Here is a 56141-nt window from a genome sequence, read left to right on the forward strand (position 1 = left end):
TTACAACAAGGGCGGCCCGACCTGCCCGTGCAACCTCGTCCCCCTCTGCCGGCGCCATCACCGCGCCAAGACCCATTCCGCGTGGGACTACGTGATCACCAACCCCGGCCACTACGAGTGGACGAGCCCGACCGGCCTCACCTTCACCGTCGGTCCCGACGGCTAGCCGCGCCCGCCCGGATTCCTGCAAGGTCCGCGCCGCCCGGCGCTCCTACCTGCATGACGCGCACCCGGAAGCTGCTCACCCACCTCGCCACCGCGCTCGCCATCCTGGCCCTCGTGGCGGTGGCGTCCGCGCTGTTCCTCGGCCTGCACCGGGCTGAGCCCGCGACCGAGCCCGCTGCCGTCGTACCGCCGGTCGTGGCCGCGCCGGCCCCGCCGGTCCACGTCACTCCGGCCCCCGCGAAGCGGGTCGCCGCGCCGACCCGGATCGAGGTGCCGGCGATCGGCGTCGACGAGAAGCTGACCGGTCGCGGTCTCAAGGCCGACGGCTCGCTCGACACCCCGGACTTCGGGAAGGCCGCGTGGTATTCCCCCGGCCCGCGGCCCGGCGAGCCCGGCGGTGCGGTCGTCGTCGCCCACGTCCACGGCCCCGACGGTCCCGACGTCTTCTGGGACCTCGCCACCCTGCGCCCCGGCGACACCATCCGCGTCCACCGTCCCGGCGCGGTCGCGACCTTCGTCGTCGACAGGGTCGAGGACGTCCCGAAGGAGCAGCTCCCGTACGACCGGATCTGGCCGGACACCGGGCGGTCGCTGCTGCGGCTCATCACGTGCGGCGGGCAGCGGACCGCGGCCGGGTACCCGGACAACACGATCGTCTTCGCCCATCTGGTCGGCACGGCGAACTAGCCTCGCTGCGTGAGCGCAGCCACCGACTACTACACCGACCTCCTCGAGTCAGCCTTCGACCTCGAGTCGATCTCGATCCTCGTCGCCGCCGGGGCCACCCAGGCCGAGGTGGCCGCGGCCCTGGAGATCGACGTCACGGCCCCGGTGGCCGAGTTCCCGGACGCGGAAGCCGAGGACGGCTCGGCGTACGCCCTGGTGGACGTCGCCGGAGGGGTCCTCGCGGTCGAGCTCAGCGGGTACGCCGACCCGAGCCGGGCCGCCCTCCGCGAGCTGTCGTCCGGCGGGCGGAGCGCAGCCGTCGTGCGCAGCAACATCCAGGCCCACCTGCGCTTCGGCTGCGCGCGGGACGGTGAGCTGCTGTTCGACGACCACGAGTACATGTACGTCGACGACCCGGAGCCGGTGCCAGCCGAGTTGAAGGAGCTCTTCCTGGAGGCGTGGGACGACCTCGAGGCCGAGGAGCCTGAGCCCACGTCCGATGGGTTCGCCGTGGCGCTGGCGATGGCCGAGGTCGTCACCGGCATCCGCCTCACGGCCGCCGACCTGGCGGCCGTTCAGGAGGCGGGGTTCCGGCCCGCTCCATCCCTTCGGTACGTCGAGGGCCTGTCGGCCGAGGAATGAGCGAACGCGTCGCTGCCCAGCACGCCGCCGTCGCCGCCCACTACGACGCCCGCGCGTCCACCTACGACGACAGCGCGATGCACCGCGCCCTCGCGGACGTCGTGGCGGACGCCGTCGGCGAGCCGGGCGGACTGGTGGTCGACGTGGCGACCGGGACCGGCCTCGTGCTGCGGGCGATCGCGGCCCGGCACCCGCAGACGGAGCTGGTCGGCGTCGACCTCTCGCAGGCGATGCTCGCGAGGGCACGCGGGGAGCTCCCACAGGCCCGGCTGGTCCGGGCCGAGGCGACTGCCCTCCCCGTACGGGCGAACGCGGCTGCGGTCGTCACCTGCGTGACGGCGCTGCACCTGCTGCCGGATCCGGAGGCGGCCTTCCTCGACTGGTGCCGCGCGCTCCGTCCCCAGGATGGTCGCCTCGTGACGGCTACCTTCACGGCAGCCGGCGCCTCGGCCCGCCCGGACCTGCCGCAGGGGTTCGAGCGACGCCACGACGCCTACCGGACGCCCGAGCAGGTCCAAGCGGCTGCCGAGGGCTTCCTGCTCGACAGCCACACCACGTGGCGCCACGACGGGACCGGCGACGAGCTGCTGATCTGCGTCCTGCGCCGGACCAGCTGAAGGGCCCGAAAAAGAAAAACAGAAAGTTCCCGAGAAAACCTGCAAGGTCCCGGAGCCCCGGTGCTCCTACTCCCAACGAACGGCACACCGGCCACCAACGGCCAACCAACGGCCGACCGAACTCAGGGAGTAGACATGAACACCACCACCCGCACCGCCCTCCGCCTCCTCATCGCGACCCCGCTGGCCGCGAGCGCGATCGCCTTCGGCGGCGGCGTCGCCCACGCCGACGTCAACCCGAACGGGCCCGTCGTCATCGCACAGCCCGACGCCCCGAAGGGTCCCGGCGACATCGCCAACCCGACGCCCACCCCGCAGCCCGACCCGCCGGCCCCGCAGCCGCAGGGCCCCGGCGACATCGCCCAGCCCGACAAGGGTGACGACCCGAAGCCCCAGCCGAACCCGCAGGGCCCCGGCGACATCAAGAACCCGAACGGCGGCGGCGACCCGGAGCCGAACCCGCACGGCCCCGGCGACATCACCAACCCCGAGGACGGCGACGACCCGAAGCCCGACGGCCCGGACGACATCACCAACCCGGTGGACGGCGACAAGCCCGACCAGCCGGAGGACAACCCCGCCGAGGACGCCGACCTGGACACCGACTTCGGTGACGGTGTGGACGTCGCCAACGGCGGCGGCCTGATCGCCGACACCTCCGACGTCGAGGTCCCGAGCCGGATCGACGCCGGTGCGGCCTCCGCCGACACCCAGGACGAGCAGGGCATGTCCCTGGTCTGGGTGCTGGCCGGTGGCGGTGTGGTCACCGCCGCGGGCTCGGTGCTCGCACGGCAGCGCCTCGCTCGCCGTACCCGCTGACCTGCTCCCTCCCCCTTCGGGTCGAGGAGTGGGGTCTCGACCCGAGAATGTACGACGGCCGCCCGGTCTGACCGGGCGGCCGTCGTCGCATCTCGGAACGATCAGCGCAGCTCGAAGCTGATGCCGGCCCGCTGCAGCCGGGCGAGGAGCGCCTCGCCCATCGCGGTCGCCGTCGTGACCTGGCCCGAGACGTTCGGGTTCTCGTCGAGCGCCAGGCAGATCGCCGACTCCGCCAGCATCTTCGCGGTCTCGGTGTAGCCCGGGTCGCCGCCGGAGACGCGGGTGTGTACCTTCGCGGAGCCCGACTCGGCGACGAAGTCGACGGTGAACCACGACCTCTCGCGGCGCCCCTCCGACGGCCCCTGGCCCTGCGGCACCCGCTTGAGCAGCGCGTTGCGCACCGGCGGGACCTGCGAGGCCAGCGTCAGGCCGGTCACGCCGAGGGCGCCGCCGGCGGCGTACCGGATCGTCTTGGTGCCGGCGTAGTGGGAGTACGTGAACGCCGGCCCGTACGCCGGCAGCGCCGCCCCGCTGCGCGCGACGACGAACGGGTCGATGGTCGGCAGCGGCAGCAGCCAGTAGCCCAGCTCGCTGTCACGGCGCGGCTTGCCGACCGAGGCGCGCGAGCGTCGGCCCTCGGGGCGCGGCTCCATCTTGCGGCGGGCGCTCGAGGCCTCCTTCATCTGCCGCGCGCGCGAGAACGCGGTCAGCGCGGAGTGGAAGGTGCCGCCCGAGAAGGTGGCGTTGGAGCGGACCACGCCGCGCATCGTGACCGGGCCGTCGATCTCGCCGCCGAGCTCGCGGGCCAGCTCACGGATCGTGAAGTAGGCGCCGAGGTCGTGCGGGATCGAGTCGAAGCCGCAGGAGTGCACCAGCCGGGCACCGGAGCCCTCGGCAGCGGCGTTGTGCTCGACGTAGGTCCGGTCGACGAACTCGGGCTCGCCCGTCAGGTCGACGTAGTCGGTGCCGGCGACGGCGCACGCGGCGACGAGCGGGCCGCCGTACTCGATGTAGGGGCCGACGGTCGTGGCGACGACCTTGGTCGTGCGGACGACCTCCGCGAGCGCGTCGGTGTCCTCGGCGTCGGCGACCAGCAGTGGCAGGTCGGCCAGGGCCGGGTTGGTGCCGGCCAGCCGGCTCCGGACGGCCTCGAGCTTCTGCTCGTTGCGCCCGGCGATCGCCCAGCGCAGGTCGGGGCCGCCGTGGGCGGCGAGGTAGTCGGCGGTCAGGCCCCCGGTGAAGCCGGTGGCACCGAAGAGGACGACGTCGTACGGACGGGAGCTGTCAGCCATGCTCGCGAGTCTTTCATTGCCGATGGAACCGAGCGCAAGCCTCGCCCCGTCATAGGTTCAGCAAGTTGCACCCGAGGACCGGAGCACCCGTGGATCCAGAGAACGAGTCGGCGTACGCCGACTACGTCGAGCAGAGCTGGCCGTCGCTGGTCCGCGCCGCCGTCTTCCTCGGCGCCCGTCCCGACGAGGCCGAGGACCTGGCGCAGACGACGCTGGTGCGCTGCTACACCGGCTGGGGCCGGGTCAGCAGCGCGGACAACCGGGACGCCTACGTCTACCGGATGCTCCTCAACTGCCTGCGCGACACCCGTCGCACCCGGTGGTGGAAGGACCGGCAGTACGACGCCGCCGAGGCCCTCGACCGTCCCGCCACCGGCCGCGGGTCCGACGCCGCCGAGCGGGTCGCGATCGCCGACGCCGTGCACCGCGCACTCGGCTCGCTGACCAAGCCCAACCGGGACGTGGTGGTGCTGCGGTACTTCGTGCAGCTCACCGAGAAGCAGACCGCCGAGGCGCTCGGCGTGCCACCCGGCACGGTCAAGAGCCGGCTCTCGCGCGCGCTCGCCCACCTCGCCGCCAACGACCACCTCCTCGACCTGTCCGGAGATGCGAAATGACCGACCTCGAGAACCTCTGGGACGACTACCCGACCGGCAAGCCGCCCGTCACCGCCATCCTCGCCGCGACCGCCGGGGAGCAGCGCCGCCGCCGGCGGATCCTGCTGCGACCGCTGCTCACCGCCGGCGTCGTGACCGGGATCGCCGGAGCCTTCGTGGCCGGCACGCTGGTCGACGGCGGCTCCGGGCCCGGCACCCCGCCCGGCGGCGGGTCCGCACAGCCCGAGCGGGTCGCCTTCCAGGCCGACCTCGAGCCGGCGGCCTCCTGCGACGAGCTCCTGCAGAGCTATGTCGCGCGCGGGAAGAAGCTGGTCACCGCGTGGGGATGGAACGGCGGTCCGGTCTGGTACTCCGCCGACCTGCGGAACCAGCGCGGGGCCCTGAACGCCATCGAGGACGCCCCCGTGCCGGTGGCCGGCCGGCTCGACCGGTCGCTCGCCGCCAAGTCCCTGCGCCCGGCCACCGAAGGCTCCTTCAGCAGCGACACCGGCACCAACGTCCAGGAGGCCGGGGTCGACGAGCCCGACACGGTCAAGACCGACGGCACCCTGCTGGTCGCGGTCCGCGACGGCGACCTGGTCACCTACGACGTCACCGGCTCCTCGACCGAGCAGCTCTCGACCTTCCCGCTGCGCGGCATCGAGGCCCCCGAGATCATGCTGGCCGGCGACACCGTCGTCGCGGTCGGCGCCGACCGCGACGCCGAGCCCGACCACCCCGGCACCCGCGTCCTCACGGTCTCGCTCGCCAGCCCGGGCGAGCCCGAGCTCACCGACGACGTCCGGTACGACGCCGGGGTGCTCTCCGCGCGCCAGCACGGCAGCGCGGTCCGGCTGGTCCTCGAGTCCGGCCTGCCCGACCTCGACTTCGTCGAGCCGAACGACAAGCGGTCCCCCCAGGCCGCCCTGCGCAGGAACCGTGCGCTGGTCGCGAAGTCCACGATCGAGGACTGGCTGCCGAGCATCACCACCGACGACGACGCGAGCCGGCCGCTGCTCGACTGCACCGACGTCGCCGTGCCGTCGGACGAGCTGGCCCTCGACACCACCAGCGTCGTCGGCTTCGACGCCTCGAAGCCAGCCACCGTCGACGCGATCGGCTTGGCCGGCCACACCGGGATCGCCTACGAGTCGGACGACCACCTCTACCTCGCCACGCAGGCCGGCTGGGGCGGCGGCTGCGTGCGCTGCCTGATCGACAGCGGCAGCCCGACCGGGTTCGGACCGGCGGGCGGCTCGTCGTACCTCTTCGACTTCGCGCTCGACGGCACCGCCGCGACCCACGTGGCGTCCGGCGAGGTCGAGGGCGCGATCCGCGACCGCTGGTCGATCGACGAGGCCGGCGGCGTGCTCCGCGTCGCGGTCGGACCCACCAGCGAGACCGGCAACTTCAACTCGGTCGTCACCTTCGAGCGCCGCGGCAAGCAGCTCGTCGAGCACGGCCGTCTCGACCGCCTCGGCCGCAACGAGGACATCCAGTCGGTGCGGTGGTTCGACGACCTGGCGATCCTGGTGACCTTCCGCCAGGTGGACCCGATGTACGCGGTCGACCTGACCGACACCAGCCGACCGCGGCTGCTCGGCAAGCTCAAGATCCCGGGCTTCTCGTCGTACCTCCACCCGCTGGGCAACCTGCGGATGATCGGCGTCGGCGAGGGCCCGAGCAGCAGGGGCTGGGGCGCGCAGGTCGGGCTGTTCAACGTGCGCGACGTGACCCGGGTGCGCCGCCTCGACGTGCACAGCTACGGCGGCGGCTTCCAGGCGCTCGCCGGGGCCGACCCGCGCTCGTTCACGTGGTTGCCCGACAAGCGGACCGTGATCACCGTCCTCGAGCGGTGGACCGGTGAGCGCCGCGTCGGCTACGTCTCGGTCCTCCACGTCAAGGACAGCCGGCTGCACCAGCGCCTGGTCCAGGTGGAGTACGGCGACGACGTGGACCGCGTGCGCACCGTCCCCCTGCCGGACGGTCGGGTCGTGCTGGTCACCGGCGACAAGGCGCAGTTCTTCGAGCTCCCCTGACGGCTCGGCGCGCGGCGTACCGTTGGAGCCATGTGCCGCAACATCCGCCCGCTCAACAACTTCGAGCCGCCGGCGACCAGCTCCGAGGTGTCCGCAGCCGCGCTGCAGTTCGTGCGCAAGGTCAGCGGGACCACCAAGCCCAGCCAGGCCAACCAGGCGGCGTTCGACCGCGCGGTCCACGAGATCGCGCACATCACCCAGCACCTGCTCGACGAACTGGTGACCACCGCACCGCCGAAGAACCGCGAGGTCGAGGCCGAGAAGGCGCGCGAGCGCGCCCGGGTGCGCTACGGCGCATGACCCTCGTCGACACGACCGACCCCGCGCTGGCGCGCTGCGCGACCGGTCCCCTCGTGGTGCTGACCGGCGCCGGCCTGTCGACCGACTCGGGCATCCCCGACTACCGCGGCCCCGGCGCCCCCGCCCGGATGCCGATGACCTACCAGGAGTTCGTGTCCGGACCTGCCGCGCAGCAGCGGTACTGGGCGCGCAGCCACCTCGGCTGGTCCCGCATGCGCCGGGCCGACCCGAACGCCGGCCACCGCGCGGTCGCCGTGCTCGGTGCCGACCTCGTCATCACCCAGAACGTCGACGGACTCCACGAGGCGGCCGGCACCCCGCACACCGTCGCCCTGCACGGCCGGATCTCCGACGTGGTCTGCCTCGGCTGCCGTCGTACGACGGCCCGGGCCGCGCTCCAGCAGCGCCTCGAGGAGGCCAACCCCGGCTGGGCCGCCGCGCACGCCGACGTGGCGGTGCGACCCGACGGCGACGTGGACCTCGAGGACACGGCCGGCTTCGTCGTCCCCGCGTGCGAGGACTGCGGTGGCGCGCTCAAGCCCGACGTCGTGTTCTTCGGCGAGAACGTCCCCAAGCCTCGGGTCGAGCGCTGCTACGCCGCCGTCGACGCGCTCGCCGGCACCGGCGGCTCGCTGCTGGTCGCCGGGTCGAGCCTGACCGTGATGAGCGGGCTGCGGTTCGTCCGCCGTGCGGCCCACCGCGGCACGCCCGTCGTGATCGTCAACCGCGGCACCACCCGCGGCGACGAGCTGGCGACCCACAAGGTCGACGCCGGGACGAGCGAGTGGCTGACGGCGCTGGCGGGCCTCAGAGCTTCTTGACGAAGATGTGGTCGGCCGCCTCGGGGAAGATCTCGGCGGTCTCGCCACCGGAGCCGACCAGCACGCCGTCGGCGGTGGCCTGGATGGTGATCGTCTTGTCGGGCAGCGCGCCGACGCGACGCATGGCGCTCATCAGCGCCTCGTCCTTCTGCATCTCCTCGGAGATGCGGCGCACGAGCGCCCGCGAGCTGTCCTTCGTCGCAGCCTGCGAGAGCGGCTCGACGTCGGTCATGAAGTTCTCGCCGAGCTTCTCCTCGCCGAGCTCGTCGAGGCCCGGGATCGGGTTGCCGTACGGCGACTCGGTCGGGTGGTCGAGCAGCTCGAGCAGGCGACGCTCGACGGACTCCGACATCACGTGCTCCCAGCGGCACGCCTCCTCGTGGACCTGCTCCCAGTCGAGGCCGATCACGTCGACGAGCAGGCGCTCGGCGAGGCGGTGCTTGCGCATGACGCGGGTCGCGAGGCGGCGGCCGTCGTCGGTCAGCTCGAGGTGGCGGTCGCCCTCGACGGTCAGCAGGCCGTCGCGCTCCATGCGGGCAACCGTCTGCGACACCGTGGGACCGCTCTGGTGCAGACGCTCGGCGATGCGGGCGCGCAGCGGGACGATGCCCTCCTCGATCAGCTCGTAGATCGTGCGGAGGTACATCTCGGTGGTGTCGATCAGGTCGCTCACCGGACCATTCTTACCTATCCGACTGGCAGGCTTGGGATCGTGACCAGCCTGACGATCCCCCACCGCTTCAACGGTCCGCCGCGTTCCGGCAACGGCGGCTGGGTCTCCGGCGCGCTCGCCGCGCGGCTGCCCGGCCAGGGCATCGGCCGGGCGGTGACGGTCACCCTGCGGATGCCGCCGCCGCTCGAGGTGCCGCTGCCCGTCACGGCGACGGCGGCAGGCGCGGTGCTCACCCACGACGGGCGGCCGGTGGCCGAGGCGTCGTACGCCGGCCTCGCGCCGACCCCCGTCGCCCCCGTCCCGGTGAAGCGGGCGGCCGAGGCCGAGGCGTCGTACGCCGGCCACCGGGTGCACCCGTTCCCCACCTGCTTCGTGTGCGGCCCCGACCGGCGTCCGGGTGACGGCCTGCGGATCTTCCCCGGGCCGGTCGGCGACCGCGAGCACGTCGCGGCCACGTGGACGCCCTACGAGAGCTCGGTCCCGCTCGCCTGGGCCGCCCTCGACTGCCCGGGCGGCTGGTCGTCGGACCTCGAGGGCCGCCCGTCGGTGCTGGGCCGGATCACCGTGGAGGTCCGCCGCGTGCCCCGCACCTCCGAGCGCTACGTCGTGGTCGGCGAGCAGCGCCTCGTCGAGGGCCGCAAGACCCTCACCGCCGCCACCCTCTACGGGCCGGGCGACGACGTCGTCGCCACGGCCGAGCACGTATGGATCGCCATCGACCCCGAGGAGTTCCGATGAGCAACACCCACAAGTGGTGGTACGACGCCGTCGTCTACCAGGTCTACGTCCGCAGCTTCGCCGACGGAGAGCCCGTCCCGGGCGACGGCATCGGCGACCTGCCCGGCATCACCGCCCGCCTGCCCCACCTGCGCGACCTCGGCGTCGACGCCCTGTGGATCACGCCGTTCTACCGCTCGCCCCAGAAGGACCACGGCTACGACGTCGCCGACTACGAGGACGTCGACCCCCTGTTCGGCGAGCTCGCCGACTTCGACGCCCTGCTGGCGCGGGCCCACGAGCTCGGGCTGCGGGTGATCGTCGACCTGGTGCCCAACCACACCTCCGACCAGCACGTCTGGTTCCGGGCGGCGCTCGCCGCGGAGCCGGGCTCGCCCGAGCGCGCGCGCTACCTGTTCCGCGACGGCCGTGGGCCCGCTGGCGACGAGCCTCCCAACAACTGGAGCTCGGTCTTCGGAGGCTCGGCGTGGACCCGGGTGGCCGACGGCCAGTGGTACCTCCACCTCTTCGACAGCACCCAGCCCGACCTCGACTGGCGCAACCCGGAGGTCGGCGACATGTTCGAGGGCGTGCTGCGGTTCTGGCTGGACCGCGGGGTCGACGGCTTCCGCGTCGACGTCGCCCACGGGCTCTACAAGGAGGCCTCGCTGCGCGACCAGGTCATCCCCGAGGAGACCAAGGGGAGGAAGAAGCAGGCCGAGTCGATGGTCGAGCGGGTGCTGCGCGACGAGCCGATGTGGGAGCAGCCCGAGGTCCACGACGTCTACCGCCGTTGGCGCAAGGTCCTCGAGGAGTACGACGGCGACCGGATGGCCGTCGCCGAGGCGTGGACCCAGACCGCCGAGTCGATGGCGCAGTTCATCCGCCCCGACGAGCTCCACCAGGCCTTCAACTTCGGCTGGCTCGGCACCCCGTGGTCCGCGAAGGACTTCGCCGCCGTCATCACCAGCTCCATCGCCGCCGTCGCGACCGCGGCCGCGGCACCCACCTGGGTGCTCTCGAACCACGACGTGGTCCGCCACCCCACCCGGTACGGCGGCGGCGAGGTCGGCCTCGCCCGCGGCCGCGCCGCCACCCTCGCCATGCTCGCCCTGCCCGGCTCGGCCTACCTCTACCAGGGCGAGGAGCTCGGCCTTGAGCAGGTCGACGTGCCGCCCGAGGCCCGGCAGGACCCGTCGTGGTTCCGCACCGGCCAGCCGGGGCGCGACGGCTGCCGGGTGCCGCTCCCGTGGTCGGGCTCGGCGCCGCCGTACGGCTTCGGGGGTGCGGACGGCACCCAGCCGTGGATCCCGCAGCCGACCGACTGGGGCGGGCTCACGGTCGAGGCGCAGGAGGCCGACCCCGACTCGACGCTGGCGTTCTACCGTCGCGCGCTCGCCACCCGGCGCACCGTGTTCACGGGGGCCGAGGAGGCCACCACCGCGGAGGCGGACGGCGACCTGCTCGTCGTCCGACGGGCGGGGGTGACGGTGGTGGTCAACACCGGTGACCTGCCGGTCCCCCTGCCCGCCGGCGAGGTGCTGATCAGCAGCACGGCGGTGTCCGACGACGGGATGCTCCCGCCCGACACCGCCGTCTGGCTGCGCTGAACAACGGGTACTCGCCGCGCCGCCCGCCGTTTCTGGACGGAGGAGCGAGCGAGGAACGAGCGAGCGGGGGAGGAAGAAACGGCGCTTGCAGGCGGCGCGGCATGCGAGCGAAGCGAGCCGAAACGGCTCAGTCGCCCGGCTCGTTGAGCGCCTCGTTGTAGCGCCGCAGGGAGGCCGTGAACGCGGCCATCTCCTCCGCCGACCAGTCACCGAGCCGGTCGGCGAGGTGCTGGCGGCGGTCGTCGGCGACCTGCTCGAGCCGCTGGACCGCGTCCTCGCTCGCGGTGAGCAGGGTGGCGCGGCCGTCCTCCGGGTCGGGCGAGCGGTCGAGCAGGCCGAGGTCGATCAGGTGCTGGACCTGCCGGCTGATCGCGCCCTTGTCGATGTCGAAGACCTGGCCGATGGCCGAGGCCCGCACCGGTCCGTTGTCGCGGACGTAGCTCAGCATCAGGTACGACGCCGGGAGCAGCTCCGGGTGCACGGCCCGCGCGCGCTCGCCGATCACGCGGCGGATCCGGCGGATCAGCACGCCGACCTCGGACTCGAGCTCGCGCATCGCATCGGCGCGGGAGGTCGTGACGGTCATCGCCGGTCCCCGACCCGCGTGTCCTCGTCCTCGGCGTCGTAGGCCGGGTAGTCGACCGGGGTGCCGGTGGCGACGACCCCGGCCTCGATCTCCGAGTCCGTCACCGCGGGACCGTTGCTGGTGCGCAGCGGGACCTCCTTGATGAACAGGATGCAGAGGAAGGCGACGATCGCGAAGGGCACCGCGACGGTGAACAGGTGACCGACCGCGTCGCCGAAGGAGGCCTCGTAGAGCGCCCGGATCGGGGCGGGCAGGGTGGCCAGGTTCGGGATGTCGCCGGTCGAGTGCTGCATCTCGGCGAGCTGCTCGGGCGTGACCTTGCCGGACGAGACCAGCGCACCCAGGCCGTCCTTGACGCTGCTGGTGACCTGGTGGGCGAGCACCGCGCCGAGCGCGGCGACACCGGCGGAGCCACCGATCGAGCGGAACATCGCGACGACCGAGCTGGCGGCACCGAGGTCCTCGGGCGCGGTGTTGTTCTGCACCGAGAGGACCAGGTTCTGCATGGTGGCGCCGAGGCCGATGCCGGTGAGGGCCATGAAGCCGCCGACGACCCACAGCGGGGTCTCCGCGTCGATCGTGCCGAGCAGCGCGATGCCGGCGATCACGAACAGCATGCCGCCGACCAACCACCGCTTCCACAGTCCGGTGCGGGTGATGATCCGGCCGCTGACGATGCTGGAGACGAGGAGTCCGCCGACCATCGCGATCGACATCAGGCCGGCCTCGGTGGGGCTCATGCCGCGGGCGAGCTGGAAGTACTGGCTCAGGTAGACGGTGGCGCCGAACATCGCGACACCGATCATCACCGACGCGGCGGTGGCCAGCGCGGTGGTGCGGTCGCGGAAGAGGCGCAGCGGGATGACCGGCTCGGCGGCGACGCGGGCCTCGACCCAGAGGGCACCGAGGATGAGGACCAGGCTGGCGGCGACGAGCGCGGCCGACGTACCGGACACCCAGTCGAAGTTGGTGCCGGCGAGGCTGACCCACACCAGGATCAGGCTGATGCCGGCCATGATCAGGGTGGCGCCGAGGTAGTCGATCTTCACGTCGCGCTTGATCGTCGGCAGGTGCAGGGTCTTCTGCAGGACGACGAAGGCGATCGCGGCGACCGGGATGCCGATGATGAAGCAGCCGCGCCAGCCCAGCGGGCTGTCGACGACGAGGCCGCCGAGGAGCGGGCCGCTGACGGTCGCGGTGGCGAAGACGGCGCCGATGTAGCCGCTGTAGCGGCCGCGCTCGCGCGGGGAGACCATCGAGGCGATGACGACCTGGACCAGTGCGGTCAGGCCACCGACGCCGAGGCCCTGGAAGGCGCGGGCACCGATCAGGACGCCCATGTTCGGCGCGACGGCGGCGACGACGGAGCCGATCGAGAAGATGACCAGCGCGGCCTGGACGAGCAGCTTCTTGCTGAACAGGTCGGCGAGCTTGCCCCAGATCGGGGTGGTGGCGGTCATGGTGAGCAGGGTGGCGACGACGACCCACGTGTAGCCGGTCTGGCTGCCGTGCAGGTCGGTGACGATGGCGGGCAGCGCGTTGCTGACCACGGTGCTGGAGAGCATGGCGACGAACATCGCCAGGAGGAGCCCGGTCAGGGCCTCCATGATCTCGCGGTGGGTCATCTGACCCGGTTCGGCGGTAGCCGGTGGAATGGTTGACATGGATCAACCATATTCCTAATGGTTGACGACGGCAACTTTCTGTGACGTGACAGACAGCCTCGGCCCCGAGGTCAGCGTCGGCGCAACCCCGCGAGCGCCGGACGTACGTCGGCGAGGTAGACCAGCGCGGCGATCGTCATGATCAGGTTGACCAGCCCGATCGGCACCGGCACGAGCTGCAGCAGCAGGCCGACGCCGAGCAGCGCGCACCAGGTCGTCTTGTTGAGCTTGCCGGCGGCGTCGTAGGACTCCGAGGAGTAGAGCAGTGCGTTGACCAGCGCGAAGATCTTCACGGCGAGCAGCACGAAGGAGATGCCGAGCATGATCCAGAGCTCGGCCTCGCTCGCCGGCGGAACGAAGACCGCGTCCATGCCAGCGAGGATAGCCGGGCGGGCCCCGGGAACGACCACGACCCCGAGGCAGCGCCTCGGGGTCGTGGTGCGGGAGCGGGCCTGCTCAGCTGGCGGCCGGCGCCTTCTTGGCCGGGGCCTTCTTGGCGGCGGGGGCCTTCTTGGCCGGAGCCTTCTTCGCGGGGGCCTTCTTGGCCGGGGCCTTCTTGGCGGCCGGGGCCTTCTTGGCCGGAGCCTTGGGGGCCTCGCCGGAGCGGAGCTTCACGACGACGCCCTCACCGCGCTTGGCGAGGTCGGCGTACAGCGCGGTGGCGGTGGCGACGTTCTCGTCGTACGCGCCCTTGACCGAGCTCTGCACCTTGGCCGGGAGGGCCTTGGCGTCGGCCTGCAGCTCGGCGAGCTTGGCCTCGGCCTTGCCCTGGAGCGACTTGGTCTCGGGGAGCTCGAAGCCCTTCACGGAGCTCTGCACGCTGGCGACGCGGGCGGTGACGTCCTTCTGGACCTCGGTCACGCGAGCGGTCACCTTGGCCTGCACGTCGGCGACGTAGGCGACGACCTTCTCGACGGCCAGGTCGGTCGCGCCGACACCGGCGTAGATCGGCTTGGCGGCGGCCTGGGGCAGCTCGGGGAGGTCGATCGCCTTGAGGTCGATCGAGGGGATCTCGAGCTTGGGGATCTCGAGCTTGGGGAGGTCAAGCTTCGGCATGGTTTCTTACCCTTCGTTGGTGGTGCGGTCGTCGCTGTCGGGATCGATCTCGGTCGTGATCGGAGCGCTGCCCTCGGCGCCGTCGACCGTGTCGGCACCCTCGGGTGCGTCGGCGGCGTTCAGCGCGAGGAACGAGGCGTAGACGTCGAGCAGCGACTGCTTCTGCCGCTCGGTGAGGCCGGAGTCGCCCAGGATGGCGAGCTCGACCGAACCGCCCACGCCGTCATCCGGGCTGAGGATCCCGGCCCGGATGTAGAGCTGCTCCGCGGAGATCCGAAGGGCCTTGGCGATCTGCTGGAGCACCTCGGCCGACGGCTTGCGAAGCCCTCGCTCGATCTGGCTGAGATAGGGGTTCGAGACACCCGCCTGGTCAGCGAGCTGCCGCAGGGAGAGACGGGACGAGACCCGCTGCTCCTTGAGGTAGTCGCCCAGCGACCCGACGGTCTTCACGACCTTTCCCTTAGCCATGGGACCATCTTGCTTGCAATAGTTAGCAAGGTGCAAGCAGCCAGCTAGTGAAGTCGTTCACATGAGCCGGGTTACGGCTCGGGCGCCTCCACGTGACAGGTTCCACCTACCAGTCTTGAAATGGGATCGACTCACTCGACTCTGTACGATCGCGAACGTGTCGAGTCCCTCCGTGCCGCAGCACTGCCCGAGCCCGCGGGAGCTCGACGACCTCGAGCTGCTGACGTCCGGTGCCGCCGGCCCCATCGTGGCCTTCAACGAGCCCGGCAGCCCGATCACGCTCGCGCTGCCGGAGGCCCTCGAGACGCACCTCGACGAGGGTCACCCGATCGAGCTCGTCGACCCCGAGGGCCTCCCCCTCGCCCGCGTCGAGCGCACCCTGCGCGGACTGAGCGTGGAGCCGCTCACCCACGCGCAGTTCGGCCCCTTCCGCAACCTGCACGTCCCGCCCGACACCGCCCGGGAGCGGTACGCCGGCCGGACCGTCGTCCCCGTGACGGACCTGGTCACCGACACCCAGCTCGCCCAGCTCCAGGAGCTCGGCCCGGTGCTGCTGGCCGCCCTCGTCGGGGCGGGTACACCGGCCGTGAGCCCGGTCGGACTGCTCCGCGCGACCGTGCGGGTCGCCGGCATGCTCGACGCCGAGGTGGTCGCGATCCCGCTGACCGACCACGGCTCCGACACCGACGCCGCGCTGCGCCAGTCGGTGCTCGCCTGGTACGCCGGCGCCGACGACCTCGTCGAGCTCGAGCCCGGCGGCACCACCCTCCCCGAGCTGGCCGACATCGCCGCCCAGGAGCGGCCCGCGCCGGCCGACCAGGGCCTGGTCCTCTTCTTCACCGGCCTGTCCGGCAGCGGCAAGTCCACGCTGGCCCGGGCACTGATGGACCGGATCCTCGAGCAGGGCGCGCGGACCATCACCAGCCTCGACGGCGACGTCGTGCGCCGCAACCTGTCGGCCGGCCTCACCTTCTCCAAGGCGGACCGCGAGACCAACATCCGCCGCATCGGCTGGGTGGCCGCGGAGATCGCCCGCCACGGCGGCGTCGCGATCTGCAGCCCGATCGCGCCCTTCGACGAGACCCGCCAGCAGGTGCGGGCGATGGTCGAGCAGGCCGGCGGCCGGTTCTTCCTGGTCCACGTCGCCACGCCGCTCGAGGAGTGCGAGCGCCGCGACCGCAAGGGGCTCTACGCGAAGGCCCGGCGCGGCGAGATCCCCGAGTTCACGGGCATCTCGTCGCCGTACGAGGAGCCGGAGGACGCCGACGTCCGGGTCGACACGACCGGGCGCACCATCGAGGAAGCGCTCGACGACGTGGTCGCCGGGCTCGTCGCGGACGGGTTGATGGACCTGTCCACCCCGGCCGTGCCGACGACGGCGAAGGCGAGCGCCAGCGCGCCGCGCACCTCGGCCACCCGCGCGCTGGCCGACACCGCTGCACCGCCGGCCTCCACCGACGGGAACCCGCTGCGGGTGCTCTTCGTCTGCACCGCGAACATCTGCCGCTCTCCCTACATGGAGCTGCGGGCGCGCACCCTGCTCGCCGGCCGCACCGACGTCGAGTTCATCAGCGCCGGCACCCACGGCTTCCGCGCCCACCGGGTCGACGCGACCATGGCCACCGTGCTCGCCGACCGGGGCGTCGACGACGACCTCGTCGAGCAGTTCGCGAGCCGACGGCTGACCCGCGAGCTGGTCAACGAGGCCGACCTGGTGCTGACCGCGGAGGCGTCGCACCGCGAGTTCGTGCTGGAGGAGGCGCCGGGCGCCTTCCGGAAGGCCTTCACCCTCGGCCAGTTCGCCGAGTCCGTCGGGCGGGTCGACGCCTCGCTGACCGGCACCTCGCTCGTCACCGCCGTCGGCCACCGCCGGGCCGGTGCGGTCGACGCGCACGACATCCGCGACCCCTACCGCCGCGGCCGCTCGGCCGCAGAGGCCTCGGCCGACCAGATCGACGCCCTGCTGCAGGCGGTCCTGCCGCGGCTGAGCCCTTCCGAGACAGGCAACCACCGATGAACGAGTGGATCACCCTCACCGCGCTCTCCATCGCGGCCGCCGGCTTCCTCGTCGGCATCGTCGTCGGCCTGACCGGCATGGGCGGCGGCGCGCTGATGACGCCCGCCCTGATCTTCCTGGGCGTGGGCCACACCGCGTCGATCGTGACCGCCGACCTGACCGCGGCCGCGATCTACAAGACCGGTGGCGCCATCACGCACGCCCGTGAGGGCTCCCCCAACCTGCGCCTGGCCGGCTGGTTGATCCTCGGCTCGGTGCCCATGGCCTTCATCGGCCCGTGGCTGGTCAACGCGGTCACCGAGGACCCGACCGAACTGGAGAAGACGCTCAAGCTCTGCATCGGCATCGCGCTGCTGTTCGCCGCGTCGACGTACGCCCTGCGGCTCTACATCAACCTGCGCCGGGTCCGCAGCGGCGGCGTGCTGCCCGACGACAACCCGCGCATCCGGCCGGTCCCGACCCTGCTCGTCGGCATGCTCGGCGGCCTGCTCGTCGGCATCACCAGCGTCGGCTCCGGCTCGGTCATCATGATCGCGCTGCTCATGCTCTACCCCGGCCTCTCGGCCGTCCGCCTGGTCGGCACCGACCTGGTCCAGGCCGTGCCGCTGGTGCTCAGCGCCGCGCTCGCGAACATCGCCATCCACGGCCTCGAGTGGGACCTGCTGGTGCCGCTCGTCATCGGCTCCGTGCCGGGCACGCTGCTCGGCTCGCGGATCGCTCCGCGCGTCCCGCAGTCGTTCATCCGCCGCGGCATCGTGATCGTGCTGACGATGTCCGGCACCGCCCTGCTGTTCAAGGCCGGCCTGCACCCGTTCGGCGAGGGCCACGAGACCCTCGAGGCGGTCCTGGTCGCCGTGATCGGCCTGGTCATGCTGCTGCTCGTGCCGCTGGTCTGGGGCGTCCTGCGCCGCCGGCACGGCCTGCCGATGTTCGGCGCCCCGACGGTCAGCGAGATCGAGGCCCTGGGCGCGGACGGCAACCGGCGCGGTCGCCGGTCACCGGCGGCCGAGGGTGTCGGCTCCGACTAGCGGGTCAGCATCCGGTCCGCGTCGAGCCGGAACGACTCGTCGAGGGCGGCGGCTCGCGCGAGTCCCAGGGTGATCGCCGTCGCGGCGGCCACCCAGAGGGCTCCGATTCCGAGCAGTGTGTCCATCTCTCCACGGTAGGCACGTGGTCCGGCACAACCAACCCTCAGAACGGTTGGAAAACCCCGGGACCTTGGTCCCGCGTGTCGACTTGCGTCCCTCCGAGGAACATCAGCCTCAATCCGGCGGATTGAGGCTGCTCAGTCCCGCCCGTAGATGTCGCGGGTGTAGACCTTGTCGGCCACGTCGTCCAGGACGTCGGTACGACGGTTCGCGATGATCACGTCGGCCCTCGCCTTGAACTCGTCGAGGTCCTTGATCACCTTCGAGTTGAAGAAGCGCTTCTGGTCCAGCTCGGGCTCGAAGACGACGACCTTCACGCCGCGCGCCTTGATCCGCTTCATCACGCCCTGCACCGCCGACTCGCGGAAGTTGTCGGAGCCCGCCTTCATCGTCAGCCGGTAGATCCCGACCACCTTGGGCCCGCGACGCAGGACGTCGTCGGCAATGAACTCCTTGCGGGTGGTGTTCGCGTCGACGATCGCGCTGATCAGGTTCTGCGGCACCTGCCGGTAGTTCGCCTGCAGCTGCTTGGTGTCCTTGGGGAGGCAGTAGCCGCCGTACCCGAAGGACGGGTTGTTGTAGTGCCCGCCGATCCGGGGGTCCAGGCCGACGCCCTCGATGATCTGGCGGGTCGCGAGGCCGTGCGTGGCGGCGTAGGTGTCGAGCTCGTTGAAGTACGCGACCCGCAACGCCAGGTAGGTGTTGGCGAAGAGCTTGATCGCCTCGGCCTCGGTGGAGCCGGTGAACAGCACCGGCACGTCGTGGTCCAGCGCCGCCTGCGTGAGCAGCTTGGCGAAGAGGCGCCCGGGCTCGGTGTCGGAGCCGATCACGATCCGCGACGGGTGCAGGTTGTCGTGGAGCGCGCGGCCCTCACGGAGGAACTCGGGGCTGAACAGGATCGATGCGCCGGGGTGCCGGTCGCGCAACGTGTTCGTGTAGCCCACGGGGACGGTCGACTTGACGACGACGGTCGCGGCCGGGTTCGCGGCGAGCGCGTCGGCGGTGACCTTCTCGACGGTGGAGGTGTCGAAGTAGTTGGTCTCGGGGTCGTAGTTGGTGGGCGTCGCGACGACGACGAAGGTCGCGTCGGCGTACGCCTCCTTGCGGTCCCGGGTGGCGTGCAGCGACAGGCCGCCGCGGGCGAGGTGCTCCTCGAGCTCGGCGTCCACGATCGGCGAGCGGCCCTCGTTGACCGCCGCGACACGCTCCGCACTGACGTCCAGCACGGTCACGTCGTTGTACCGCGCCAGCAGCACGGCGTTGGACAGGCCCACGTAGCCCGCCCCGACCACAGTGATCTTCATGCTTCGAGGCTGGGAGCCCGGTCTGAACGGCCCCGGACGCCGACATGACGCGCGGGTGACGGGTGCGAACACGCTGTCCCCTCCGGGGAGACCCCGATCACCCGTCCCAGACGGACCGGATCGGCAGGCCCCACAGGCGCGGGCCGTAGCGGTGGCCGACCGAGGCCGTGTTGAGGACGACGCCGCCACGGAAGCGGCCGCCCGCTCGGCGGGCCAGGGCCTCCAGCCGCGCGAACTGGTGCGGGCGCAGGCCGGCCGCGGTCAGCACCTCGATGCCGTAGAGGCTCTCGTCCGGCAGCTCGACGACCAGTCCCACCTCGAGGCCGTTGCGCTCGCGCAGGTAGCTCACCCGGTGCTCGACGACGCTCGTCGCCTGCTGGCGCAGCAGCTCTGCGGCGACCAGGGTGCGCAGCAGCGGCGCCAGTCGCCACCGGCCCGCGAACTGCACGAGCTGGTCGGGCGTGTGACCGGCCAGGTGCCGGGCGAGCGCCGGGTCGTCGAAGACGACCTGCGGCCGGCCGATCGCCCGCTTCGCCGGGGCCGCGCGGCACCCGGGCAGCAGGCGGACCACGCCGATCTCGACGAGCACGTCGACGTACGGCTGGAGGGTGGTGGGCGGGATGCCGGCGATCGCGCCCAGCCGGGCCCGGTTGAGCTCGCCGAGCGGTGGGTCGGCCAGGGCCCCGAGCAACGCCACGACCCGGCCCGCATCGGTACGACGGACCGCCCGGGCCCGCCGCGCGATCCGCCGGAGCTCCTCGTCGGCCACGGGACGGGCCAGGGCGCCGACGTACTCCTGGATGCCCCAGGAGGTGCGCACCTCCCCGGGGACGGTGCCCCGGGAGCCCAGTCGGGCGACGAAGTCGGCGGCCACGAGGCCTGAGCCTAAGCGGCTCCCGTGCAAAACTCGTCGATTTGTCTACGGCGGTCGTCGGGATGCCCCGGTGAAAGGCTCCACATGGCACGATGCAGCCCATGTCCCAGACCCACAGCGACTACCGGCTCAGCCAGCTGGACCAGCTGGAAGCCGAGTCGATCCACATCTTCCGGGAGGTGGCCGCCGAGTTCGAGAAGCCCGTGCTGATGTTCTCGGGCGGCAAGGACTCCATCGTCATGCTGCGGCTGGCCGAGAAGGCCTTCTACCCGGCGAAGATCCCGTTCTCGATCCTCCAGGTCGACACCGGTCTCGACTTCCCCGAGGTCATGGAGACCCGCGACCGCTGGGTCAGCCGCCTCGGCGTGAACCTCGTGGTGGCGAGCATCGACGACGCGATCAAGAACGGGATCATCCCCGACGCCGCGAAGATCAGCCGCAACCGCCTGCAGATCCCGACGCTCCTGAACGCGATCGAGGAGAACGGCTTCACCGCCGCCTTCGGTGGCGGGCGCCGTGACGAGGAGAAGGCCCGCGCCAAGGAGCGCGTCTACTCCCACCGCGACGAGTTCGGCCAGTGGGACCCGAAGAACCAGCGCCCCGAGCTCTGGAGCCTCTACAACGGCCGCCTGCACGAGGGCGAGCACATGCGGATCTTCCCGATCTCGAACTGGACCGAGCTGGACGTCTGGGACTACATCGGTCGCGAGGAGATCGAGATCCCGAACATCTACTTCTCGCACCAGCGCCGCGTCTTCGAGCGCGACGGCATGCTGATGAGCGAGACCCCCCTCAACCCGCTGCGCGAGGGCGAGGTCGTCGAGGAGCGGACCGTCCGGTTCCGCACCTGCGGTGACATCACGCTGACCGGTTGCGTCGAGAGCACCGCGTCCACGATCGCCGAGATCATCGACGAGGTCGCCGTGGCCCGCAAGACCGAGCGCGGGGCCACCCGCGGGGACGACAGGTTCTCCGAGGCCGCCATGGAGGACCGCAAGAAGGAAGGCTACTTCTGATGGCCGGTACGAACTCTGGATACGGCATGGACCTCCTGCGCTTCGCCACCGCCGGCTCGGTCGACGACGGCAAGTCCACCCTCATCGGGCGCCTGCTGCTCGACTCGAAGTCGATCTTCGAGGACCAGCTCGAGGCGGTCGAGGCCACCAGCGAGGCGAAGGGCTACGACTACACCGACCTCGCGCTGCTGACCGACGGCCTGCGCTCCGAGCGCGAGCAGGGCATCACCATCGACGTGGCCTACCGCTACTTCGCGACGCCCAACCGCAAGTTCATCATCGCCGACACCCCCGGGCACGTGCAGTACACCCGGAACATGGTCACCGGCGCCTCCACCGCCGACCTCGGCCTGGTGCTCGTCGACGCCCGCCAGGGCCTCACCGAGCAGTCCCGCCGCCACGCGGTGATCCTCTCGCTGCTCCGCGTCCCGCACCTGGTGCTGGCCGTGAACAAGATGGACCTCGTCGGCTACGACCAGGCGATCTACGAGAAGATCTACGCCGAGTTCACGCAGTTCGCGACGAAGCTCAACGTCCCCGACCTCGAGGTCATCCCGATCTCGGCGCTCAACGGCGACAACGTGGTCACCCGCTCCGAGAACATGCCGTGGTACTCCGGTCCCACGCTCATGCACCACCTCGAGCACGTCCACGTGGCCTCCGACCGCGACCTGATCGACGCGCGCTTCCCCGTCCAGTACGTCATCCGCCCGAAGTCGGACGAGTTCCACGACTACCGCGGGTACGCCGGCCAGGTCGCCGGTGGCGTCCTCAAGCCGGGCGACGAGGTCGTCGTACTCCCCTCGGGCATGACGTCGAGGATCGCGAAGATCGACCTGTTCGACCAGGAGATCACCGAGGCCTTCCCGCCAATGAGCGTCACCGTGCACCTCGAGGACGACGTGGACGTGTCCCGCGGCGACATGATCGCCCGGGTCAAGAACGCGCCGACCCCGAGCCAGGACATCGACGCGATGGTCTGCTGGATGACCAACGCCCCGCTGCAGCCGCGCCAGAAGCTGGCGATCAAGCACACGACCCGCACGGGTCGCGCGCTGGTCAAGGACATCCAGTACCGCCTGGACGTCAACACGCTGCACCGCGACCAGGAGACCAAGGAGCTCGGCGTCAACGAGATCGGCCGCGTCACGCTGCGCACCACGGTCCCGCTGCTCGCCGACCCGTACTCCAAGAACCGCACCACCGGCTCGTTCATCCTGATCGACGAGGCGACCGGCGTGACCGTCGGCGCCGGCATGATCAACGGCTGACGAACGCCGCTCCGAACGGGGCGTCCTCCTCCGGGAGGGCGTCCCGTTTCGTCGTCCCGGGCCGATGCAGGGATCCCCGCCTAGGAGGGGATCCTTGCGCTTGATGACGGTTGCATGCGTCATCAAGCGTCAGAATCCCCTCCTAGGCGGGGATCCCGACACCCTCAGCGCTGCGGACGGAAGTGCAGCCCGACCTCGGGGTCGACGACGACCTCCTGCGCGGCGGGGATGCCGTCGACGACGAGGGGCGCGGCGAGGTCAGTGTTGCGCTTGAGGACGGCCAGCGCGATCGGGCCGAGCTCGTGGTGGCGGGCCGAGGAGCCGACGAAGCCGACGTCGCGGCCGCCGTCGGCGGGGACGACCGGCGTACCGGCGGCGGGGAGGCGGTTCTCGGAGCCGTCGAGGTGCAGCAGCGTGAGGCGGCGGGGCGGGCGACCGAGGTTGTGGACCCGGGCGACCGTCTCCTGGCCGCGGTAGCAGCCCTTGTCCATGTGGACCGCGGCCCACTCCGGGGCCGAGGCGTCCGCGAGCCAGCCGACCTCGTTGGGGATCGTGCGCTCGTCGGTGTCGATGCCCAGCCGCGGCTCGCCGCGGGCGATGCGCAGCGCCTCGAACGCCCAGAGGCCGGCGGCGGGACCGGCGGCCTCGGCGTACGCCGTGAGCTGGTCGCGGGGCACCAGGTCGTAGCGCCCGGGGCGCCAGGCGACGGCGAGCTCGTCGGTGACGTCCGTGATCTCGACGCGCATCATGAACTTCATCCGCTCGAGGAACTCGATGAGCGCTGCGGCCCGGCCGGGCTCGGTGTGCGCGGTGAACGCCTCGCCGTCGTCGACCCCGGTGAAGGCGTGCTCGACGTGGCCCTGGGGCGAGAGGATCAGCCCGGAGACCCACCGTCCGGCCGGCAGGCCCTCGAAGTACTGCGTGGTCAGCGAGTGCAGCCAGGTCAGCCGGTCCGGGCCGGAGACGCGGAGCACGTCGCGGTGGGAGAGGTCGACGAAGCCCTCGCCGGCCTCGAGGGTCACCTGCTCGCCGAACAGGCTGCCGTAGTGAGCCGCGACCGGGGCGTCGATGCCGTTGCCGGCGACGGCGCCCGGGAGGGCGAGGAGGGGGCTGGGGGTCGAGGTCATGTGAGGTCCCGGTAGTGCTCGAGCAGGCGGGTGAGGGTGCCGAGCGCCGTCTGCATCTCCTCGATGTGCACGGGGTCGAGAGTCCGGAGCATCTCCTTGATGTCCGTGCTCGAGACCCCCGAGGTGCGAGGCAGGTAGCGCACTTCACAAACGTCGGAGAGCTCGTCGAACTTCCCGGTCCAGTCATCGCCCATCACGAAGACGTCGACCTCGTGCTCGATGATGTCGGCACGCTTCTGCTCCCAGGCCCGCTCGGGGAGGACCAGGTCGACGCCCTTGATCGCCTGCACGATGGCCGCGCGGTCGTCGTACGAGACGACGGACTTCTTGCCCTTGCCGGCGTTGAACTCGTCGGTCGAGACACCGACGATCAGCCGGTCGCCCATCGCGGCGAGCCGCTCGATCAGCCGCAGGTGGCCGATGTGGAAGAGGTCGAAGGTGCCGTAGGTCAGCACGGTGGTCATTCAGGAGCTCCTTCGCAGTCGGCACAGCGGCCGAAGACGGTCAGGTGGCCGAGGTCGGGCACGAAGCCCTTCGCCTCGAGCACGGCGACGAACGGGGCCGCCTCGGCGGCGTCCACCGAGGTCACCGCGTGGCAGCCCCGGCAGACCAGGTGGAAGTGCTCGTGACCGCGCACCGAGTGGTACGTCGGCGCACGGTCCGACAGGTGCGCGTGCCGCACCAGCCCGAGCTCCTCCAGCACCTCGAGGGTGCGGTAGACCGTGGAGGCGTTGACCGTGCTCGCGGTCGCCTGGACCTTCGCCAGCACCTCGTCGGGCGTGGCGTGGCCCAGCTCGTCGACCGCGGCGAGGATCAGCTCACGCTGCGGGGTGAGCCGGTAGCCCTTGTCCCGCAGCGTCGCCCGCCAGTCCTGGGTCTCGATACGCGCCTCCCGCGCTCCTTCGTCGCCCGCGGCGCTACTCGACCTCCCCGCCTGGTCCGCGGGGTCGCTCGTTCCTCGCGACTCCGCGGGGCGGTGATCAGGCACGCTTGAGCCTCGCCCAGAGGTGCGGCTGCAGCGGCTGGCCCATGGCAGCCATGTCGAAGGCGTAGAGGAGGTCGCCCTCGACGTTGCCGTAGAGGCGCTTGCCCGCGACGTACTCCTTGGCGGTCTCGGTGCGCGCGACCGCGTCGGTGGTCCACTCGAACTTGCCGTTGTCGGCCTCGCCCTCCCAGATCTCCGCGATGCCCGTGTTGTGGGTCAGCAGGATCTCGAAGCGGCCCTCGCCGACGGCGCGGATGAAGCCGGTCTCGATGGCGGCGTCACGCACCTTCTCGCCCGCCTCGTCGATGATCCACGCGCGCGCCATGTAGTGGAAGAACGGGCGCCCGTCATGGGTGAAGATCAGCTCCTGGCCGAACTGGAAGGCGTCGATCGTCGGGTAGTCGCCGTGACCGTTGCCGCGCCACGTGCCGAGCATCCACGCAATGGGTCCGCAGTTCGGGTGCAGGTTGTCGGGGAGTTCGAAGGCCACGACGGACAAGTTTAGGGTCCGCCCTGCCGGATCGCCGATCCGATCGCCTCGGGCGACCAGCCCCGGTCCTGGCGGGCGCCTCGATGGCGCCCGCCAGAACGGCCTCAGCGCGCTCGGACCGAGTTGCTCTTGAGGACCTTGGGCGCGTACCCGCTCCGGGTGATCGTGATTCGCAGTGACAACAGCTTGCCGCGATCCGTCCGGGTCACCTTGTAGGTCGCCGCGGTCCGGCCCGCGATCGCCTTGGTGCCGCGGAACCACTGGTAGCGCACGGTGCCCCGGGGGACCACCTTCGTCGGTGCGAAGTTCGACCGCAGGGTCGAACCCGTGGTCGGCGTGCCGCGCAGGGCCAGCCTCGGGCCGGAATACTTGAACACCCGCAGGACCTGGGTGGTCGCGTGCGGCACGGACGGCATCGCCGAGGCGTTCCCGGCACCGTCCCGAGCGACGGCCACGAAGGCATACCGGTGTCCGATGGCTCCGGGATAGGTCGCCTTCCCACTGGCCGCAGCGCTCTTCCACAAGGCGTAGCTGCCGCCATCGACCGCGACGAAGACATCGATCTGCGTGATGCCGGACTGGCCGTCGGAACCGCCCCAGGTCACGGGGATGTTGGGGTTGGTCGTGGACTTGGGCACACCTGACACGGCTGCCGTCGGAGCAACCCGGTCGATCCGGTTCGACCAGGTGTTGGTGGCGATCGGAGCGTTCAGATCGAAGACGATGTCGGCCTTCGCCGACACGGTCGTGCCACTCTGGACCGCCGCCGTGTAGCCGACGTCGAAGAACACCACGCCCTGCCCCTCGGTGCCGTCGTCGTTCGGCGGCAGGAACCCGAGGAGCGGGTCCTCCGGGAGGTCACCCGTCACCGGGTCGATGGTCTCGAGGAGCCAGGAGAGCTTTCCGGAGTCGTTCTTGGCCGCCGTGATGTGCAGCTGGAGCCCGTCGTCCGATACCAGGTCGAGGCTGTGATCCAGCTCGGTTGCGCCCTCGGCCGGCGTCCAGATCGTGGTGCCGAACTGCAGCGCGCCGAAGGTCAGCGACGACATGTCGAACTTCGTCGCGTCGAGCGTCGTGTCGACCTTCACCACCTGCGCTGGCGCTGAGGCGTCCTTGCTGTTCTCGAAGTAGATGGCGTAGTGCTGGCGGCCCTCACCACGGATCGCGTTGTTCGTCCCGCCACCGGCAGGCCCCACGATCTCGTTCGGATCCAGCGAGGTGACCCAGGAATTGCCGAGCGCGACGCCATCCTCGTAGCAGGTCTTGCCGAGCGTCCCGAGGCCCCAAGCTGTGCTCGCCACCTTGAGGACCGTCTTCGCCACCTTGGTCGGCGGGAAGAAGTCGGCGGCACAGTTGAGGCCGCTGAACACCGTCGAGACACCGAACTCGAGGACGTCGCCCCATCCGCCAAAGCTGAAAGGGCTTCCGTTCTCGGCCCAGTTCGTGACACCCGTCTCCACGACGTCGCGTACACCGCTGACGCACGCAGCTCCCGGGACCGCCTCGAACGCGGCATCGGTGAGCGCGTTGTAGGTGGCATTGGCGCACTGCACGCCAGGCGTGATCGCCGCGGCGCGGGCGACTCCACCCGTCGCGTTGGGATTGACCATGCACTGGCCCACGCTGGCCAGGAGGTCGTAGTTGGCCTGCACCGGCACGGTGACCCGGAAGGAGACGTCCACCCGACCACCGGCAGGCATCCGGTTGATGTAGAGGGGAATCCCCAAGGAGCCGTCCGCCGCAGTGAAGATGTCGTCGTCGCCCGGCGTGATGGTGGCCGGGACGGCCTCACCCGCGGCGTCGAGCCCGTACAGCGTGAACTGGGGTTCGATGGTGCTCCCCGCCGGGAACCCGCGCAGCACGATCGGGACCCCGATCCCGTCGACGTTGCCCGCATTGGTCACGGTCAAGCTCATCGTCTGGGGCCGCCCGGGCACGAACCGTCCCAGTCCCGTGAGCGATGCAGTGACCTTCGGCTCGCCGGGCGCGGTCACCGTCACCGCGCTGGCGTAGGTCGCCTCCTCGCCGTCGGTTGATGCCACCTTCACGTTCCACGATCCGACGCCTGCGGTCGAGAGGTCGAACAACACACGGATGGTCCGGCGGTCCGAGCTGACGTCGATGACCTGACCCGTGAGGACGGTTCCCAATCGGCTGAGGGTCACTGTCTGCGACCGGTCGAAGTTCTTGCCCTGGAGAGTGACCGTCACCGACGACGACTGACCGATCGTCTTGGGGTTGGCGCTGAGCACCGTCAGCTCGTCGGGGCCGCACGCAGGGTTGAGGCACTCGGCGGAGAGCTGATAACGACCGAGCGAGCTCGCATCGGCGATGACGTACGCCGTGTGCCGTCCCGTCGCCGCAGCCGTGCAGTCCAGGTCGACGTCCCAGTAGGCGGAGTCAACCGAACAGATCGCGCCACCGCTGGGGCCGAACACCACCATCCCCGGGCTCTCCTGTCCGCTCAGGTCGCGCGGGCGGAAGCGGAGCTGGTCGCCCGTGGTGGCAGCGAACTCGTAGCACCGCACGTCGAGGTCCTCGACGACCTTGCCCGAGAGAGGCTCGAAGCCGTAGGCCACCGACGCAACGTTCAGGCACGAGCCGTCGTCCGTCGTGGGCCGCAGGACCCGGAAGGCGTAGGTCTCGGTGTCCTCGCTGGTGCTCGTCCACGACAGCCGGTACGGCGCGGGCCCGCTCAGCACACAGGCCTGGTCGGTGCCACACAGCTCGTCGCCGCGACCGTTGAGGACGACCCCGCGCACCGACCACGACGGGTGGGTCGCCGGCACGTAGACAGCGCCGGCGGTGCTGCCGAGGTCGTAGCAGACCGCCGCAGTGTCGGGCGCGAGAATCCCGGCTTGAGCAGGCTCCGCCGTCGACGAGGACGCGGCGCCGCAACCGATGCTCGATGCAGGATCCGTGATCCAGAACCGGTAGGCGGTCGTACCGACCGGGTCGACCGAGTGGGCGAGCATACGGAACGGCCCGACGCCGGTCAGCCGACACGTCGACCCGTGACCGACGTCGACCTGGCACAGCACGTCGCCGGCCTTGTTGACGACCTCGACGCGCGGCTGCCCCAGCTCCCCGGTCCGTGCGACGCGCACCCGGACATAGCTGCCCGACTCGGCGTTCAGCTGACGGCAGTCGATCTCACCCTCGGCGAGGGTCCCCTGCTCGGGCGTCGAGCTCCAGTCCACGCCGGTGATCGCCGCGCACGTGCCGCCGCCCGCCACCTGGGTCAGTCCCCAGGCGTAGCTGTTGTCGTAGCCATCGGGATCGCCCGAGACGACCACGCGATAGGCGGTCGTGCCACGCAGCGACACCGGCTGGTACTGGTACCACCACGAGGTGTACGACTGCCACGCCTGGGTCTTGCTGTCGGTGTCCCAGAGCTCGACGCGCGGGCTCCACTGGGTGCTGCCGAACCAGCTCGCCATCGCGTAGCTGCCTGCGGCCGCCGTCGTCACCGTGAAGCACTCGGCGCCCGAGCCGTCCGCGGCGCGTGTCGCCGACCCCGGCAACGCAGTACCCCAGGTCCCGAGGGCGACAGTGGCGCAGCCCTGTGCAGAGCTGATGTCGTTGAGGTGGACCCGGGCTGCGGCCGCGTCGCTCCACGACGGCGCTGCCAGGAGCCGGTACGGACCGGTTCCGCTGGTGATGCAGGAGTACACCGATCCGGTGCTGAAAGAGCAGAGGTTCACGCCGGCCGCGTTGTACAGGCGGAACCACGTCTCGCCCTCCGCACTGGTCCGCTGAGCTGCACTGCGCAGGGTACGGGCCGCTGCAGACGCGAACTCGACGCACCCGACGGCATCATCGGCCAGGTCGAAGGTCGCCGGCGCATCGTCCCAGTCGAGTCCGGGAAGCGTGGCACATCCAGCCTGCTGGGTGATGTCGTAGACCCCCAGCGCGACGCCGCCCGGGTAGCCGTCGGGGTCACCGCTCACGACGAACCGATAGGTGCGTGAGCCCCGCAGGGACAACTCGGTGAAGGCGATGTCGACCGACGTCTGGTGCAGCAGGTCGCCACTGCCGGACTCCCACACCTCGAGTCGACTGTTCCAGCGGTTGTCCGTCCGGCCAGCCCGCAACCCGTACGACGCAGCCCGGGTGGTGCTCAGGGCGTAGCACTCCGTGCCGCTCCCGTCCGCCGCACGATCGGCACGAGTGGGCAGCGCAGCGTTCCATGCCGCCAGGGTGATCGCCGTGCAGCCGGTGCTGCTCTCCGTGTCGGTCACCATGAGGTGGGCGTCGGTCGCCGCATCGCCCCAGTCCGAGGTGATCACCCGATACGGTCCGGCGCCGGAGGCGACACAGCGGCCCGGCATTGACCAGCGGTACAGATTGCAGACGACGTCGCCTGCAGCATTGAGGACGGTCGCGTAGCCGGCGTCCCCGGCGAGTCGGACCGCACGACCGGTCGGCACCGAGAAGGACTGGCAGTCGACTGCGCCGGCGGCGTTCTGGGTCGGGAACTCCGATGCCGCGCTCCAGCCGAGGCCGGGCACCGCGTCACAGCCGGTCGCAGCAGCGACGGCGTAGTAACCGACCCGGTAGCCGCGTGGCTGGGCGCCCGGGTCGCCCGATACCTGTACCTGGTAGGTGGTGGACGCCTTGAGCTGGTAGAAGGCGCCATAGCTTGCGTAGCCCGTCATGGCCCCGACCGGCTGGTCGGCCTCGAAGAGGCCGAAGCCGGGCGACCACGCATCGTCATCGGGAACCGCGCGGAACAAGTAGGTACCGAACGACCCCGTCGTGAACTCGAAGCACTCCGCACCCCCGACGCCTCGCTGCCCGACGGTGGTCGGTGCCGCACCCCACTGGACCGCCGCCACGCTCGCACACGGTCCGTCGACTGCGGCGTGCTGGGTCACGCGCACCGGTTGCGGCGGAGCCTGCCGGGTCGAGTCGTCGGCCGGAGGCTGCGTCGGCTGGTCCGCCGACTCGGCGGAGACGTCGGTGACGGCGTCTCCGGGACCCGTTTCAGCCGGATCCGTGTCAGCCGGATCCGTGTCCCCCGGATCGCCGGTGGCGGAGGGGGCCGTGGTCGGCCCCTCTGGCTCCAACGCCCCGGCCACCTCGGGAAGGGCCAGACTCCCCACGGCGAGCAGAAGTCCCAGGATCACGAGCGTCAAGCGGCGCACAGCCGGCCCCCTTCGTCGGTGCAGGGGGAACGACGACATCCCCCACGATGTCCTACGACAGCGCAGGCTGGCAGTGACGAGCGGCCCGTGCCCCCCAAACTGTGATTTCTTTGCCGTCGTCCGGCGAAATCCCCTTCGCTGCTAGCCTTCGGCCGTCGAAACCGATGGTTGCGGGAGGCCACATGACGCGACAGCTCGTCGTGAAAGTCACCTGCGGCGCGGACGAGCCCGAGCGCTGCAACCAGGGCTTCACGGTGGCCGCGACGGCAGCCGCGTCGGGGGTCACGGTCTCGCTCTGGCTGACCGGCGAGGCCGCCTGGCTCGCCGTGCCCGGCCGGGCCGCGGAGCTCGACCTGCCCCTCGCCACTCCGCTTCCGGACCTGATCGACGCCGTGCTCGCCACGGGCTCGGTGACGGTCTGCGGGCAGTGCGCGGCGCGGCGCTCACTGGAGGAGAAGGACCTGCTGGCCGGTGTACGGATCGCGGGGGCGTCGGCGTTCGTCGAGGAAGTGCTTCGCGACGACGCCCAGGCCCTGGTCTACTGAGCGCGCCATGACCCGTCTCGCGACCCGGTTCGTCGTCCTGAGCACCGCCGGCCTGCTCCTCTCCGGCTGCCTCGTCTCCGGCAAGGACGACGACTCCCCCGACAAGCGGAACTACGTCGCCATGGGCGACTCCTACGCCGCCGCCCCCGGCGTCGGACGCGCCAACCCGCCGCTGGGCTGTCGCAAGTCGAAGGACAACTACCCCCACAAGCTCGCCGACGCGGCCGACCTCGACCTGACCGACGTCACCTGCTCCGGCGCGCCGACCGAGGCGGTCATGACTGCCTACAACGCGCTCGGGGACGAGGTCGCGCCGCAGATCGAGGCCGTCGACGAGGACACCGACATCGTCACCATCGGCCTGGGCTTCAACGACCTCGGGCTGTCACTCAAGGTGTTCGTCGCGTGTGTCCAGGTCACCACGCGCAACCCGGGCGCGACCAGCCCGTGCACCGACGCCGACCGCAACCTCGGCGCGAACGGCACGCAGGCGATCCTCGACCAGGTCACCGACCGGCTGAAGGTCGTCGTCGAGGAGGTCACCGAGCGGGCACCCGACGCCCGGGTCTTCCTCGTCGGCTACCCCACGATCTTCCCGACCGGTGCGACCTGCCCGAACCTCGGCATGAACGCCGGGGACATGCCCCTGATGAACCACATCGTCAGCAGCCTCAACACGTCGCTGAAGGACGCCGCGGCGGCGTACGACGCGACGTACGTCGACCTCGCCACCCCCACCGTCGGCCACGACGTCTGCTCCGACGACCCGTGGGTGGCCGGGCTTCAGCCCGTCGGGGGCCGGAAGGCGATGTCCTGGCACCCCTACGAGGACGAGCAGGAGCTGGCGGCCGACACCCTGGCGAAGCTCATCGGCTCCGACTGATGCGGGCGGTCCTCCAGCGGGTGACCTCCGCGTCCGTGGTGGTCGACGGCGCGGTCGTCGGCGCCCTCGCCGCCCCCGGCCTGCTGGTCTACCTCGGCATCACGCACGAGGACGGGCCCGCCGAGGTGGCCTGGATGGCGCGCAAGATCCGCGACCTGCGCATCCTCCCCGACGAGACCTCGGTCGCCGACAACGGCGCCCCGGTCCTGGTCGTCTCCCAGTTCACGCTGTACGGCGACGCGCGCAAGGGGCGCCGTCCCACGTGGACCGCCGCCGCGCCCGGTCCCGTGAGCGAACCGCTCTACGACGCCGTCTGCGCGGCACTCGAGGAGGCCGGCACCCCCGTCGAGCGTGGGGTGTTCGGGGCGGACATGGCGGTCACGTCGGTCAACGACGGCCCGTTCACCGTGCTGCTGGAGACTCCCTGAGTCGCAAGTCACCGACTTGCGGCGAGTTGAGCGTCACCAGATGGGTGCGCTGGCAAGGCGTCCGGCGCGACGGCAGTCTGGCCGACTGTCGAGCGTCGGCAACGCAGCCAGCGTGCCCAGATGGGGGCGCTCAGCCGCCGGAAGTCGGTGACTTGGGGCTCAGCCGCAGCCCCAGCAGGTACATCTCGCAGCCGAGGCAGAACGCGAACACCGCGTTGAGGAAGGCCGCCACGATCGCGAAGCCCGCGAACACCTGGCCCAGCAGGACCGCGCCGGTGGCGAAGCCGATGGTGGCGACGACGGCGAACACCAGGCCGACGGCCTGTGCGAAGCGGGGCGGGGCCGGGTCCTCGAGGTGGTCGGGCGGCGTCAGGCGCGGCCGGACGACGGAACGGAAGAGCACGCCGGTCGGTGTCTTCTGGACGCCGAGGCCGGCGCCGATCGCGAAGAACACCGCCTGCACCCCGGTCAGCACGGCCGCCACACCCGGCCGAGCGTCGGACAGCAGCAGGGCCACGGCGAAGATCACGAAGGTGACCGCAGCCGTGAAGCGCGGGCCGCGCGGGTCGATGCCGGGGGTGCTCATCAGGACTCCTGGAGGTGGGGCAGGGCGGCGAGCACCTGCTCGCGACGGGGTGCGCCGGCCGCGCGGGTGACCTCGCGGCCGGAGCGGTCGAGGATCAACGTGGTCGGGGTACGACGGACGTCGAGCTGGCGCACGAGAGCGAGGTGCTCCTCGGCGTCGATCTCGAGGTGGGCCACGCCGTCGTGCCGGTCGGCGACGTCGGCGAGCACCACCCTGGTGGTGCGGCACGGGGCGCAGAAGGCGCTGGAGAACTGCACCAGCGTGGCCTGCTCGCCGAGCTCGGCGCCGGGCACGGCAGCGTTCACGCTCGCCCACGCGGACGGGTCCTCGACGGCGGGCGCGGGGGTTTCGTCAACCGCCGAGGGGGCGAAGCGGCCGTCGACACGGCGTCGGTACAGCCCGAACCCGGCCGCGGCGAACACGGCCAGGAGCAGGATCACGATTCCGGTCACGACGTTGTCCAACGGCTTCGGGCTCACCCCTATTCCGATTCGGCGCGTATTCGGCCAGACCACGACGTCCACGGCGTGGGCCGCGATCTCCAGGCGTGGGCATCCGTCATCTGACGGATGCCCGGCGCTCCGGGGGCGCTGAGTTCGGGCACGTGACCCGATACCCGGCGTGATCTGGCACACATAGTTTCGGGTCATCTCGGTCAGACCGAAACCTGGAGGACCTCATGACAAGCGCCATCCGAGCGATGTCGTCACGAACCAAGATGACGATCTTCTGGCTGCTGTTCGGCAGCAGCATCGTGCTCGCCGTGTTCCCGCCGCTGTACCTGGCGGGCAGCGGCATCGACACCCCGATCCTCGGTGTGCCGTTCAGCGTCGCCTACTGGATCTTCGACGCCCTGCTCGCCACCGGCGCGGTGTGGCTGCTCTGGATCTTCGAGAACATCCGCGGCGAGGTGGGCGAGGAGCCCGAGGAGGTGGCGGCCTGATGTCCACCATGACCGGCTCGATGGCCGTCACGCTCGGCCTGCTGACGGCGTTCTTCGCCCTCATCGTCTTCGTGCTCTACGCGACGAATCGCAGCGCCAAGTCGTTCTCCGACTACGCCGTGGGCGGCCGCTCCTTCAGCAGCTGGTACATCGCGATGTCCTACACCAACTCGTGGTGGCCCGGCGCGACCTACACCGCCTTCTTCGGGCTCAGCGCCAGTGCCGGCGTGCTCGGGTTCTACGCCCTCGCCTACTCGCTCCTCGGCGTGACCGCGATGTACCTGATGGCCGAGCGGGCTTGGTTGTGGGGCAAGCGATACGACCTGAAGACCCAGCCTGACATGCTCGGTCTGCGCTTCCAGTCCCCGGCGGTGCGTGTGATCGCCAGCGCGATCGGCGTCGTGTGCCTGTTCCCGTGGATCGTGCTCGGCATGCAGGCGATGGGCCTGATCTTCCGGTTCGCGAGCTTCGGGCAGTGGTCGGTGACCACCTGCCTGGTCGTCGGCGTCGCGGTGATCGCGGTCCGCCAGATCTGGACCGTCCAGATGGGCATGCGCGGCCTGGTCATCACCGACCTGGTGCAGGGCATCGTTGCCTACGGCCTGGCCGCTCTCGTCTGCCTCGGCATCCTTTTCGGGCCTGCCGACTCCGCCGGCTTCGGCGCCGTGACGGACCTTCCCGACGCACTGCTCCACGTCCCGGGCGACGGCGGCGCCTACGGTCACTGGTACCTGTTCTCCCTCATCGTCACCGGCGTGATCGGTTCGCTGTGCTGGCCGACCAGCTACCAGCGGATCTACACCGCCAAGGGCGTGCGCAGCGTCAAGAAGGGCACGTTGCAGACGATGGTCGTGGCCGGTGGCTTCTACCTGATGCTGACCCTGGTCGCCCTCGCCGCCGCCTCGATGACCGACATCGCCGCCGCGCCGCAGGACGGCTGGTTCACCCTCCTCTACGACCGCGGTGGGCAGTGGCTGCTCGGCATGGCGCTGGTGATCGTGCTGGCCGCGAGCATGGGCTGGATCGACGGTTGCGTCCAGGTCTGCGGCGCCCAGATCGCCAACGACATCGTGCACGTCATCTCCCCGCGTACCGACTTCCAGCTGAAGGTCGTCGCGAAGGGCTCGATGGTCGTCTACATGCTCGCCTCGGCGATCGTCGCCTACATCGCCTTCGACTATCCGCGACTGCAGCTGCTGGCGCAGATGTCCTATCAGGGCATCGTCCAGCTCTCGGTGCCGATGTTCCTCGGCATGTTCTGGAAGCGCGGCACCAAGGTCGCGGCGCTCGCCTCGATGTGCACCGGCTTCCTCGTCGCGGCGGTCCTCACCTGGCAGCACCCGGACGACATGCCCGGCCTCGGCAGCCTCACCAGCGGTGTCGTCGCTCTCGGCGTCAACCTCGTCGTCTACGTCGTGCTCGCCTACCTGCTCCCCCAGTCGGACCAGGAGCGCCGCCGCATCGACGAGCTCTTCGAGGCCGGCAAGTCGCGGCCCGAGCCGGACCTCACCCCCGCCCACTGAACCCGTCCCGACCCCGAACGGAGCTGTGCCATGACATCGCAGGAGATCCACGACCGCGTGCTGGCGGCGGTAGACGCCCTCAAGGACGACCTCGTCGCCACGCTCTCGGAGGTCATCTCGATCCCGAGCGTGAACCCGAAGTACCCCGGACAGGTGTACGACGAGGTGGTCGGCCTCGAGGGCCGCGTGTCCCGTCTGGTCGGCGAGATCTACGAGGACGCCGGCGCCGACGTCGAGTACTGGGCCGTGGAGAAGGGCCGCGACAACGCGGTCGGCACCCTCAGGGGCACCGGCGGCGGGCGGTCGCTGATCTTCAACGGCCACGTGGACGTCGTACCTCCCGGCAACCCGGACCGCTGGAGCTCCGGCGACCCGTTCTCCGGCAAGGTCGATGACGACCGGGTCTGGGGCCGCGGCGCCAGCGACATGAAGGCCGGCCTGGTGGCCCAGGCCTTCGCCCTCAAAGCCCTGCACCGGGCCGGCGTCTCGCTGAAGGGCGACCTGATCATCGAGGCAGTCGTCGGCGAGGAGGTGATGGACCACGAGTGCGGCGTCACCTCGACCGTCGAGCACGGCTACCGCGCCGATGCGGCGGTCGTCGCGGAGCCCAGCGGTCCGACCAACCTGGGCGTGATACCGGTGACGCCCGGCCTGCTCTGGTTCTCCGTGACCGTGCAGGGCAAGGCGACGCACTCCTCGATGCGCGGGCAGACGATCCGCGCGGGCGGCGGCGGCAGCGCCGTCGGCGTCAACGCGATCGACAAGGGGATGCTCGTCTTCCAGGCGATGCAGCGCCTCGAGGAGGAGTGGGCGTTCACGAAGACCCACCCGCTCTTCGCGCCGGGCCACTTCACCATCCACCCCGGCGTCGTCCAAGGTGGACCGCACGGGGTGCTCGTGCCCTTCATCCTGTCGGAGTACATGACCATCGAGTACTGCATCTGGTACCCGCCGCAGGACGACCCCGAGACCGTCAAGGCGGAGGTCGAGGCGCAGATCCGCGCGATCGCGCAGACCGACGGTTGGCTGCGTGAGCACCCGCCCGTCGTGGACTGGAAGCTGAACTGGCCGGCCAACGACCCCGGCGAGGCGGCGCACGCGATCACCGCCGCCGTCTCGTCGGCCCACGAGCGCGTGTCCGGGATGACGGCCTACCAAGGGCCGCCGCCGGTCGCCGGTTTCTGTGCGGTCGAGGACTGCTCGTTCCTGACGGCGGCGGGCATCCCCGCGATCAGCTACGGCCCGGGCGACCTCCGGGTCGCGCACGCCGACGACGAGTACTGCCTGATCGAGGAAGTGCACCTCGCCGCTCGCACCTACGCCTCGCTCGCCCTCGACTGGTGCGGCACGGACTGACCCTCCCTCCCCTGACCACACGAAAGGACCGATCATGATCGACCTCACCGGCAAGAAGGCCATCGTCACCGGAGGCTCCTCCGGCATCGGCCGGGCCATCGCCACCACCCTCGCGAAAGTCGGCGCGCACGTCGTCGTCGCGGACCTGACCGAGGAGGCCCGCGAGGGCGGTGAACCCACCGCCGCCGTCATCGTCGCGGCCGGCGGATCAGCCGAGTTCGTGAAGCTCGACGTCACCGCCAGCGCGCACGTGGCGTCGGTCTTCGCCGAGCTCGACGAGCGCCTCGGCGGCCTCGACATCCTCGTGAACAACGCGGGCGTCCTGCGAGAGGGCAGCGTGCACGAGACGGACGACGAGACCTGGCGGACCCAGTTCCTCGTCAACGTCGACGGCACCTTCCACTGCACCCGCGAGATGGTGCGCGGCCTGCTCGCCCGCAAGAGCCCCGGCAAGATCGTCAACATCAGCTCGATCAGCGGCTTCCGCGGCAACCCCGGCTTCGCGGCGTACTGCGCGACCAAGGGCGCGATCGTGAACTTCACGCGCCAGGTCGCACTCGACTACGCCGGCCAGGGGATCAACGTCAACGCCGTCGCCCCAGGCTTCGTCACCACGCACATGACCGCGCTCTACGACCAGGAGACGTACGACGCGCTCGCCGCCCAGACACCGCGGGGGCGGTGGGCGATCCCGCAGGACGTCGCCAACGCCGTCCTGTTCCTTGCCAGCTCGCTCGCGGACCACGTGGTCGGCGACAACCTGCTGGTCGACGGCGGCTGGACGATCGGTACGCCGGTCGAGCTCGGCACCTGATCCCGCGAGCCGGACGGCAGGAGCCTCAGGTGCGGACGAGCAGGGGGGTGGCAGGCGGCCCCGGCAGCGGGACGATCTCCTCCGCCACCGCCTTGCTCGCCGCCGCGACCCGCGTTGCGCACCCGAGCTTGGCGAGGATGTGCTCGACATGGGTGGCGACCGTGCGCGGACTGAGCGACAGTGCCAGCCCGATGTCGGGATTGCCGAGGCCGACCGCCACGAGGGTGAGCACCTGCACCTCCCGCGGCGAGAGCCGGTACGGCGCCGCCGCCTCCCGCAGCGTCACGAGGACGCCCGCGGCGAGCCGGGTACGGCGTACCTCGTGGCAACGGCCCGTCGGCGAGACCCACGCAAACCGGTGGACCGTCCCGTCGGCGTTGGCGAGCAGCTCGGCCGTGAGCGGCGAGTCGTCGGCCAGCCACTTGTCCCGGCGCAGGCCGGGCAGCGTGACCAGCCGGCGGTCGGTGGTCAGCAGCGCCGCTTCTCCGGCCTCCTCGAGGAGGTCGGTCCAGGTCTGCCCCTCCGGTGGGCGCATCGCGTCCATGACCGGAGCGATCACCCGCTGCAGCGCGATGAGTGTCTCGACGGCCGAGTCGCTGATCGGCAGCGGAGAATCGGAGCTCAGGTGAAGCGCCCCCGTGTAGCGCCCGTCGCGTGTGAACAAGCAGGTCGTCGAACCCTCCGCGAAGCCCCCGGGGATGAAGACCTCGTGCGCGCTGAACATGTTGCGGTAGTTGGGGATGTCGCACCACCGCAGCGGCCGCGGGTTGCGGAAGCGCATGGTGAGGAAGGCCGGGTCCTCGTTGACGAAGCCGTCGTTGAGGTAGGTCAGCACCGGGTCGCTGTAACCGATCTCGGCGACCGTGAAGTGGCGCCCCTCGACCGGGTCGAAGGTCGACAGCGCGGCGGCCTCGAGCGGGATGGCCTCCCCGATCCGCTCCAGGACGGCGGCCGCCCGGGCCGCGGCGGGCGTGGGCTCGACACAGATGGCGGCCACGTCGGCCACCAGGTCGAGCGGCGACGGACGACTGGTCATCGGGACCCCCAGTTGGCGATCCCTGAAGCGTACGCCCTCCGCCGCTCCCCCGGTCGGGCCACGGCGGACGCCTCAGTCCGCACGTTCCTGGGTGTCCTCAAGAACCACGCGCCCGATCGTGTCGTAGCGCTCAGGGGCGAACCTCTTGGCCCAGAAGGCGAAGCCGAGCCCGGACAGTCCGACGACGGCGACGATCCAAGGCGACAGCTTGAACACGACGTCGCTGGCCGCGGCCCCGGCCGCGAAGCCGGCGTTCTCGATCAGCAGCCAGATCACGTAGACCATGCCGATGCCGCCGATGAGCGGCGCGACGCAGGTGCGGAACCAGTTGGCGGTCTCCGGGTGCTTTCCCTGCACGTGGAAGTAGAAGATGCAGGCGAAGGCCGCCAGTGCCTGGACGATCAGGATCGCCGTGGTGCCGAGGATGGCCATCAGGGCGTAGAGCTGGGCGTACGGGTCGCGATCGGTGACATAGAAGGCCAGCACGATCAGGGTCGCGACGGTGGTCTGCGCGAATCCGGCGATGTACGGCGAGCCGTGGACCGGGTGCGCCGCGCCGAGCGTCCTCCCGAAGCCGGGGACGAGGTCCTCACGGCCGATCGCGTAGATGTAGCGCGATGCGCAGTTGTGGAACGCCATGCCGCAGGCGTACGAGCCGCTCATCAGCAGGAACTCGAAGAGCACGACCGCCCAGTGTCCGAGGTGCTGCTCGACAGGACCGAAGAAGATCTGCGCGGCGGTGGAGCTGTCCTGGGCGAGCGCCACCGAGTTCTCGGGGCCGGTGCCGACGATCGCAGACCACGACACGATCACGTAGAAGCCGCCGATGCCGAGGACGGACAGCATGGTGGCGAGCGGGATGATCTTCTTCGGGTTGCGCGACTCCTCGCCGTACATGGCAGTGGACTCGAAGCCGACCCACGACCAGAAGGCGAAGAAGAGGCCGATGCCGGCCGTGCCCGCGACGGCCAACGTGGCGCCGGTGTCGGGGTGGGTGACGGAGCCGCTGAGGCCCTGGAAGGCGTTGAGCGGGTTGAGCGAGCCGAGCGACCAGCCCTGCGGCCCACCGCCGGAGACGAGGATCGACACGGTCATCGCGCCGAGCATGACCACCTCGGTGACGAGGAAGCCGCCGAGCACAACGGCAGTCAGGTTGATGTCGAAGTAGGTCAGCAGTGCGTTGACCCCGAGCATCAGCAGCGCGTACCAGATCCACGAGATGTCCAGGCCGGTGTGCGCGGAGAAGAAGCTCGCGGCAAAGAAGGAGAAGATCCCGACGAGCGCGGCCTCGAAGACGACGTAGGCCAGCGTGGTCAAGGCGCCGGCGCCCATGCCGACCACCCGGCCCAGGCCGTGCGAGATGAAGCCGTAGAAGGCGCCGGTCGAGGTGATGTGCTTGGCCATGGCCGAGTAGCCGAGCGCGAACAGCCCCAGCACGATGGTGGCCAAGAAGTAGCCGGCCGGGGCGTTGGCGCCGCTGCCGAAGCCGATCGCAATCGGAACGTTGCCGACCATCGCGGTGATCGGTGCGGCGGTGGCGACCGCCATGAACATGACCCCCAGCAGGCCGACCGCGTTCGGCTTCAGCCGCTGGACGCCCTTCTCGGACTCGGACGCTGCACGCGTCTCCTCTGCAGACATGCGGACCCTCTCTCCCGTGCCCGAGGGCACTTCAGGTTGTGCGCTGGCTCACACCAGGCCCCGCATGCTGGCACTACCGAACAGACCAAATCAAGGTTTTAGGTCAGACAATTTTTGTCGGTATCAGACCATTGACTTTTTCGGTCCGACCAAACAGGCTTCACGGCACAGGCTTCCGGTGACCCGAGAGACGGCCACCGACACCAAGGGATGGCGATGCACGACTACGACGCGTTCAACTTCGACTCGAAGGCAGAGATGCTCGAGAAGTCGGCGCACTACTGGAACCCCGACAAGACGAAGTTCTGGTCGGACAGCGGGATCGACCTGGTGATCGACCGCCGCGAGGGCTACCTGCTCTGGGACATGGACGGCCGCCGGCTGATCGACGTGCACCTCAACGGCGGCACCTACAACCTCGGGCACCGCAACCCCGAGGTCGTCGCCGCGGTCAAGAAGGCGATGGACCGCTTCGACGTCGGCAACCACCATTTCCCCTCGCTGGGCCGCACGGCCCTCGCGGAGGCGCTCGTCGAGTCGGCGCCGGCCGGCCTGACCAAGGTGGCCTACGCGTCGGGCGGCGGAGAGGCGATCGACATCGCGCTCAAGAGCGCCCGGCACGCCATGCAGAAGCGCAAGATCGTCTCGATCGTCAAGGCGTACCACGGCCACACCGGCCTCGCCGTCGCCACTGGTGACGACCGCTTCTCCAAGCTGTTCCTGTCCGACCGGCCCGAGGAGTTCCCCCAGGTCCCGTTCAACGACCTCCCCGCGATGGAGCAGGCGCTCAAGGGACGCGACGTCGCTGCGGTCATCATGGAGACGATCCCCGCGACCTATGGCTTCCCACTGCCCAACCCCGGGTACCTCGAGGCGGTCAAGGCGCTCTGCGAGAAGTACGACGCCCTCTACATCGCCGACGAGGTGCAGACCGGACTGATGCGCACGGGTGAGCTCTGGGGGATCACCAAGCACGGCATCGAACCGGACATCCTGGTGAGCGGCAAGGGCCTCTCCGGCGGCATCTACCCGATCGCCGCCGTCCTGCTCAGCGAGCGGGCGGGCGCCTGGCTGCGCGAGGACGGATTCGGCCACATCTCCACCTTCGGCGGCGCCGAGCTCGGCTGTGTCGCGGCCCTGAAGACACTCGAGATCAGCCGCCGGCCCGAGGTCCGCTCGATGGTGCACTACATCGCCGACCTGGTCGGCTCTGGGCTGCGGCAGGTCCAGGCCCAGCACCCCGACTGGTTCGTCGGGATCCGGCAGAACGGCGTCGTCCTGGGCCTCGAGTTCGCACACCCCGAGGGCGCGAAGTACGTGATGCGCGAGCTCTACAAGCTCGGCGTCTGGGCGATCTTCTCCACGCTCGACCCCCGCGTCCTGCAGTACAAGCCGGGGATCTTGATGACCCCGGATCTCGTCGAGGAGCTTCTCGACCGCACCGCGCTGGCGATCAGCCGCGCGGCCGCCGACCCCGCAGTCTCCCGTCGGAAGGCAAGCTGATGGCCGACCAGCCGAACGGACCCGTGACCGTCCCCGCCCAGGCCGGGCACATGCTCGAACGAGCCCGGTGGGCGGCACGCGCCTTCGCGTCGTACTCGCACGGCGACGTCGAGCGCATCGTGCGCGCCGTCGCCGATGTGGCCCACGCCCACGCCGAGAAGTACGCCGAGTGGGCGGTGCGCGAGACCGGCTTCGGTGTCGTCGAGCACAAGGTCCGCAAGAACCGGGCGTGCTCGCGAGGGCTGCTCGACACCTACGCCGGCCAGGACTTCGTGACACCGCGGGTGCGGATCGACGACAAGATCGTCGAGGTGCCCCGGGCGGCGGGGGTGGTGCTCGCGCTGACGCCATCGACCAACCCGGTGGCGACCGTGTTCTTCAAGGTGATCCTCGCCCTGATGACCCGCAACGCCGTGGTCGTCAGCCCCCATCCGATGGCCAGGGAGTGCTGCCACGACGCGGCGCAGCTGCTCGCCCGTGCTGCGGTCGAGGCCGGCGCACCCGACGGCATCGTCCAGAGTGTCGCCGAGCCCACGATCCCGCTGGTCGAGGCCTTGATGGGTGACGCCCGCACCAACGTCATCCTGGCGACCGGTGGGACCGGCGTGGTCCGCGCGGCCTACGGCTCCGGCAACCCCGCGATCGGCGTCGGCCCCGGCAATGTCCCCGTCCTCGTCGACAGCACAGCTGACATCCGGACGACCGCGCAGCGCCTGGTCGAGAGCAAGGCCTTCGACAACTCGGTCCTGTGCACCAACGAGTCGGTGCTGATCGTCGAGGAGGCGGTCGCCGACAAGCTCGTGCGCGAGATGGAGCGCGTCGGCGCGGCCGTCCTGGGCGCCGACGACGCACAGCGACTGCGGGACTTCATGTTCCCCGTCGGCCGGCTCAACGTGGACGTCGTCGGAAGGGACGCCTCGTGGATCGCCCAGCAGGCGGGCATCCGGGTCGGCCCGCGGACCAAGGTGCTCGTCGCGCCCTTCGACGTGGCGGTTCCCGAGGAGCCGCTCACCCACGAGAAGCTGTCGCCGGTCCTCGGCATGATCCGGGTCCCCGACGCGGCGACCGGGATCGCCACCGCACGCGCCATCGTGCGCATCGCCGGAGCCGGACACAGCGCCGCGATCCACTCGAGCGACCCCGCGACCGTCATGCGCTACGCCGCGGACGTGCCGGTGCTGCGCGTCTCGGTCAACGTCGGCAACAGCACCGGCAGCTCCGGCCTCGACACGAACCTCGCACCGACCATGACCATCGGCACCGGCTTCGTCGGCCGCAGTGCGCTCGGCGAGAACCTCCAGCCCAAGCACCTGGTCAACTGGACCCGGATCGCCTACAACAGCGACCCCGCCGAGGCGATGCCGGCGTACGCCGGGTTGAGCCCGTGGCACGACCACCGCGACCCCGTGCCGAGCTACCCGCTGGCCTCGAACGACGACCGCGCGCCCCGACAGGCGCCGTCGAACGTCGACGCGCTGATCGACCGGATCGGCGCGCGCACCGCGTCCAACGGCTCGAGCGCCGACGACGCGGCCTTCCGCGAACAGGTACGGCGCCTCGTCGTCGAAGAACTCTCCCACCTCATCAAGGGCTGACCCATGGCTGAACTGCGTTCCTTCATCTTCATCGACCGGCTGCAGCCGCAGACCCTGTGCTACCTCGGCACCTGGATCAAGGGCACCCTGCCGCGCGCCCACATGGCCGCACAGATCATCGAGGTCGCACCGGGCATCGACATCGAGCCGATCACTGACGTCGCGCTCAAGCACGCCGACGTCGCCGCCGGCATTCTCGTCGTCGAGCGTCAGTTCGGCTACCTGGAGTTCCACGGCGACACCGGGTCGGTCAAGGCCGCTGCCGAGGGCGTGCTCGACGCCCTCGGCTCAGACGCCGGCAGCGCGGTGCGACCGCAGATCCTGGCCAGCAAGATCATCAGCTCCATCGACCACCAGCACGCCTTCTTGATCAACCGCAACAAGATCGGGTCGATGGTGCTGCCGGGCGAGTCGATGTACGTGCTCGAGGTCCAGCCGGCGTCGTACGCGATCGTGGCGACCAACGAGGCCGAGAAAGCCGCCGACATCAAGGTCGTCGACTACCGGATGATCGGCGCGACCGGCCGGGTCTACCTGGCCGGCAAGGAGGCCGACGTACGGCAGGCCGCGGAGGCCGCCGAGGAAGCGCTCCGAGGACTGACGTGAGCACATCCCTCGACCTGCGCGCGGTGATCGCGGACGTCGTCCGCGAGGTCGTCGCCGACCTCGCCGGACCGACGACCGCCGCTCACGCCGCACCCCCGTACGCCGCGGCGCCGGCCCCTCCCGCCGTCGCCGCGGTGTCCGCGCCGTCCCAGTCGACGGCGGGTGTCGCAGGCTCCGAGCACGTGAGCCCGCCCCAGCTGCGTGAGCGCGTGGAGGCGGTGCGGATCACCGACGACACCGACCTGGACCGGTTCGCCCGACACCTGCTGGCGCTCTTCGAGAACCCCAAGAACCGCCAGGACCTCAAGGCCGGGCGACTCCGGTTCCGGCTGGAGGGCGGCACCACGACGGTCACCGCCCACGATCGGCCGGCCCAACGGATCGACACCGGCGCGGTCACCGAGCGCCAGGTCAAGGCGGCCGCCGAGTCCGGCCGCCGGCTGATCCTCGGTCGCCGGGCCGTCCTGACTCCCCTGGCGCGCGAGAGGGCTCGCGCGCTGGGGGTCCCCATCGAGAAGGAGCGCTGATGCTGAGAGCAGTCGTGACCGGAAGTGTCTGGTCCACCAAGAGGATCGACGGTCTGCCCAACGGCGCCCTGCTGGAGGTCCAGGTCGAGGGCGGCACCGGCCACCTGGTGGCCTTCGACGTCCTCGGCAGCGGCATCGGCGAGACCGTCCTGATCGCCCAGGGCCCGGTCGCCGCAGCCTGGTTCCCAGGAACGCCGCCTCCCGTCGACGCGTTGATCATCGGTTCGATCGACAACCCGCCGGCGGCGCCCGCTCCCCCGGCACGGCGTCGAACCCGCGCGTCGTCCTGACCCCCTCAGATGTCGGGGCGCCGCCGGCCTCCCGTCAACCACCCATCGCACAACCTAGGAGCACCACATGTCCAGCACCGCCATCGGCATGATCGAGACCAAGGGCTTCGTCGCCGCGCTCGCCGCCGCGGACGCCATGGTCAAGGCCGCCAACGTCACCATCACCGACCGCCAGGAGGTCGGTGACGGCCTCATCGCCGTCGTGATCAGCGGCGAGGTCGGCGCGGTCAAGGCTGCGACCGAAGCCGGCGCCGAGACCGCCTCGCAGGTCGGCGAGCTCGTCAGCGTCCACGTCATCCCGCGCCCGCACGCCGAGCTCGGCAACCACTTCGACGTCAGCGCGAAGTAGCCCCCGCACTTCCCCGAAAACCACGCTCACGAGAAGAGGAGGTCCGATGGCCGCCACCGACGCCCGCGCGGAGCTGCGGGTCTACCTGATGGTCGAGGACCTGCAGCCGCAGTTCGCCGCCTACCTGGGCACGCCCACCCGCGCCCGGGGCTACCCGCCGTACGCCGGCGACCACGCACTGATCATCGAGGTCGCCCCGGCGCTCGCGATCGAGCGGGTCATCGACCTCGCCCTACGGGCCGCACCGTCGGTCGAACCCGGCATCCTCTTCGTCGAGCGACAGTTCGGTGTGCTCGAGCTGCACGCCTCGACGCTGGAGGACGTCGTCGCGGCGGGTCAGGCCGTCCTCGACGGCACCGGCAGCTCGGCCAGTGACCAGCTCCGTCCTCGGGTCCTCTATCACGACATCATCGAGAGCATCACCGACCAGCACGCGGTGATCCTCAACCGCAACCGTTCGGGGTCGATGATCATGCCGGGACAGTCCCTCCTCGTCTACGAGATGGCCCCTGCCCTCTTCGCGGCTGTCGCCGCGAACGAGGCCGAGCGCGCGGCGCCCGGCATCACCATGGTGGACGTGCAGTTCATCGGGGCGGCCGGGCGGCTCTACCTCAGCGGCAGCACCGAGGACGTCGAGGTGGCCCGGGACCGGATCACCAAGGTGCTGGAGTCGATCGAGGGACGGGAGCACTGATGACCGCCGACGCCGCGGCCGCCGACACCCGCGTCGCCGAGCTGGCGCTGCCCCGCTACGGCTTCGGGAGCCGATGCACGCTACGGATGATCAATCTCTCCGAGAACGCGACCTTCCTGGTCGAGGAGGGAGAGCGGCGGGCGATCCTGCGCGTGCACCGGGTGGGCTACCACGCACGCTCCGACATCGAGAGCGAGTTGGCCTGGCTCGCCGCGCTCGGCGAGGAGTCCGGGGTCGTGACGTCCGAGGTGGTTCCGGCCACCGACGGCGCGTTGGTCGTCACGGTCGTCGCCGACGACGTGGAGCGTCACGCCGTACTCTTCCACCTGGTGCCCGGCATCGAGCCCGACGACGTCGCCCTGGGCACCTCCGACTTCGAGACCCTGGGGGCGATCACCGCGCGCATGCACGAGCACGCCCGCGGATGGACGCCGCCTGCCGGTTTCCACCGGTTCAGCTGGGACTGGGACCACACGCTCGGCGACGAGCCGCGCTGGGGGCGTTGGCAGGACGGCATCGGCGTCGGGCCGGCCGAGGAGGCCGCACTCGGGGCGGCGGTCGAGGTCGTGCGGGAGAGACTCGCGGCGTACGGCGTCGGGTCGGACCGGTTCGGTCTCGTGCACGCCGACCTGCGGCTCGCCAACCTCCTCGTCGAGGGCGATCTGGTCACCGTGATCGACTTCGACGACTGCGGCCTCTCGTGGTTCATGTACGACTTCGGAACGGCCGTGTCGTTCATCGAGCACGATCCGCGCCTGCCCCAGTGGCAGGCCGCGTGGCTGCGCGGCTATCGCTCCGTCACCGAACTGTCGGCCGAGCACGAGGCGATGCTCGCGACCTTCGTGATGCTGCGTCGCCTTCTCCTGGTGGCCTGGATGGGCTCGCACTCGCATTCTCGCGAGTGCCAGGACCTCGGGCCCGGCTACACCGCCGGCACCGTCGGACTGGCGCGGCGGTACGTCGCGTCGGACGGCGCCTCCCTCGGCTGACCACCCCAACCGACAACCTTGGATCGGAGACCCCATGTTCACCTCACTCGCCGGACGTTCCGTCGTCGTCACCGGCGGCAGCAAGGGCATCGGCCGCGGCATCGCCACCGTCTTCGCCCGGGCCGGCGCTCGCGTACTGGTCACCGGACGTGACGAGGAGTCACTCGCGGACGCGTGCGCGAAGATCGGCGGCGAAACGTCTTACGTCATCGCGGACGTGAGTCGACGCGAGGACTGCGACCGAATGGCCACCACCGCGCTCGAGCGCCACGGCGGCATCGACGTGCTGTGCGCCAACGCGGGCATCTTCCCGGCCGCGCGGATCGACGCGATGACCGCAGACGACCTGACCGCCGTGATGGCGACCAACCTCAACGGCACCGTCTTCGCGGTCCAGGCCTGCCTGGACGCCCTCACGGCCAGTGGCCGCGGCCGGGTCGTGGTCACGTCGTCGATCACCGGCCCGCACACCGGCTACCCCGGCTGGTCGCACTACGGTGCCAGCAAGGCCGCGCAGCTCGGGTTCGTCCGCACAGCGGCGCTCGAGCTCGCGCCCCGCGCCATCACGATCAACGCCGTCCTTCCGGGCAACATCGCGACCGAGGGCCTCGACGGTCTCGGCGAGGACTACCTGACGGCGATGGCGGCGAGCGTGCCACAGAAGCGGCTCGGCGGGGTGGCGGACATCGGCAACGCCGCCCTCTTCTTCGCCACCGAGGAGGCGTCGTACATCACGGGGCAGACGCTGATCGTCGACGGCGGGCAGATCCTGCCCGAGTCTCTGCAGGCCCTCGAGGAGATCTGAGCCTGCGACCTCGGCGGCTGAGGTAGGTTGCAGGCAGCTGGTCAGACCATTCGGCGGATCGGGCCGACCGAATTCGACCGGAGGGAAGGAGCCGCGCATGGCCACCGAGCATGCGGTCGCCGAGACACTCCGACGGCGGATGCTGACGGACATCGGAGCCGGGGCCTTGCCGCCCGGCGCCCGGCTGGGCAGCGAACGTGAGCTCTCCGAGCACTACGGCGTCAGCCGAGCCACGTTGCGCCAGGTGCTGGCCGCGCTCGAGGAGGCCGGGCTGGTTCGGCGCGTCGCCGGTCGCGGCGGCGGGACGTTCATCAACCACGCCAAGGTCGAGCACGACCTGACCAAGGTGGTGGGCGTGCCGGCCTACCTCGCCCGGCAGGGGTACTCCGCGGGCACCCGGGTGGTCGCCACCCGGATGGGCGTCGCCGATGCCCCCACGCGCCGCGCTCTGCAACTGTCCGACGGCGATCTCGTCGTCGACGTACGCCGACTGCGGCTCGCCGACGGCACACCGTTCTCGCTCGACCACGCCCGATTCCCTGCCGACCGTTTCCCCGGCCTGTTGGAGCAGCCGCTGGGCGGCTCGCTCTACGAGCTGATCGAGCACGACTACGGCGTGGCGATCGCCGACGCCGAGGAGGTCGTCGAGGTGGTGCACGCGACCGACGAGGAGGCAGCACTGCTGACAGTCGCCGTCGGCGACCCGCTGGTCTCGATCACGCGGACCACCTACGACACGACGGGCACGGCGATCGAGTTCTCGCACGACCTGCTCCGCTCCGACCGCGTGCGGATCACGATGCGCACGCCGGGTCGCGGGCTGCGGGGGATGCCTGGTGGGGACAGCCCCCACTTCGCCACCATCTCCACGGTTCCGGCCACCGACTGAGCACCCTCGGACGCAGAACGGCCCGGACGACGTCATCGTCCGGGCCGTTCGCGCATCGTGCTCAGATCGAGATCAGGACCTCGGCGACCGAGCCGGTCTGCGCCTGGACGGCGCGGTCGACCGGGTCGGCCTTCGGGGCCAGGGTCCGCAGGGTCCACTGGCCGTCGCCCGCGAAGAAGCGGAAGTGGCCGGTGGCCGAGGTGGGGACCTCGGCGGTGAACTCGCCGCTCGCGTCGAGCAGGCGGACGTAGGCGCCGGAGACCGGCGTCGCGTCGTCGCCGGAGCCGCGCACGACCTGGCCCTGGATCACGGCCTCCTTGGTCACGTTGATGCCCTCAGTGGAGAGGCCACCGACCGTCGCGCCGCACATCAGGCGTCACCGGGCTCGTCGCCGAGCGCGATCGGAACGCCGACGAGGGAGCCGTACTCGGTCCACGAGCCGTCGTAGTTCTTGACGTTCTTCTTGCCCAGGATCTCCTGCAGCACGAACCAGGTGAGCGAGGAGCGCTCACCGATGCGGCACAGGGCGATGGTGTCCTTGGCCTCGTCGAAGCCGACCTCGTCGTAGAGGGCGGTCAGCTCGTCGTCGGACTTGAAGGTGCCGTCGTCGTTGGCGTTCTTGCTCCACGGGACGTTGACCGAGGTCGGGATGTGGCCGGCGCGCTGCGACTGCTCCTGCGGGAGGTGGGCCGGGGCGAGGAGGCGACCGGCGTACTCGTCGGGGCTGCGGACGTCGACCAGGTTCTGCGTGCCGATGGCGGCGACGACCTCGTCACGGAAGGCCCGGATGGTGCGGTCCTGCTCCTGCGCGGAGTAGGTGGTCGCGGCACGCGTGGGCAGCTCGTCGGTCAGCTCGCGGCTGTCCAGCTCCCACTTCTTGCGGCCGCCGTCCATGAGCTTGACGTCCTGGTGGCCGTACAGCTTGAAGTACCAGTAGGCGTAGGCCGCGAACCAGTTGTTGTTGCCGCCGTAGAGGACGACGGTGTCGTCGTTGGCGACGCCGCGCTCGGAGAGGAGCGCCTCGAACTGGGCCTTGTTGACGAAGTCACGACGGACCTGGTCCTGCAGGTCGGTGGTCCAGTCGAGCTTGATGGCGTTCTTGATGTGGCCCTTGTCGTAGGCCGAGGTGTCCTCGTCGACCTCGATGACGACGACCTTGGGGTTGTCGAGGTTGTCCTCGACCCACTGGACGGAGACGAGCGAGTTCTCGCGGCTCATGGTGTTCCTCACGTGCTGGGATGGATGCGATGGTGCGGAGACGAACGGTGCTGCTGGACAGCGCGATGGCACACAGGACGCAGGGCCTGGGCGCAACAGCGCCAGGGAGGCGACGGGTACGGCGGAACGCCGATCAGAGACCCGTCAGCAGGGTCGACACAGCGCCGAGCTGACGCGGCAGTTGTCCACCGCGCGCCGCTTGGTCAGCAGCAGAGTCGTCGACATGGGTAAGAGACTAGGCGGCTTTGCCCGCCGGACCCACTCGACGTTCCAAATAGCGAGACTGTTGTCCATGATATGAGACCGCCGGAACGGCGGAGCGCTCGGCTCCGCCGTCCCGGCGACCGTGGACTGCCTCGTGTCGCCAGCTGTCAGCGCCTCTTGGTGAAGCGGAAGACGGCCGAGTCAGAGGTGTACGACGCGTTCCCGGCGTACGACGCCCGCACCTGGTAGGTCCCCGCCCGCAGCGTGCGCGCGGTGGTGCAGGTGGCCGTGCCGGAGCGGATCGTCGCCACGCAGAGGGTCCGGCCACCGCTGGCGAAGGTGACCCGGCCCGTGGCACCGGTCGCCAGGGTCGCGCGCAGCACGGCTGGCTTGCCGCGTGCGACGACGCTGCTGACGGCCCGCGCCGCGAGGCGCGGGTCGGCCTTGGCCTTCGGGCGCACGGTCAGCACGAACGTCCACTGCGACGGACGGTGGCTGGCGCTGCCGTCGTAGAGGGCCGTGATGACGTAGGAGCCCGGCGGCGGCAGCGTCTTCACCGTGCACGTCGCGATCCCCTTGGCCAGCATCGCCTCGCAGAGCACCTCCTCGCCGTTGAGGAAGCGCACCTTGCCGGTGGCCGCGGCCGGGCTGACCGTGGCCTTCAGCCGGAGCGCCTTGCCGAAGTCGACCGACACGTTGCTGACGCTGACCGAGGTGACCGCCCGCTCGTCGACCGGGGCGACCACCGTCACCACCCGCGGTACGACCACCTGGTTGCCGTTGGTGTCCGCGACGACGTACGTCAGCGCGTAGCTGCCGGGCGTCGCCACGTCGACCGAGCCGACGACCTGGATCCGGTCGGTGACGTCACCGTCGGTGTCGTCGGTGGCCGTGACGCCGGCCAGCGGGTCGAAGGACTCACCGACCGTCACCTGCGTGGCGCCGGGGAGCTGGACCGTCGGGGCGGTGCGGTCGGTGCCGGCCGCCGTGGCACGGAAGACCGTCCCGAACTGGCGGATCGCGCCGACCCGGTCGCCACTGGTGGTCCGGCTCTCGGCCGTCCACGCGTAGACCTCGCCCTGCGCGAGGCCGGACCACTCGACGCTCGCCGGCCAGCCGGAGCGAGCCGTGTCCTCGCCGATCACCGCGTCGGTCGGGGTGACCACGGTGAGGCCGTCGGTCGTGAACGACGTGGTGCGGGTGGTCAGGTCGACCGGCAGCACCAGGTTGTCCTCGGCGCCGTTGTAGCGGTGGCGGGTGTCGTACTCGGTCGCACCGAAGTCGTCGAAGTGCGGCGAGTAGGTGTCGATGCTGACCTCCGCACGGTCGACGTCGAACTGCAGCAGCCGGAGCCAGCTCGCGCCGAACTGGAGCTGGTCGGTCGCCTTGTGGTCCGTCGTGCCGTCACCGTCGAGGTCGATGTTGCCGGCGCCGTCGACCTTGCCGGGCCACAGCTCGGAGGCCGGGACCGTGTAGAACTGGTAGTCCGCCAGCAGCTCCACCACGTTGTGGTGCACCGATGCGCCAACCCCGGTCTTCAGGTTCGTCCCGACGCCGTGCTCGTGGCCGGCGAGGATGAGGAAGACGTTGGGGTTGGCCTCGACCACCTCGTCGTAGAGCTTCGAGCCGTCGCCGGAGAAGGTCGCACCGCGACCGTCAGGGGCCGAGGACGGCGCGATGTAGGCGTGCGTGAGCAGGATGCCGTTGCGGTCGGGGTAGCGCTTGAAGACCGAGTCCGCCCAGTCCGCCTCGGCCTGGGTGACGCCGTACGACAAGCCGACCGCGACGAAGTCGAGGCCGCCGGCCGAGAACAGGACGTAGTTGTTCTGGTTGTCCAGGCCTCGGGTCGTCGTGGCCCCCTGGCTGTCGGTCGTCTCGTCCCAGGCGTGGTACGACGCCCCGGCCGGCCACGACGACGAGGCGTCGTAGTACCGGTTCGGCCCGTAGTACTGGTTGAACCGCGACGTCGGACCGGTCTCCTGGCCGAGCTGGTTGTCGTGGTTGCCGGCGATGACCTGGTTGACGATGCCGGCGTCGTCGAGCGTCGCCTGGGCACCCGAGGTGAACTCGAACTCCCGCGTCACCTGGGCGTCGAGGCCCGGGTAGAGCAGGCCGCCGGTGCCGTTGGTGGCGAGCGGGTTGTAGTAGTCGTTCTCGATGATGTCGCCGGTGTGGCCGGCGTAGGCGATCTTGCGCGGGCCGGCCTGCTCCTTGATCCAGCGGGTGCTGGCGTTGTAGGCCGCCGCCCAGATCGCGCGCTCCTCCTCGTGCATCACGTCGCTGGCCTCGGCGGTGCCGTCCCAGTCGTCGTAGGTGCCACCGGCCGCGCCCTCGGCGAGGTACTGGGTGTCGGTGAAGTGGGCGAGGGAGAAGTCGTAGTCGGACGGGTCCTCGAAGTGGTCCTTGTCCGCGGCCGCCGATGCGTCGCGCGGGGCGAGGTCGTCGGCGAACGGGTCGGTGCCGAGCACCAGCAGGTGCACGGTGCCGTCGTCGACCATCGGGGCCCGGACGACGCCGTTGAGCACGGTCTCGCCGTCGCGCAGGCCGCGGGACGACGCGAGCTCGACCCACTGCGACGTGGCGGTGCTCCAGGCACGGAGGCTGACCGAGCGCTCGGGGTCGACGACGCCCTTCCAGACGACCTGCTGGCCCTGGACGGCGGGACCGACCTCGACGTCGTACCGCTGGAAGGGATGTCACCGCTGGACGGGCTCCTCGTCGACCGGTCGTCGTCCGGCGTCTGCGCGCCCTCGAGCGCCGCGCCCTGCTCGTGGTCGAAGTCGAGGGTCGTGGGCGGCGCGGTGACGACACCCTGCATGCCTCCGTCGGCGACACTCGCCGTGGCCTCGCGGAAGGTGGTGGTCACGTCGCTGCCGTCGGGACTGGTGGCGATGGCGGAGAGCTGGACGACGCCCTTGCCCTCGCCCTGGTCGGTGCCGCCGCCGGTCGGGATCGCGTCGGAGGTGAAGGTGATCTCGAAGTCGACCTGCTGACCGAACACGTCGGTCGCGGTGACCGCGATGACGTGGTCGCCGGCGGCGAGGCCGGGACCGATCGGCTCCCCGGGCGCGACCGGCTCGCCGTCGAGGCGGTAGGTCCAGCCGGTGGCGTTGTCCTCGTGGGCGATGTCGACCGCGAGCTCGACCGGTTCCGAGAGGTGGTCGCCCACCGCGGGGACCGACGACGTCAGGGCGACGCCGGCGTCGGGGTGCTCGCCGAGCGCGTCGATGTCGAGCGCGCGCACCTCATCGGCGCTCAGCGCACGCCCGTAGAGGCGGGCGTTGGCCAACTTGGCCTGGGTGTAGAACTGCGCACCCGCGTTGGGCGAGGAGTCGCCACCCAGGGTCCAGGCCCGCGCGGTGGCGGCCGGGAGGGTCAGCGCGCCGGCCGCCGCGGTGGTCGCGGTGAGCTCGCCGTTGACGTACAGCTTGATCTCGGTGCCGTCCCACACGCCGACGACGTGGTACCAGCGGTTGGCCGTGATGACCGAGCGCGCGGTCTTGTAGCCGCCGCCGATGTGGGCCATCAGGCCGACCTTGTCCTCGTTGACGTAGATCGAGTAGCCGCCGGCCTCCTTGCCGGAGCAGACGTCCGCCTCCGCGCTCGGGGGCAGCTGGCCGGTGTAGCGGAAGGTGCACTCGATGCTGACGGCGTTGGTGATCTGGCCCCAGTGCGGGGTGAGCGCGTAGCCGTACGCGTCGTTGCCGTCGAAGGTCACCACGTCGCGGTCGAGCGCGGGGTCGTGGGCGATCGTCGGGCTGCCGAAGGTCTTCACCTCGAGCCCGAGGACCCGGTCGGTCGGCGTACCGTCGGCGAAGTCGACGTCGAGGACGTCGGCCGCGGGCACCGGGATGCCGGTGTCCCACTCGGCCGCGAGCGCGTCGACCTCCTCCGCGCTGACCGCGCGGCTGAAGACCGCGGAGTGCGCGAAGGTCGCCGGCGGTGCGACCTGGCCGATGCCGGTCGGGCTGGCGTCGGCGCCGACGACGAACCGGCGCGAGGTGGCGACCGGGAGCTGCAGCGCGCCGGTGGCGGCCGTGGTCTGGGCGAGGTCGCCGTTGACGTAGAGCTTGACCTGGCTGCCGTCCCAGGTCGCGACGACGTGGTACCAGCGGTTGCCGTCGATCGGCGTGAGCGCGCTCTTGTAGCCGCCGCCGACGTGCGCCATGAAGCCGAGGTTGGCACCGTTGACGTAGACCGAGATGCCGCCGACCTCCTTGTCGGAGCACAGGTCCTTCTCGCCGGTGACCGGCATGGCGGTGTCGATGCGGAACACGCACTCCACGCTCAGGCCGGTGGTGAGCTTGCTCCACTGGTCCTCGAACGGGAAGCCGACCGCGTCGTCGACACCGTCGACGGCCATGGTCGGGCCCTGCTTCGCGTCGGTGCCGTACGTCGGGGCGCCGTACGTGGTCGGGGCCAGCGACTGCGCCGCGTCGGCGGCCCGGCCGCCGGCGAAGCCCACGTCGAGGACGTCGGGGGTCGGGGCGGCGACGGCTGCCGGGGCAGCGGTCACCTCGGCCGGTTCGGCCTGGCTGGGTGCGGCCAGGAGGCCGCCGGCGACGGCACCGAGGCCGAGCACCGAGGAGGCGAGGACGCGGAGCCCTCGCCGTTGAGGTCGTGCGGGCACGACTGTCTCCTTCAGGGATGGGGGACGGAGGGGACACGACGACGCCGGGCGCGGACCACGAGGGACCCGATCCCGGCGACGAGCAGCACGGCGCCGAGGACGCCGCCGATCTGGAGGGCCGCGCTCGCACCGGTGCCGAGGGAGGCCTCGGTGGTCGCGTCGGCGGTGGTGCGGGCGCCCGCGGTCACAGGACCGAGGGACCAGTCGTGGGTGGCGTCGTCGACGCCGTACACCTGGTGCTGGCCCGACGGTCCCGTCGCCAGCGTCCGGTACGCCGGGTGCAGGTCCGTGAGCGTGGTGACCTCGACCTGCGCGCTGGCCGGCGCTGCCGGGCAGGTGAACGCGAGGTCGGCACCGTCCGCGACCAGGTCCCCCACCACGGTGACCACGCCGGTGCAGGCGGTGCCGGAGGCCTCGACCGCGACGTGGTCGAGCAGGTAGGCGGACAGCTCGGGGGCCCGGCTGACGAGGGCGGCGTCCTCGGCGTCGTACGACACGGCGCCGTCGAGCATCACCCGGTCCTGGGGCAGCACGCCGAGCTCGATGCCCAGCAGCGTCAGGTCGTCGGCGGCGCCGACCTTCCACGTCACGTGGACGACCGCGGGGTCGGAGCCGTCGCGGGCGATCTCGACCGTCTGTGGGTCGCCGAAGGGGTGCGCGGCCGGCCTCACGCGGTCACCACCAGTCGGCTGAGCGCCATCGAGGTGACCACGCAGCCGATCACCGTGATGCTCGCGGCAGCGAGGACCGGCGCGACCCGCGTCGCCGCGGTCAGCACTGCCCGCGACTCGGCCGCACGGGTGACCACGCCGCGGCCGGCGAGCGCCAGCAGCCCGACGCCGAAGAGCACCGCAGCGAGGCCCAGGCCGAAGGTGACGACCAGCAGCAGCGCGAAGCCCGAGCGGCCGGCGAAGATGCCGGTCACCAGCACCAGGAAGGCCGCCGGCGACGGGGTCAGCCCGCCGGACATGCCGAGCAGGACCAGGCCGGGCCGGCTCGGGCCCTCATGACCGTGCCCGTGGCCGTGGCCGTGCCCGTGGCCATGTCCGTGGCCGCCGCGGCGCAGGTGCCGGCGGAACAGCCAGATCCCGACGGCGACGACCATCAGCCCGCCGACGAGCTGCAACCCGGTGGTCAGCCGCTCGAGGCGGACCAGCTCGGACAGGGAGAGGAAGGTCCAGGCGACGGCGATGACCAGCACGGAGAAGGTGTGCATGACGGCCACCGAGGCGCCGAGCCACGCGGCGTCACGGACCTTCCCGTCCGCCCCGACGAGGTACGCCGCCGCGAGGGACTTGCCGTGACCGGGCCCCACCGCGTGGGCCGCGCCGGCGACGAAGGCGATCGCGAAGGCAGCCGGCACGAAGCCGGGTGACTGCACCAGGTCGACCAGGCGGTCGTCGAGCGCGGAGGCCGACAGGTCCTCGACCGCGAGGGCGGCCGCCGAGAGGGTGGGGGGCACGGGCCCTGATGCTCACGGGCCCGGGTGACGTCAACGCCGTTGATCCGTGGCGGGCCGGCGACCGGAAAGTAAAGAGGGGACGAAGGATGAAACGGTTCAGCGCACGACGCAGGAGGAGCCGACGGTCTCGTTCGAGCTCCCCGGGAACGCACCCGGCGTGACCGACAGGTGGATGTCGCCGGTCTGGCCCGGCCCGGCCCTCAGCACGAACTCCACCGTGTGCCGCTCCTGCGGGGCGAACAGGATGCCGACCCGCGCGAGCCCGCGGCCCGCGAGCCGCTCGACCACCGGGCGCGCGATCCGCTGGCCGTCGATCGAGAGCTCCTCGACGTCGCCGCCGACCGGCGTCGTGACGTAGAGGACGACCAGCTGGTCGCCGGAGGCGACGCGCTGCCCGGGCAGGCCGAAGCCGGTGATCGACGGGGGCAGGTCGGCGGCGTTGGGCGGGGTGTCGCTGTGCAGCTCGATGCTCCCGGCGATGACCTGGCGGTCGCCGATGCAGGAGCGGGCGAAGA

The 56141-nt window shown here is 70.9% G+C and carries 57 protein-coding genes and 1 pseudogene (1 of these 58 running past the window's edge); 31 read left to right on the plus strand and 27 right to left on the minus strand.

What is annotated here, in order from left to right; genetic code table 11:
* Positions 1-219: 219 nt before the first annotated feature.
* The 4 genes from ASE20_RS14420 to ASE20_RS14435 all read left to right on the plus strand — a co-directional run bounded on the left by ASE20_RS14420 (position 220) and on the right by ASE20_RS14435 (position 2909).
* Entirely contained in the window at positions 220-852 is a 633-nt protein-coding gene (locus ASE20_RS14420) for a sortase domain-bontaining protein (protein WP_056895271.1), read from the plus strand.
* Between the two features lie 9 nt (positions 853-861).
* Positions 862-1473, plus strand: a complete 612-nt coding sequence (locus ASE20_RS14425) for a DUF6461 domain-containing protein (protein WP_056895272.1) — start codon at positions 862-864, stop codon at positions 1471-1473.
* Positions 1470-2090 (plus strand): class I SAM-dependent methyltransferase, encoded by a 621-nt coding sequence (locus ASE20_RS14430; RefSeq protein ID WP_056895273.1) that lies wholly within the window; start codon positions 1470-1472, stop codon positions 2088-2090. The genes ASE20_RS14425 and ASE20_RS14430 overlap by 4 nt, the downstream gene beginning before the upstream one ends.
* 135 nt (positions 2091-2225) lie before the next feature.
* Entirely contained in the window at positions 2226-2909 is a 684-nt protein-coding gene (locus tag ASE20_RS14435) for a hypothetical protein (RefSeq protein ID WP_056895274.1), read from the plus strand.
* 101 nt (positions 2910-3010) lie between these two features.
* On the opposite strand, the gene ASE20_RS14440 is transcribed toward ASE20_RS14435, so the two are convergent.
* Positions 3011-4201: a saccharopine dehydrogenase family protein gene (locus tag ASE20_RS14440; RefSeq protein ID WP_056895275.1), complete on the minus strand. Its 1191-nt coding sequence runs from the start codon at positions 4199-4201 to the stop codon at positions 3011-3013.
* Between the two features lie 89 nt (positions 4202-4290).
* On the opposite strand from ASE20_RS14440, the gene ASE20_RS14445 reads away from it, so the two are divergent.
* From ASE20_RS14445 to ASE20_RS14460, 4 genes are read left to right on the plus strand one after another with little or no spacing between them, the layout of a single operon-like run.
* A complete protein-coding gene (locus ASE20_RS14445) occupies positions 4291-4818 on the plus strand; it encodes an RNA polymerase sigma factor (protein ID WP_056895276.1) in 528 nt (175 codons plus the stop codon).
* The gene (locus tag ASE20_RS14450) at positions 4815-6836 is read left to right on the plus strand and encodes a beta-propeller domain-containing protein (protein WP_056895277.1); all 2022 of its coding nucleotides are present in this window, start codon (positions 4815-4817) and stop codon (positions 6834-6836) included. Before ASE20_RS14445 ends, ASE20_RS14450 begins: the two co-directional genes overlap by 4 nt.
* 30 nt (positions 6837-6866) lie before the next feature.
* Positions 6867-7136 (plus strand): DUF2277 domain-containing protein, encoded by a 270-nt coding sequence (locus tag ASE20_RS14455; RefSeq protein WP_056895278.1) that lies wholly within the window; start codon positions 6867-6869, stop codon positions 7134-7136.
* Positions 7133-7957, plus strand: coding sequence for a Sir2 family NAD-dependent protein deacetylase (locus ASE20_RS14460; RefSeq protein ID WP_056895279.1), 825 nt, complete (start codon positions 7133-7135; stop codon positions 7955-7957). Before ASE20_RS14455 ends, ASE20_RS14460 begins: the two co-directional genes overlap by 4 nt.
* On the opposite strand, the gene ASE20_RS14465 is transcribed toward ASE20_RS14460, so the two are convergent.
* Complete coding sequence (locus ASE20_RS14465; RefSeq protein WP_056895280.1) at positions 7944-8630, minus strand: metal-dependent transcriptional regulator; 687 nt, start codon at positions 8628-8630, stop codon at positions 7944-7946. The genes ASE20_RS14460 and ASE20_RS14465 overlap by 14 nt on opposite strands.
* 39 nt (positions 8631-8669) lie before the next feature.
* Here ASE20_RS14465 and ASE20_RS14470 point away from each other — a divergent pair, with 39 nt between their 5' ends.
* Both ASE20_RS14470 and ASE20_RS14475 read left to right on the plus strand, forming a co-directional pair.
* Positions 8670-9368, plus strand: coding sequence for a hypothetical protein (locus tag ASE20_RS14470; RefSeq protein WP_056895281.1), 699 nt, complete (start codon positions 8670-8672; stop codon positions 9366-9368).
* Entirely contained in the window at positions 9365-10957 is a 1593-nt protein-coding gene (locus ASE20_RS14475; protein ID WP_082612438.1) for a glycoside hydrolase family 13 protein, read from the plus strand. The genes ASE20_RS14470 and ASE20_RS14475 overlap by 4 nt, the downstream gene beginning before the upstream one ends.
* 127 nt (positions 10958-11084) lie before the next feature.
* On the opposite strand, the gene ASE20_RS14480 is transcribed toward ASE20_RS14475, so the two are convergent.
* From ASE20_RS14480 to ASE20_RS14500, 5 genes are all read right to left on the minus strand, one after another.
* Positions 11085-11543, minus strand: a complete 459-nt coding sequence (locus tag ASE20_RS14480; protein WP_056895283.1) for a MarR family winged helix-turn-helix transcriptional regulator — start codon at positions 11541-11543, stop codon at positions 11085-11087.
* Entirely contained in the window at positions 11540-13207 is a 1668-nt protein-coding gene (locus ASE20_RS14485) for an MDR family MFS transporter (RefSeq protein WP_225869053.1), read from the minus strand. Before ASE20_RS14485 ends, ASE20_RS14480 begins: the two co-directional genes overlap by 4 nt.
* Positions 13208-13278: 71 nt before the next feature.
* Complete coding sequence (locus tag ASE20_RS14490) at positions 13279-13578, minus strand: DUF2516 family protein (RefSeq protein WP_056895284.1); 300 nt, start codon at positions 13576-13578, stop codon at positions 13279-13281.
* An 85-nt stretch (positions 13579-13663) separates the two neighbouring features.
* Positions 13664-14263 carry a hypothetical protein gene (locus ASE20_RS24770; protein WP_056895285.1) on the minus strand — a complete coding sequence of 200 codons (600 nt, stop codon included), beginning with the start codon at positions 14261-14263 and terminating at the stop codon, positions 13664-13666.
* Positions 14264-14269: 6 nt separating this feature from the next.
* Entirely contained in the window at positions 14270-14731 is a 462-nt protein-coding gene (locus tag ASE20_RS14500; protein ID WP_056895286.1) for a helix-turn-helix domain-containing protein, read from the minus strand.
* 157 nt (positions 14732-14888) lie between these two features.
* Between ASE20_RS14500 and cysC the strand changes: the two genes are divergently transcribed.
* Both cysC and ASE20_RS14510 read left to right on the plus strand, forming a co-directional pair.
* Entirely contained in the window at positions 14889-16748 is a 1860-nt protein-coding gene (gene cysC, locus ASE20_RS14505; RefSeq protein WP_056895287.1) for an adenylyl-sulfate kinase, read from the plus strand.
* Positions 16745-17776, plus strand: coding sequence for a sulfite exporter TauE/SafE family protein (locus ASE20_RS14510; protein WP_082612442.1), 1032 nt, complete (start codon positions 16745-16747; stop codon positions 17774-17776). The genes cysC and ASE20_RS14510 overlap by 4 nt, the downstream gene beginning before the upstream one ends.
* Here ASE20_RS14510 and ASE20_RS25865 read toward each other — a convergent pair.
* The 3 genes from ASE20_RS25865 to ASE20_RS14520 form a co-directional block, all read right to left on the minus strand.
* A complete protein-coding gene (locus ASE20_RS25865) occupies positions 17773-17901 on the minus strand; it encodes a hypothetical protein (RefSeq protein ID WP_263969872.1) in 129 nt (42 codons plus the stop codon). The genes ASE20_RS14510 and ASE20_RS25865 overlap by 4 nt on opposite strands.
* A gap of 132 nt (positions 17902-18033) precedes the next feature.
* A complete protein-coding gene (locus ASE20_RS14515; RefSeq protein WP_056895288.1) occupies positions 18034-19200 on the minus strand; it encodes a nucleotide sugar dehydrogenase in 1167 nt (388 codons plus the stop codon).
* Positions 19201-19297: 97 nt separating this feature from the next.
* Positions 19298-20074 (minus strand): DUF4143 domain-containing protein, encoded by a 777-nt coding sequence (locus ASE20_RS14520; RefSeq protein ID WP_056895289.1) that lies wholly within the window; start codon positions 20072-20074, stop codon positions 19298-19300.
* 101 nt (positions 20075-20175) lie between these two features.
* Between ASE20_RS14520 and cysD the strand changes: the two genes are divergently transcribed.
* Both cysD and ASE20_RS14530 read left to right on the plus strand, forming a co-directional pair.
* A complete protein-coding gene (gene cysD, locus ASE20_RS14525) occupies positions 20176-21090 on the plus strand; it encodes a sulfate adenylyltransferase subunit CysD (protein WP_056895290.1) in 915 nt (304 codons plus the stop codon).
* Positions 21090-22361: a sulfate adenylyltransferase subunit 1 gene (locus tag ASE20_RS14530; protein WP_225869054.1), complete on the plus strand. Its 1272-nt coding sequence runs from the start codon at positions 21090-21092 to the stop codon at positions 22359-22361. Before cysD ends, ASE20_RS14530 begins: the two co-directional genes overlap by 1 nt.
* Positions 22362-22525: 164 nt before the next feature.
* Here ASE20_RS14530 and ASE20_RS14535 read toward each other — a convergent pair whose 3' ends face one another.
* The 5 genes from ASE20_RS14535 to ASE20_RS14555 all read right to left on the minus strand — a co-directional run bounded on the left by ASE20_RS14535 (position 22526) and on the right by ASE20_RS14555 (position 29699).
* Complete coding sequence (locus ASE20_RS14535; RefSeq protein ID WP_056895292.1) at positions 22526-23488, minus strand: YgfZ/GcvT domain-containing protein; 963 nt, start codon at positions 23486-23488, stop codon at positions 22526-22528.
* A complete protein-coding gene (locus ASE20_RS14540; RefSeq protein ID WP_056895293.1) occupies positions 23485-23952 on the minus strand; it encodes an adenylyltransferase/cytidyltransferase family protein in 468 nt (155 codons plus the stop codon). The genes ASE20_RS14535 and ASE20_RS14540 overlap by 4 nt, the downstream gene beginning before the upstream one ends.
* Positions 23949-24476 (minus strand): Fur family transcriptional regulator, encoded by a 528-nt coding sequence (locus ASE20_RS14545; RefSeq protein ID WP_225869055.1) that lies wholly within the window; start codon positions 24474-24476, stop codon positions 23949-23951. The genes ASE20_RS14540 and ASE20_RS14545 overlap by 4 nt, the downstream gene beginning before the upstream one ends.
* Entirely contained in the window at positions 24469-24963 is a 495-nt protein-coding gene (locus tag ASE20_RS14550; protein WP_056895624.1) for an FABP family protein, read from the minus strand. The genes ASE20_RS14545 and ASE20_RS14550 overlap by 8 nt, the downstream gene beginning before the upstream one ends.
* 104 nt (positions 24964-25067) lie before the next feature.
* Positions 25068-29699, minus strand: coding sequence for a hypothetical protein (locus tag ASE20_RS14555; RefSeq protein WP_157538446.1), 4632 nt, complete (start codon positions 29697-29699; stop codon positions 25068-25070).
* 593 nt (positions 29700-30292) lie between these two features.
* Between ASE20_RS14555 and ASE20_RS14560 the strand changes: the two genes are divergently transcribed.
* Genes ASE20_RS14560 through dtd form a run of 3 tightly spaced genes read left to right on the plus strand, consistent with a single transcriptional unit; the run spans position 30293 to position 31966 of the window.
* Positions 30293-30655 (plus strand): DsrE family protein, encoded by a 363-nt coding sequence (locus tag ASE20_RS14560; protein ID WP_056895295.1) that lies wholly within the window; start codon positions 30293-30295, stop codon positions 30653-30655.
* 7 nt (positions 30656-30662) lie between these two features.
* Positions 30663-31538, plus strand: a complete 876-nt coding sequence (locus ASE20_RS14565; protein WP_056895296.1) for an SGNH/GDSL hydrolase family protein — start codon at positions 30663-30665, stop codon at positions 31536-31538.
* Positions 31538-31966 carry a D-aminoacyl-tRNA deacylase gene (gene dtd / locus ASE20_RS14570; RefSeq protein WP_056895297.1) on the plus strand — a complete coding sequence of 143 codons (429 nt, stop codon included), beginning with the start codon at positions 31538-31540 and terminating at the stop codon, positions 31964-31966. The genes ASE20_RS14565 and dtd overlap by 1 nt, the downstream gene beginning before the upstream one ends.
* 130 nt (positions 31967-32096) lie before the next feature.
* On the opposite strand, the gene ASE20_RS14575 is transcribed toward dtd, so the two are convergent.
* Both ASE20_RS14575 and ASE20_RS14580 read right to left on the minus strand, forming a co-directional pair.
* Positions 32097-32552 (minus strand): DUF4395 domain-containing protein, encoded by a 456-nt coding sequence (locus ASE20_RS14575; RefSeq protein WP_157538447.1) that lies wholly within the window; start codon positions 32550-32552, stop codon positions 32097-32099.
* The gene (locus ASE20_RS14580; RefSeq protein WP_056895626.1) at positions 32552-33004 is read right to left on the minus strand and encodes a TlpA family protein disulfide reductase; all 453 of its coding nucleotides are present in this window, start codon (positions 33002-33004) and stop codon (positions 32552-32554) included. Before ASE20_RS14580 ends, ASE20_RS14575 begins: the two co-directional genes overlap by 1 nt.
* 248 nt (positions 33005-33252) lie before the next feature.
* On the opposite strand from ASE20_RS14580, the gene ASE20_RS14585 reads away from it, so the two are divergent.
* Genes ASE20_RS14585 through ASE20_RS14600 form a run of 4 tightly spaced genes read left to right on the plus strand, consistent with a single transcriptional unit; the run spans position 33253 to position 37188 of the window.
* Entirely contained in the window at positions 33253-33495 is a 243-nt protein-coding gene (locus tag ASE20_RS14585; RefSeq protein WP_157538449.1) for a hypothetical protein, read from the plus strand.
* Positions 33495-35018: a sodium:solute symporter family protein gene (locus ASE20_RS14590; RefSeq protein ID WP_056895299.1), complete on the plus strand. Its 1524-nt coding sequence runs from the start codon at positions 33495-33497 to the stop codon at positions 35016-35018. The genes ASE20_RS14585 and ASE20_RS14590 overlap by 1 nt, the downstream gene beginning before the upstream one ends.
* A 30-nt stretch (positions 35019-35048) precedes the next feature.
* Positions 35049-36374 carry a M20 family metallopeptidase gene (locus ASE20_RS14595; protein ID WP_056895300.1) on the plus strand — a complete coding sequence of 442 codons (1326 nt, stop codon included), beginning with the start codon at positions 35049-35051 and terminating at the stop codon, positions 36372-36374.
* Positions 36375-36408: 34 nt separating this feature from the next.
* Positions 36409-37188 (plus strand): SDR family NAD(P)-dependent oxidoreductase, encoded by a 780-nt coding sequence (locus tag ASE20_RS14600; RefSeq protein WP_056895301.1) that lies wholly within the window; start codon positions 36409-36411, stop codon positions 37186-37188.
* A gap of 25 nt (positions 37189-37213) precedes the next feature.
* Here the strand turns inward: ASE20_RS14600 and ASE20_RS14605 are convergent, their stop codons facing one another.
* Both ASE20_RS14605 and ASE20_RS14610 read right to left on the minus strand, forming a co-directional pair.
* Entirely contained in the window at positions 37214-38224 is a 1011-nt protein-coding gene (locus ASE20_RS14605) for a response regulator transcription factor (protein ID WP_056895302.1), read from the minus strand.
* A 72-nt stretch (positions 38225-38296) separates the two neighbouring features.
* Positions 38297-39865: an APC family permease gene (locus ASE20_RS14610; RefSeq protein WP_056895303.1), complete on the minus strand. Its 1569-nt coding sequence runs from the start codon at positions 39863-39865 to the stop codon at positions 38297-38299.
* 216 nt (positions 39866-40081) lie between these two features.
* Between ASE20_RS14610 and ASE20_RS14615 the strand changes: the two genes are divergently transcribed.
* The 10 genes from ASE20_RS14615 to ASE20_RS14660 all read left to right on the plus strand — a co-directional run bounded on the left by ASE20_RS14615 (position 40082) and on the right by ASE20_RS14660 (position 48112).
* A complete protein-coding gene (locus ASE20_RS14615) occupies positions 40082-41368 on the plus strand; it encodes an aspartate aminotransferase family protein (RefSeq protein ID WP_056895627.1) in 1287 nt (428 codons plus the stop codon).
* The gene (locus tag ASE20_RS14620) at positions 41368-42963 is read left to right on the plus strand and encodes an aldehyde dehydrogenase family protein (RefSeq protein ID WP_056895304.1); all 1596 of its coding nucleotides are present in this window, start codon (positions 41368-41370) and stop codon (positions 42961-42963) included. Before ASE20_RS14615 ends, ASE20_RS14620 begins: the two co-directional genes overlap by 1 nt.
* A gap of 3 nt (positions 42964-42966) precedes the next feature.
* Positions 42967-43569, plus strand: a complete 603-nt coding sequence (locus tag ASE20_RS14625; RefSeq protein WP_056895305.1) for a BMC domain-containing protein — start codon at positions 42967-42969, stop codon at positions 43567-43569.
* A complete protein-coding gene (locus ASE20_RS14630; protein ID WP_056895306.1) occupies positions 43566-44096 on the plus strand; it encodes a hypothetical protein in 531 nt (176 codons plus the stop codon). The genes ASE20_RS14625 and ASE20_RS14630 overlap by 4 nt, the downstream gene beginning before the upstream one ends.
* Positions 44096-44386: a EutN/CcmL family microcompartment protein gene (locus ASE20_RS14635; RefSeq protein ID WP_056895307.1), complete on the plus strand. Its 291-nt coding sequence runs from the start codon at positions 44096-44098 to the stop codon at positions 44384-44386. The genes ASE20_RS14630 and ASE20_RS14635 overlap by 1 nt, the downstream gene beginning before the upstream one ends.
* Positions 44387-44453: 67 nt before the next feature.
* Positions 44454-44735, plus strand: a complete 282-nt coding sequence (locus ASE20_RS14640; protein WP_056895308.1) for a BMC domain-containing protein — start codon at positions 44454-44456, stop codon at positions 44733-44735.
* 46 nt (positions 44736-44781) lie between these two features.
* Positions 44782-45429, plus strand: coding sequence for a hypothetical protein (locus ASE20_RS14645; protein ID WP_056895309.1), 648 nt, complete (start codon positions 44782-44784; stop codon positions 45427-45429).
* On the plus strand, positions 45429-46418 hold the full coding sequence (locus ASE20_RS14650) for a phosphotransferase enzyme family protein (RefSeq protein WP_056895310.1): 990 nt from the start codon (positions 45429-45431) through the stop codon (positions 46416-46418). Before ASE20_RS14645 ends, ASE20_RS14650 begins: the two co-directional genes overlap by 1 nt.
* A gap of 34 nt (positions 46419-46452) precedes the next feature.
* Positions 46453-47223, plus strand: coding sequence for a 3-oxoacyl-ACP reductase FabG (fabG, locus tag ASE20_RS14655; protein ID WP_056895311.1), 771 nt, complete (start codon positions 46453-46455; stop codon positions 47221-47223).
* Positions 47224-47320: 97 nt separating this feature from the next.
* Positions 47321-48112, plus strand: coding sequence for a GntR family transcriptional regulator (locus ASE20_RS14660; protein ID WP_056895312.1), 792 nt, complete (start codon positions 47321-47323; stop codon positions 48110-48112).
* Positions 48113-48173: 61 nt separating this feature from the next.
* Here the strand turns inward: ASE20_RS14660 and ASE20_RS14665 are convergent, their stop codons facing one another.
* The 8 genes and pseudogenes from ASE20_RS14665 to ASE20_RS14690 all read right to left on the minus strand — a co-directional run.
* The gene (locus ASE20_RS14665) at positions 48174-48482 is read right to left on the minus strand and encodes a DUF1416 domain-containing protein (protein WP_056895313.1); all 309 of its coding nucleotides are present in this window, start codon (positions 48480-48482) and stop codon (positions 48174-48176) included.
* Entirely contained in the window at positions 48482-49330 is an 849-nt protein-coding gene (locus ASE20_RS14670; protein ID WP_056895314.1) for a sulfurtransferase, read from the minus strand. The genes ASE20_RS14665 and ASE20_RS14670 overlap by 1 nt, the downstream gene beginning before the upstream one ends.
* Before the next feature lie 144 nt (positions 49331-49474).
* Positions 49475-49624 carry a putative leader peptide gene (locus ASE20_RS26050; protein WP_412778591.1) on the minus strand — a complete coding sequence of 50 codons (150 nt, stop codon included), beginning with the start codon at positions 49622-49624 and terminating at the stop codon, positions 49475-49477.
* Between the two features lie 77 nt (positions 49625-49701).
* Entirely contained in the window at positions 49702-52032 is a 2331-nt protein-coding gene (locus ASE20_RS25590; protein WP_225869056.1) for an Ig-like domain repeat protein, read from the minus strand.
* A 755-nt stretch (positions 52033-52787) separates the two neighbouring features.
* Positions 52788-53897, minus strand: a pseudogene (locus tag ASE20_RS25595) (LamG domain-containing protein); the annotation flags it as partial.
* A gap of 278 nt (positions 53898-54175) precedes the next feature.
* Complete coding sequence (locus ASE20_RS14680) at positions 54176-54835, minus strand: hypothetical protein (RefSeq protein WP_056895316.1); 660 nt, start codon at positions 54833-54835, stop codon at positions 54176-54178.
* Complete coding sequence (locus ASE20_RS14685) at positions 54832-55626, minus strand: cobalt transporter (RefSeq protein ID WP_056895317.1); 795 nt, start codon at positions 55624-55626, stop codon at positions 54832-54834. The genes ASE20_RS14680 and ASE20_RS14685 overlap by 4 nt, the downstream gene beginning before the upstream one ends.
* A gap of 96 nt (positions 55627-55722) precedes the next feature.
* Positions 55723-56141: the 3' portion of a DUF4012 domain-containing protein gene (locus ASE20_RS14690; protein ID WP_056895318.1), read on the minus strand. It continues 1429 nt past the right edge of the window; only the last 419 of its 1848 coding nucleotides appear in the window; the start codon falls outside the window, past its right edge — the gene reads right to left on this strand; it ends in the stop codon at positions 55723-55725.

Source organism: Nocardioides sp. Root240, assembly GCF_001428825.1.
Classification (GTDB): Bacteria; Actinomycetota; Actinomycetes; order Propionibacteriales; family Nocardioidaceae; genus Nocardioides.

Coding starts and splice junctions, on each gene's coding strand:
- ASE20_RS14420 (WP_056895271.1), top strand. CDS start 220: ATGACGCGCACCCGGAAGCTGCTCACCCACCTCGCCACCGCGCTCGCC.
- ASE20_RS14430 (WP_056895273.1), top strand. CDS start 1,470: ATGAGCGAACGCGTCGCTGCCCAGCACGCCGCCGTCGCCGCCCACTAC.
- ASE20_RS14435 (WP_056895274.1), top strand. CDS start 2,226: ATGAACACCACCACCCGCACCGCCCTCCGCCTCCTCATCGCGACCCCG.
- ASE20_RS14440 (WP_056895275.1), bottom strand. CDS start 4,201: ATGGCTGACAGCTCCCGTCCGTACGACGTCGTCCTCTTCGGTGCCACC.
- ASE20_RS14450 (WP_056895277.1), top strand. CDS start 4,815: ATGACCGACCTCGAGAACCTCTGGGACGACTACCCGACCGGCAAGCCG.
- ASE20_RS14455 (WP_056895278.1), top strand. CDS start 6,867: ATGTGCCGCAACATCCGCCCGCTCAACAACTTCGAGCCGCCGGCGACC.
- ASE20_RS14460 (WP_056895279.1), top strand. CDS start 7,133: ATGACCCTCGTCGACACGACCGACCCCGCGCTGGCGCGCTGCGCGACC.
- ASE20_RS14475 (WP_082612438.1), top strand. CDS start 9,365: ATGAGCAACACCCACAAGTGGTGGTACGACGCCGTCGTCTACCAGGTC.
- ASE20_RS14480 (WP_056895283.1), bottom strand. CDS start 11,543: ATGACCGTCACGACCTCCCGCGCCGATGCGATGCGCGAGCTCGAGTCC.
- ASE20_RS14485 (WP_225869053.1), bottom strand. CDS start 13,207: ATGTCAACCATTCCACCGGCTACCGCCGAACCGGGTCAGATGACCCAC.
- ASE20_RS14490 (WP_056895284.1), bottom strand. CDS start 13,578: ATGGACGCGGTCTTCGTTCCGCCGGCGAGCGAGGCCGAGCTCTGGATC.
- ASE20_RS24770 (WP_056895285.1), bottom strand. CDS start 14,263: ATGCCGAAGCTTGACCTCCCCAAGCTCGAGATCCCCAAGCTCGAGATC.
- ASE20_RS14500 (WP_056895286.1), bottom strand. CDS start 14,731: ATGGCTAAGGGAAAGGTCGTGAAGACCGTCGGGTCGCTGGGCGACTAC.
- ASE20_RS14510 (WP_082612442.1), top strand. CDS start 16,745: ATGAACGAGTGGATCACCCTCACCGCGCTCTCCATCGCGGCCGCCGGC.
- ASE20_RS25865 (WP_263969872.1), bottom strand. CDS start 17,901: ATGGACACACTGCTCGGAATCGGAGCCCTCTGGGTGGCCGCCGCGACG.
- ASE20_RS14515 (WP_056895288.1), bottom strand. CDS start 19,200: ATGAAGATCACTGTGGTCGGGGCGGGCTACGTGGGCCTGTCCAACGCC.
- cysD (WP_056895290.1), top strand. CDS start 20,176: ATGTCCCAGACCCACAGCGACTACCGGCTCAGCCAGCTGGACCAGCTG.
- ASE20_RS14530 (WP_225869054.1), top strand. CDS start 21,090: ATGGCCGGTACGAACTCTGGATACGGCATGGACCTCCTGCGCTTCGCC.
- ASE20_RS14535 (WP_056895292.1), bottom strand. CDS start 23,488: ATGACCTCGACCCCCAGCCCCCTCCTCGCCCTCCCGGGCGCCGTCGCC.
- ASE20_RS14540 (WP_056895293.1), bottom strand. CDS start 23,952: ATGACCACCGTGCTGACCTACGGCACCTTCGACCTCTTCCACATCGGC.
- ASE20_RS14560 (WP_056895295.1), top strand. CDS start 30,293: ATGACGCGACAGCTCGTCGTGAAAGTCACCTGCGGCGCGGACGAGCCC.
- ASE20_RS14565 (WP_056895296.1), top strand. CDS start 30,663: ATGACCCGTCTCGCGACCCGGTTCGTCGTCCTGAGCACCGCCGGCCTG.
- dtd (WP_056895297.1), top strand. CDS start 31,538: ATGCGGGCGGTCCTCCAGCGGGTGACCTCCGCGTCCGTGGTGGTCGAC.
- ASE20_RS14575 (WP_157538447.1), bottom strand. CDS start 32,552: ATGAGCACCCCCGGCATCGACCCGCGCGGCCCGCGCTTCACGGCTGCG.
- ASE20_RS14585 (WP_157538449.1), top strand. CDS start 33,253: ATGTCGTCACGAACCAAGATGACGATCTTCTGGCTGCTGTTCGGCAGC.
- ASE20_RS14590 (WP_056895299.1), top strand. CDS start 33,495: ATGTCCACCATGACCGGCTCGATGGCCGTCACGCTCGGCCTGCTGACG.
- ASE20_RS14595 (WP_056895300.1), top strand. CDS start 35,049: ATGACATCGCAGGAGATCCACGACCGCGTGCTGGCGGCGGTAGACGCC.
- ASE20_RS14600 (WP_056895301.1), top strand. CDS start 36,409: ATGATCGACCTCACCGGCAAGAAGGCCATCGTCACCGGAGGCTCCTCC.
- ASE20_RS14605 (WP_056895302.1), bottom strand. CDS start 38,224: ATGACCAGTCGTCCGTCGCCGCTCGACCTGGTGGCCGACGTGGCCGCC.
- ASE20_RS14610 (WP_056895303.1), bottom strand. CDS start 39,865: ATGTCTGCAGAGGAGACGCGTGCAGCGTCCGAGTCCGAGAAGGGCGTC.
- ASE20_RS14615 (WP_056895627.1), top strand. CDS start 40,082: ATGCACGACTACGACGCGTTCAACTTCGACTCGAAGGCAGAGATGCTC.
- ASE20_RS14620 (WP_056895304.1), top strand. CDS start 41,368: ATGGCCGACCAGCCGAACGGACCCGTGACCGTCCCCGCCCAGGCCGGG.
- ASE20_RS14625 (WP_056895305.1), top strand. CDS start 42,967: ATGGCTGAACTGCGTTCCTTCATCTTCATCGACCGGCTGCAGCCGCAG.
- ASE20_RS14635 (WP_056895307.1), top strand. CDS start 44,096: ATGCTGAGAGCAGTCGTGACCGGAAGTGTCTGGTCCACCAAGAGGATC.
- ASE20_RS14640 (WP_056895308.1), top strand. CDS start 44,454: ATGTCCAGCACCGCCATCGGCATGATCGAGACCAAGGGCTTCGTCGCC.
- ASE20_RS14645 (WP_056895309.1), top strand. CDS start 44,782: ATGGCCGCCACCGACGCCCGCGCGGAGCTGCGGGTCTACCTGATGGTC.
- ASE20_RS14650 (WP_056895310.1), top strand. CDS start 45,429: ATGACCGCCGACGCCGCGGCCGCCGACACCCGCGTCGCCGAGCTGGCG.
- fabG (WP_056895311.1), top strand. CDS start 46,453: ATGTTCACCTCACTCGCCGGACGTTCCGTCGTCGTCACCGGCGGCAGC.
- ASE20_RS14660 (WP_056895312.1), top strand. CDS start 47,321: ATGGCCACCGAGCATGCGGTCGCCGAGACACTCCGACGGCGGATGCTG.
- ASE20_RS14665 (WP_056895313.1), bottom strand. CDS start 48,482: ATGTGCGGCGCGACGGTCGGTGGCCTCTCCACTGAGGGCATCAACGTG.
- ASE20_RS14670 (WP_056895314.1), bottom strand. CDS start 49,330: ATGAGCCGCGAGAACTCGCTCGTCTCCGTCCAGTGGGTCGAGGACAAC.
- ASE20_RS26050 (WP_412778591.1), bottom strand. CDS start 49,624: ATGGACAACAGTCTCGCTATTTGGAACGTCGAGTGGGTCCGGCGGGCA.
- ASE20_RS25590 (WP_225869056.1), bottom strand. CDS start 52,032: ATGGTCGACGACGGCACCGTGCACCTGCTGGTGCTCGGCACCGACCCG.